This window comes from Polynucleobacter yangtzensis (assembly GCF_001595965.1).
Taxonomy (GTDB): domain Bacteria; phylum Pseudomonadota; class Gammaproteobacteria; order Burkholderiales; family Burkholderiaceae; genus Polynucleobacter; species Polynucleobacter yangtzensis.
The window spans coordinates 353,517-405,992 of the sequence record NZ_LOJI01000035.1 but is presented as its reverse complement, the minus strand read 5'-3'; the positions used below and the strand labels follow the sequence as shown (position 1 = coordinate 405,992).

General features: G+C 44.9%; 51 protein-coding genes, 1 tRNA gene and 1 pseudogene (1 of these 53 cut by a window edge). 36 read left to right on the top strand and 17 right to left on the bottom strand.

Features of this window, described 5'->3' with window-relative positions; all coding sequences use genetic code 11:
* Positions 1-1,426 (bottom strand): cyanophycin synthetase family protein (locus JaK3_RS08810; RefSeq protein WP_420865698.1); only part of this gene is annotated, 1,426 nt, incomplete at its 3' end.
* Between the two features lie 12 nt (positions 1,427-1,438).
* A pseudogene (locus JaK3_RS08805) lies at positions 1,439-3,619 on the bottom strand (cyanophycin synthetase); the annotation flags it as partial.
* 204 nt (positions 3,620-3,823) lie between these two features.
* Here JaK3_RS08805 and JaK3_RS08795 point away from each other — a divergent pair.
* The 10 genes from JaK3_RS08795 to JaK3_RS08750 all read left to right on the top strand — a co-directional run bounded on the left by JaK3_RS08795 (position 3,824) and on the right by JaK3_RS08750 (position 15,115).
* Entirely contained in the window at positions 3,824-6,169 is a 2,346-nt protein-coding gene (locus JaK3_RS08795; RefSeq protein ID WP_068323659.1) for a cyanophycin metabolism-associated ABC transporter, read from the top strand.
* Entirely contained in the window at positions 6,166-6,645 is a 480-nt protein-coding gene (locus JaK3_RS08790) for a cyanophycin metabolism-associated DUF1854 family protein (RefSeq protein ID WP_068323657.1), read from the top strand. Before JaK3_RS08795 ends, JaK3_RS08790 begins: the two co-directional genes overlap by 4 nt.
* A 299-nt stretch (positions 6,646-6,944) precedes the next feature.
* Positions 6,945-7,946, top strand: a complete 1,002-nt coding sequence (locus JaK3_RS08785) for a Bug family tripartite tricarboxylate transporter substrate binding protein (RefSeq protein WP_068323656.1) — start codon at positions 6,945-6,947, stop codon at positions 7,944-7,946.
* A gap of 84 nt (positions 7,947-8,030) precedes the next feature.
* Entirely contained in the window at positions 8,031-8,558 is a 528-nt protein-coding gene (locus JaK3_RS08780) for a tripartite tricarboxylate transporter TctB family protein (protein ID WP_068323654.1), read from the top strand.
* A 41-nt stretch (positions 8,559-8,599) separates the two neighbouring features.
* On the top strand, positions 8,600-10,099 hold the full coding sequence (locus tag JaK3_RS08775) for a tripartite tricarboxylate transporter permease (RefSeq protein ID WP_068323646.1): 1,500 nt from the start codon (positions 8,600-8,602) through the stop codon (positions 10,097-10,099).
* A gap of 103 nt (positions 10,100-10,202) precedes the next feature.
* On the top strand, positions 10,203-10,574 hold the full coding sequence (locus tag JaK3_RS08770; RefSeq protein WP_068323645.1) for a DUF2946 domain-containing protein: 372 nt from the start codon (positions 10,203-10,205) through the stop codon (positions 10,572-10,574).
* 80 nt (positions 10,575-10,654) lie between these two features.
* A complete protein-coding gene (locus tag JaK3_RS08765; protein ID WP_068323638.1) occupies positions 10,655-12,844 on the top strand; it encodes a TonB-dependent receptor in 2,190 nt (729 codons plus the stop codon).
* A gap of 2 nt (positions 12,845-12,846) precedes the next feature.
* The gene (locus JaK3_RS08760; protein WP_161484709.1) at positions 12,847-14,106 is read left to right on the top strand and encodes a sialidase family protein; all 1,260 of its coding nucleotides are present in this window, start codon (positions 12,847-12,849) and stop codon (positions 14,104-14,106) included.
* Entirely contained in the window at positions 14,103-14,579 is a 477-nt protein-coding gene (locus tag JaK3_RS08755) for a TlpA family protein disulfide reductase (RefSeq protein WP_068323634.1), read from the top strand. Before JaK3_RS08760 ends, JaK3_RS08755 begins: the two co-directional genes overlap by 4 nt.
* Before the next feature lie 47 nt (positions 14,580-14,626).
* Positions 14,627-15,115: a copper chaperone PCu(A)C gene (locus JaK3_RS08750; protein WP_068323631.1), complete on the top strand. Its 489-nt coding sequence runs from the start codon at positions 14,627-14,629 to the stop codon at positions 15,113-15,115.
* A gap of 78 nt (positions 15,116-15,193) precedes the next feature.
* On the opposite strand, the gene ilvD is transcribed toward JaK3_RS08750, so the two are convergent.
* Positions 15,194-16,885: a dihydroxy-acid dehydratase gene (ilvD, locus tag JaK3_RS08745; RefSeq protein ID WP_068323628.1), complete on the bottom strand. Its 1,692-nt coding sequence runs from the start codon at positions 16,883-16,885 to the stop codon at positions 15,194-15,196.
* A 220-nt stretch (positions 16,886-17,105) separates the two neighbouring features.
* Here ilvD and JaK3_RS08740 point away from each other — a divergent pair, with 220 nt between their 5' ends.
* Entirely contained in the window at positions 17,106-17,735 is a 630-nt protein-coding gene (locus JaK3_RS08740; protein WP_082786411.1) for a response regulator transcription factor, read from the top strand.
* 78 nt (positions 17,736-17,813) lie between these two features.
* Entirely contained in the window at positions 17,814-18,872 is a 1,059-nt protein-coding gene (locus tag JaK3_RS08735) for a helix-turn-helix domain-containing protein (protein ID WP_068323622.1), read from the top strand.
* A gap of 59 nt (positions 18,873-18,931) precedes the next feature.
* Here JaK3_RS08735 and glnK read toward each other — a convergent pair whose 3' ends face one another.
* The 3 genes from glnK to ppa all read right to left on the bottom strand — a co-directional run bounded on the left by glnK (position 18,932) and on the right by ppa (position 21,533).
* The gene (gene glnK, locus JaK3_RS08730) at positions 18,932-19,270 is read right to left on the bottom strand and encodes a P-II family nitrogen regulator (protein ID WP_068323619.1); all 339 of its coding nucleotides are present in this window, start codon (positions 19,268-19,270) and stop codon (positions 18,932-18,934) included.
* A gap of 72 nt (positions 19,271-19,342) precedes the next feature.
* On the bottom strand, positions 19,343-20,962 hold the full coding sequence (locus tag JaK3_RS08725; RefSeq protein WP_068323611.1) for an NAD+ synthase: 1,620 nt from the start codon (positions 20,960-20,962) through the stop codon (positions 19,343-19,345).
* 34 nt (positions 20,963-20,996) lie between these two features.
* Positions 20,997-21,533 (bottom strand): inorganic diphosphatase, encoded by a 537-nt coding sequence (ppa, locus tag JaK3_RS08720; protein ID WP_068323609.1) that lies wholly within the window; start codon positions 21,531-21,533, stop codon positions 20,997-20,999.
* Positions 21,534-21,717: 184 nt separating this feature from the next.
* On the opposite strand from ppa, the gene JaK3_RS08715 reads away from it, so the two are divergent.
* From JaK3_RS08715 to vapC, 4 genes are all read left to right on the top strand, one after another.
* Positions 21,718-23,778: a sodium-translocating pyrophosphatase gene (locus JaK3_RS08715; protein WP_068323605.1), complete on the top strand. Its 2,061-nt coding sequence runs from the start codon at positions 21,718-21,720 to the stop codon at positions 23,776-23,778.
* Between the two features lie 94 nt (positions 23,779-23,872).
* Positions 23,873-24,001: a hypothetical protein gene (locus JaK3_RS10920; RefSeq protein WP_276203352.1), complete on the top strand. Its 129-nt coding sequence runs from the start codon at positions 23,873-23,875 to the stop codon at positions 23,999-24,001.
* Positions 24,002-24,088: 87 nt separating this feature from the next.
* On the top strand, positions 24,089-24,364 hold the full coding sequence (vapB, locus tag JaK3_RS08710) for a type II toxin-antitoxin system VapB family antitoxin (RefSeq protein WP_276203351.1): 276 nt from the start codon (positions 24,089-24,091) through the stop codon (positions 24,362-24,364).
* Complete coding sequence (gene vapC, locus JaK3_RS08705; RefSeq protein WP_068323595.1) at positions 24,364-24,762, top strand: type II toxin-antitoxin system tRNA(fMet)-specific endonuclease VapC; 399 nt, start codon at positions 24,364-24,366, stop codon at positions 24,760-24,762. The genes vapB and vapC overlap by 1 nt, the downstream gene beginning before the upstream one ends.
* A gap of 62 nt (positions 24,763-24,824) precedes the next feature.
* On the opposite strand, the gene trxB is transcribed toward vapC, so the two are convergent.
* Positions 24,825-25,781 carry a thioredoxin-disulfide reductase gene (gene trxB, locus JaK3_RS08700; RefSeq protein ID WP_068323588.1) on the bottom strand — a complete coding sequence of 319 codons (957 nt, stop codon included), beginning with the start codon at positions 25,779-25,781 and terminating at the stop codon, positions 24,825-24,827.
* Positions 25,782-25,820: 39 nt separating this feature from the next.
* On the opposite strand from trxB, the gene JaK3_RS08695 reads away from it, so the two are divergent.
* The 4 genes from JaK3_RS08695 to JaK3_RS08680 are packed head-to-tail and all read left to right on the top strand — an operon-like array spanning position 25,821 to position 30,606.
* Complete coding sequence (locus JaK3_RS08695) at positions 25,821-28,133, top strand: DNA translocase FtsK (protein ID WP_068323576.1); 2,313 nt, start codon at positions 25,821-25,823, stop codon at positions 28,131-28,133.
* A gap of 6 nt (positions 28,134-28,139) precedes the next feature.
* Positions 28,140-28,823: an outer membrane lipoprotein periplasmic chaperone LolA gene (lolA, locus tag JaK3_RS08690; protein ID WP_068323572.1), complete on the top strand. Its 684-nt coding sequence runs from the start codon at positions 28,140-28,142 to the stop codon at positions 28,821-28,823.
* A 53-nt stretch (positions 28,824-28,876) separates the two neighbouring features.
* Positions 28,877-30,187, top strand: coding sequence for a serine--tRNA ligase (gene serS, locus JaK3_RS08685; protein ID WP_068323570.1), 1,311 nt, complete (start codon positions 28,877-28,879; stop codon positions 30,185-30,187).
* Positions 30,188-30,198: 11 nt separating this feature from the next.
* Positions 30,199-30,606: a hypothetical protein gene (locus JaK3_RS08680; RefSeq protein ID WP_068323569.1), complete on the top strand. Its 408-nt coding sequence runs from the start codon at positions 30,199-30,201 to the stop codon at positions 30,604-30,606.
* A gap of 83 nt (positions 30,607-30,689) precedes the next feature.
* On the opposite strand, the gene JaK3_RS08675 is transcribed toward JaK3_RS08680, so the two are convergent.
* On the bottom strand, positions 30,690-30,935 hold the full coding sequence (locus tag JaK3_RS08675) for an AbrB/MazE/SpoVT family DNA-binding domain-containing protein (protein WP_068323781.1): 246 nt from the start codon (positions 30,933-30,935) through the stop codon (positions 30,690-30,692).
* A 134-nt stretch (positions 30,936-31,069) separates the two neighbouring features.
* On the opposite strand from JaK3_RS08675, the gene JaK3_RS08670 reads away from it, so the two are divergent.
* A tRNA-Ser gene (locus JaK3_RS08670) sits at positions 31,070-31,159 on the top strand.
* 48 nt (positions 31,160-31,207) lie between these two features.
* Here the strand turns inward: JaK3_RS08670 and JaK3_RS08665 are convergent.
* The 4 genes from JaK3_RS08665 to JaK3_RS08650 form a co-directional block, all read right to left on the bottom strand.
* Complete coding sequence (locus tag JaK3_RS08665; RefSeq protein WP_068323568.1) at positions 31,208-32,614, bottom strand: DUF2252 domain-containing protein; 1,407 nt, start codon at positions 32,612-32,614, stop codon at positions 31,208-31,210.
* Positions 32,615-32,672: 58 nt separating this feature from the next.
* A complete protein-coding gene (locus tag JaK3_RS08660; RefSeq protein ID WP_068323565.1) occupies positions 32,673-33,653 on the bottom strand; it encodes a hypothetical protein in 981 nt (326 codons plus the stop codon).
* Positions 33,650-34,069: a hypothetical protein gene (locus JaK3_RS08655; protein ID WP_068323563.1), complete on the bottom strand. Its 420-nt coding sequence runs from the start codon at positions 34,067-34,069 to the stop codon at positions 33,650-33,652. The genes JaK3_RS08660 and JaK3_RS08655 overlap by 4 nt, the downstream gene beginning before the upstream one ends.
* A gap of 86 nt (positions 34,070-34,155) precedes the next feature.
* Entirely contained in the window at positions 34,156-34,986 is an 831-nt protein-coding gene (locus tag JaK3_RS08650; RefSeq protein ID WP_068323561.1) for a hypothetical protein, read from the bottom strand.
* Between the two features lie 92 nt (positions 34,987-35,078).
* Here JaK3_RS08650 and JaK3_RS08645 point away from each other — a divergent pair, with 92 nt between their 5' ends.
* The 8 genes from JaK3_RS08645 to phoR all read left to right on the top strand — a co-directional run bounded on the left by JaK3_RS08645 (position 35,079) and on the right by phoR (position 42,891).
* Positions 35,079-36,092: a CorA family divalent cation transporter gene (locus JaK3_RS08645; RefSeq protein WP_068323778.1), complete on the top strand. Its 1,014-nt coding sequence runs from the start codon at positions 35,079-35,081 to the stop codon at positions 36,090-36,092.
* A 184-nt stretch (positions 36,093-36,276) separates the two neighbouring features.
* Complete coding sequence (gene pstS / locus JaK3_RS08640) at positions 36,277-37,299, top strand: phosphate ABC transporter substrate-binding protein PstS (protein WP_068323559.1); 1,023 nt, start codon at positions 36,277-36,279, stop codon at positions 37,297-37,299.
* An 81-nt stretch (positions 37,300-37,380) separates the two neighbouring features.
* Positions 37,381-38,370 carry a phosphate ABC transporter permease subunit PstC gene (gene pstC / locus JaK3_RS08635; RefSeq protein ID WP_068323558.1) on the top strand — a complete coding sequence of 330 codons (990 nt, stop codon included), beginning with the start codon at positions 37,381-37,383 and terminating at the stop codon, positions 38,368-38,370.
* Positions 38,367-39,233, top strand: coding sequence for a phosphate ABC transporter permease PstA (pstA, locus tag JaK3_RS08630; protein ID WP_068323557.1), 867 nt, complete (start codon positions 38,367-38,369; stop codon positions 39,231-39,233). The genes pstC and pstA overlap by 4 nt, the downstream gene beginning before the upstream one ends.
* Complete coding sequence (gene pstB, locus JaK3_RS08625; RefSeq protein ID WP_240480924.1) at positions 39,230-40,078, top strand: phosphate ABC transporter ATP-binding protein PstB; 849 nt, start codon at positions 39,230-39,232, stop codon at positions 40,076-40,078. Before pstA ends, pstB begins: the two co-directional genes overlap by 4 nt.
* Before the next feature lie 13 nt (positions 40,079-40,091).
* Positions 40,092-40,799, top strand: a complete 708-nt coding sequence (gene phoU, locus JaK3_RS08620) for a phosphate signaling complex protein PhoU (protein ID WP_068323554.1) — start codon at positions 40,092-40,094, stop codon at positions 40,797-40,799.
* A 14-nt stretch (positions 40,800-40,813) separates the two neighbouring features.
* Positions 40,814-41,527: a phosphate regulon transcriptional regulator PhoB gene (gene phoB, locus JaK3_RS08615; protein ID WP_068323552.1), complete on the top strand. Its 714-nt coding sequence runs from the start codon at positions 40,814-40,816 to the stop codon at positions 41,525-41,527.
* Positions 41,528-41,592: 65 nt separating this feature from the next.
* Positions 41,593-42,891 carry a phosphate regulon sensor histidine kinase PhoR gene (phoR, locus tag JaK3_RS08610; protein WP_068323547.1) on the top strand — a complete coding sequence of 433 codons (1,299 nt, stop codon included), beginning with the start codon at positions 41,593-41,595 and terminating at the stop codon, positions 42,889-42,891.
* Between the two features lie 3 nt (positions 42,892-42,894).
* Here phoR and JaK3_RS08605 read toward each other — a convergent pair whose 3' ends face one another.
* Complete coding sequence (locus JaK3_RS08605; protein WP_068323546.1) at positions 42,895-43,095, bottom strand: hypothetical protein; 201 nt, start codon at positions 43,093-43,095, stop codon at positions 42,895-42,897.
* Positions 43,096-43,178: 83 nt separating this feature from the next.
* Positions 43,179-43,655 (bottom strand): MgtC/SapB family protein, encoded by a 477-nt coding sequence (locus JaK3_RS08600; protein ID WP_068323544.1) that lies wholly within the window; start codon positions 43,653-43,655, stop codon positions 43,179-43,181.
* A 451-nt stretch (positions 43,656-44,106) separates the two neighbouring features.
* On the opposite strand from JaK3_RS08600, the gene JaK3_RS10685 reads away from it, so the two are divergent.
* The 7 genes from JaK3_RS10685 to ppx all read left to right on the top strand — a co-directional run bounded on the left by JaK3_RS10685 (position 44,107) and on the right by ppx (position 50,832).
* Entirely contained in the window at positions 44,107-44,280 is a 174-nt protein-coding gene (locus tag JaK3_RS10685) for a hypothetical protein (RefSeq protein WP_161484708.1), read from the top strand.
* A 12-nt stretch (positions 44,281-44,292) separates the two neighbouring features.
* A complete protein-coding gene (locus JaK3_RS08595) occupies positions 44,293-44,796 on the top strand; it encodes an arsenate reductase ArsC (protein ID WP_068323537.1) in 504 nt (167 codons plus the stop codon).
* Positions 44,797-44,970: 174 nt separating this feature from the next.
* On the top strand, positions 44,971-46,329 hold the full coding sequence (locus tag JaK3_RS08590; RefSeq protein WP_068323536.1) for a DUF2252 domain-containing protein: 1,359 nt from the start codon (positions 44,971-44,973) through the stop codon (positions 46,327-46,329).
* A gap of 84 nt (positions 46,330-46,413) precedes the next feature.
* A complete protein-coding gene (locus JaK3_RS08585; RefSeq protein WP_068323535.1) occupies positions 46,414-48,162 on the top strand; it encodes an alkaline phosphatase in 1,749 nt (582 codons plus the stop codon).
* A gap of 8 nt (positions 48,163-48,170) precedes the next feature.
* Positions 48,171-48,887 (top strand): MgtC/SapB family protein, encoded by a 717-nt coding sequence (locus JaK3_RS08580; RefSeq protein ID WP_068323533.1) that lies wholly within the window; start codon positions 48,171-48,173, stop codon positions 48,885-48,887.
* 61 nt (positions 48,888-48,948) lie between these two features.
* Positions 48,949-49,158, top strand: coding sequence for a GDCCVxC domain-containing (seleno)protein (locus JaK3_RS10915; RefSeq protein ID WP_082786419.1), 210 nt, complete (start codon positions 48,949-48,951; stop codon positions 49,156-49,158).
* Between the two features lie 111 nt (positions 49,159-49,269).
* On the top strand, positions 49,270-50,832 hold the full coding sequence (gene ppx / locus JaK3_RS08575) for an exopolyphosphatase (protein ID WP_082786409.1): 1,563 nt from the start codon (positions 49,270-49,272) through the stop codon (positions 50,830-50,832).
* Between the two features lie 71 nt (positions 50,833-50,903).
* Here ppx and JaK3_RS08570 read toward each other — a convergent pair whose 3' ends face one another.
* The 3 genes in view from JaK3_RS08570 to JaK3_RS08560 are tightly spaced (at most 40 nt apart) and all read right to left on the bottom strand, a layout consistent with a single transcriptional unit that may run on beyond the window.
* Complete coding sequence (locus tag JaK3_RS08570) at positions 50,904-51,827, bottom strand: GNAT family N-acetyltransferase (protein ID WP_338091697.1); 924 nt, start codon at positions 51,825-51,827, stop codon at positions 50,904-50,906.
* A 40-nt stretch (positions 51,828-51,867) separates the two neighbouring features.
* Positions 51,868-52,272 carry a diacylglycerol kinase gene (locus JaK3_RS08565; RefSeq protein WP_068323531.1) on the bottom strand — a complete coding sequence of 135 codons (405 nt, stop codon included), beginning with the start codon at positions 52,270-52,272 and terminating at the stop codon, positions 51,868-51,870.
* A 12-nt stretch (positions 52,273-52,284) separates the two neighbouring features.
* A protein-coding gene (locus tag JaK3_RS08560) for a glycosyltransferase family 4 protein (protein ID WP_068323528.1) crosses the window boundary here: on the bottom strand, positions 52,285-52,476 show its 3' end. It continues 837 nt past the right edge of the window; 192 of the gene's 1,029 nt are visible here — the last part of the coding sequence; the start codon falls outside the window, past its right edge; its stop codon occupies positions 52,285-52,287.

Genomic DNA, 52,476 nt, shown 5'->3' with positions numbered 1-52,476 from the left:
TAACCGCTACGACAGGGATGCGTCCATCATCGCCTGGGGGGAACATCATATTGATAATGTCTTCGCCAACAGGACGACCCTTGCCATAGGAAGGTTTCAGATGCATGCGTAAACCAGGTGCTGCATTTACTTCAACAATGCCACCGCCTTGTTGTTCGAGCGGCTTGTAGATAGATTCACAAAGGATATCTACACCCGCAATATCAAGACCAATCATTTGAGCGGCAGCTACAGCACTTGCTGCGACATCAGGATGAACGTCATCTGTTACATCGGTGGCGGTGCCACCAGTACTTAAATTGGCGTTGTTACGCAGTAGAACGCGCTCACCAGTTTTAGGAACATGTTGTGGGGTAAGGCCAGAGCTTGCTAGATGTGCTAGAGCAATGTCATCAAAACGAATTTTAGTCAGAGCAGTTGCATGACCATCACCGCGCAATGGATTTTTATTTTCAATTTCGACTAATTCGGCAACGGTGTGAGTACCATCACCAACCACCTGAGCAGGTTCGCGGCGTGCAGCAGCTGAAAGACGATTGCCTACTACTAGTAAGCGGTAGTCTGCGCCTGGCAGATAGCGCTCAACAATGGTTTCACGACCAAAGGCTTGAGTCACAATAAACCCAGCACGAACCTCTTCCTCGGTCTGAATGTTGGCAACAACACCTTTGCCTTGATTGCCGTCCTTTGGCTTAAGCACAATAGGACCACCAATTTTTTGAGCGGCGCGCCAAGCATCATCGGCAGTTGTAACTACTTCACCAATCGGAACAGAGACACCGGCAGCAGCGAGTAAGTTCTTGGTGAGCTCTTTATCTTGTGCAATCGCTTCAGCAATAGCGCTGGTATCACTGGTTTCTGCGGCTTGAATACGTTTTTGTTTGCTACCCCAGCCAAATTGCACCATGCTGCCTTCTGTCATTCGGCGATAGGGGATATTGCGTTGAACTGCTGCATCGACGATAGATCCAGTGCTTGGCCCTAAACGGACATCTTCATACAGCGCCTCTAGTTCGGAGAGTGCTGCAGCTAGATCAAAGGGTGCATCGTTGAGCGTTGCTTGAATTAATGCAAAGCCAAAGTCAAAGGCCATTCGACCAACGACCTCTTCGGTGTATTCAACAACAACTTGGTAAACACCTGCATCTACAGTTTGAACGGTGCGACTAAAAGTAACCGGGCAACCTGCTTGCGCTTGCAGACCTAGGGCTGCATGCTCTAAAGCATGTGCAAGTGAAAGCACTTCATTGTGGCCGCCGCGACGCATGCTGCCGAGCTGCGGAAAGCGTTCACGAATCTTAATTTCAAACTGGGGAATGGAGTCGATTGAGCGTTCAGATTCATCACAAGAAACAATGGCTTCTAAAGCGGTATGACGGCTCCATAAATTTGGGCCGCGCAACATGCGAATACGGGTAATTTCCAATTAAGCCCCTGTAGCAGTAGTGGCGTCAGGTACGAAAGTTTCTGCACCTGCTTCGATAACGTTAAACGGAATGTCTAAAGCCCAGGCTGCAGCAATAGCCGCACCTAAATTCATAGTCTTCCAAGGAGTAGAACTGCTTGCCTCTGAGTGGCGTGGCACGGGAATAGATTTCTGATCCAATTTGCCAGACTTCAGAGAAATTTGTTGTTTACCAATCGTCACTGCACGTCCACCATTCAGTAGATGTGCCTTAACGATTTCAGATTCTGGATTCTCGCTAAAGAAGATCACTTCGCCATCACATAGTTCGGCCATTTGTACGCACATCGCATCATCCGCATTCAGAACGGCTACGCCTGTTGGTAGAACGACATCAACTTGTGTGCGAACAATGCTAAACACTTGATCTTCATCGTAGATCGCGTATTGGGGGAAATTGGCCTTAGGATCGACATTGAGTACAACACCCACTTGGCAACGATCGTAGGCCAAACCCTCGATTAACATTGATAGGTGATTATTCTCAATGACCACCGCCTCGACTGCACGATTGAGAAGGGTGCGACGGGCATTTTCCCAGTTCGACGAGTTGGAATTTGGAATGGCACGATTGCCAAAAAATAAGCCCTTGCTGCAAGATAGACCAACATAGACATTGGTAAGGCGCAAGAAATGCGCAATCATTTCAGCAACAGGCGTTTTGCCACGTTCACCACAAACACCAACCACTGGGATGCGGAAATCCGCGCCAGGAGGGAAGAGGTGATTGGCAATTTCTTTGCCAACAGGCTGGGGTTTGCCGCTAGCGGGCTTTAAGTGCATCAATAAGCCTGGGCCAGCATTAACTTCAACAATGGCGGCATTTTGATCTGCTAGTGGTTTGCTGATGTCTTGGGCTACTAAATCAACACCGGCGATTTCTAGGCCAACAACACGAGCAGCTAATGCTACTTGACTTGCTACATCCGGATGAACTAAATCAGTGACATCAAATGCAACGTTACCATTGCTTTGAATTAATACTTTTTGATCAGCAGCAGGAACACTATCACCAGTTAATTGTTGACGCGCTAGTTCAAGTTCTACTGCAGAGTCAATACGAACTGGATTGAGAGGGTGCTCTTCAGCAGTGCCACGACGTGGATCAGAGTTAATCTGAATTTGAATGAGTTCATAAACGGTGTGTTTGCCATCACCAGTAACCCAAACTGTTTCGCCTTTTGCAGCAGCAACAACTTTATTACCAACTACGAGCAAGCGATGTTCATCGCCAACAATGTGACGTTCAACCAATACTTCACTACCTTCATCAATCGCGACTGCATAGGCAGCTTCAATTTCTTGTTGGGTGTAGAGATTAATAAATACACCGCGACCATGATTGCCATCGATTGGTTTCACTACCACTGGCAAGCCGATGTCTTGTGCTGCTTCCCATGCATCATCAGGGCTGGTTACGGTTCTACCTTCGGGCGTAGGTACACCTGCGCTACGCAGCAAGCTCTTAGTTAAATCTTTGTCACGAGAAATCGTTTCTGCAATGGCGCTTGTTTGATCAGTCTCAGCCGTCCAGATGCGACGTTGCTTGGCGCCATAACCCAATTGCACTAAGTTGCCTTCGGATAAACGAATCGAAGGAATGCCGCGTTCTTCAGCAGCATTAACAATGCAAGCAGTACTAGGGCCTAGCAAAAGATCATCGCCAAGATCACGTAAATTTTCGATGATGGTTTTTACTAGAGCAACGCAATCGCTGTTGTCTTGTGCTAAAGCTAAGTAAAGGTCACGCGCATATTTGAGGGCAGTTAATGTGACCTCTTCATTGATGGCGCTAACCATTACTTTATAAACACCACGACGATCACCGTCACGTGCTTTGCCAAATCCACCAGGGATACCGGCTAAATTTTGCAGCTCAAGCGTAAGGTGCTCCATGATGTGAGCGGGCCAAGTGCCTTCCTCAACGCGCTTTAAGAACCCGCCAGTTTCGCCATAGCTACAACGATGTTCAACCAAGCTAGGCATTGCTTTGACAAGGCGATCGTAAAAGCCAGGGATGAGATTAGAGGGGTAGTCCTCTAAATCGCCAATATCGACCCAAACCTCAATAACAGGGTGGTAGGTCCACATATTGGGGCCACGGAGATGCTTAACGCTCAGAATCTCGATGGATTTATCTAGTAATTGGGGCATATGCAGTGTTGCGATGGCCGTCGCCAGGGTTTTGGCGTTGACGCGTCAGACAGTCTCTCTGTTTTTAGTAGTTATTGAAAAACTCACAAAAGTAGCAAAAATACATAAAAAGGCCTATACAGACAATTTAACGGCTTTTGCCCCCCTAAAGTTGACAGGAGCAATAAATCTAAATAATTCAGCTCCACTATACTTTTAAGGTCAATGAAGCCACAAATCTTACCTTTTGCCCCCGTGCTGCCAAGCTCTTGGGAGGCTGTTTTAGCGAATCAAAACACCCCATTCAAGAGTCCTGATGACCTGCTGGCTTGGGTCGAGCTCGATCTGGATGCGGATTTGCGCTTTGAAAAAAGCCTGCTTTTACTCGGTGAAGAGGGTCTATTTTGGACGGATGGCAAGGTATTTGAGTCTTGGCAATTGGGTCAAGGTGCTCATTTAGTCCATGGCGATCATGCAGGAGTAGGACATTTAAGGCTAGAAACTGCCGATAAGTTACTCAAGTCTTGGAATTTCACCTTAGCCGTTAATCCACAGGTGCTTCGATTGCAATCTAGCTTTAAGCAGCTTAATCGTGGCGAAGAGATTAGTAGTGGCGAGGTTAGTGAGTACGACAAACAGGTGTGCCCAGCTTGCTTGAGTCCTAAGCCAGCAAACTCTGAGAGCTGTCCAACTTGCGATCCCGAAGATGACGCACCGCCATCGACCTGGACATTATTCAAGCTCTGGCGTTTCGCCCGTCCTTACAAGAAGCAATTGCTGCTCGGTTTTGTATTAACTCTGTTATCCACTGGCGCAACATTAATTCCGCCATACCTCACGATGCCGTTAATGGATCACGTGTTGATTCCATATGAGAAGGGGAACCCGATCGATTTCCATTTGGCCAGCATGTATCTCTTGGCTTTATTTGGCGCTGCGATCATTGCATGGGGCTTGGGTTGGTGGAAAACGTATTTACTTGCGCTGGTGAGTGAGCGTATTGGCGCTGACTTAAGAAACACTACCTTTGAACATTTACTCAAACTCTCATTGGAATATTTTGGCGGCAAACGTACAGGTGATTTGATTGCACGTATCGGTGCGGAGACTGATCGTATCTGCGTTTTCTTGTCTTTGTACGCACTTGATTTTGCAACTGATGTGTTGATGATCACCATGACAGCAGCGATCTTAGTATCTATTGATCCTTTGCTAGCCTTAGTTACATTGGCGCCATTGCCATTTATCGTCTGGATGATTCACGTAGTGCGTGATCGCCTACGTTTTGGTTTTGAAAAGATTGATCGTATTTGGTCGGAAGTAACCAACATTCTTGCCGATACGATTCCAGGTATTCGTGTTGTTAAAGCGTTCGCACAAGAAGATCGCGAACTCAAACGCTTTGTAGATTCCAATAAACACAACCTACAAATTAATGATCGTGTGAATCGCGTCTGGGGCTTGTTCTCTCCTACAGTGACACTGCTAACGGAAACTGGTTTGTTGGTAGTATGGGGCTTTGGTATATGGCAAGTGGCGCATCAGAAAGTTACCGTTGGTGTATTGATTGCATTCTTGGCTTACATCGGACGTTTTTATATTCGCCTTGATTCGATGAGCCGCATTGTTTCGCATACACAAAAAGCAGCCGCAGGTGCTAAACGTATTTTTGACATTCTCGATCACGTCTCCAGTGTTCCGGAGCCTATCAACCCAGCGCCTTTGGGCGAGGTAAAGGGTCGCATCTCACTCCGTGGCGTAGGTTTCCGCTACGGCAATCGCGCTGTCACTAAAGGTATTGATTTAGATATTGCACCCGGTGAAATGATCGGCTTGGTAGGGCATAGCGGCTCAGGCAAAAGTACTTTAGTGAACTTGATTTGCCGCTTCTATGACGTCAGTTCCGGCTCTGTTTCATTAGACGGGCGCGATATTCGCAGCATCGCCATTTCTGACTACCGCAAACGTATTGGTTTGGTATTGCAAGAACCATTCTTATTCTTTGGCACGATTGCTGAGAATATTGCTTACGGCAAGCCTGACGCTACTCGTGAAGAAATTATTGAAGCTGCACGTGCAGCTCACGCACATGAATTTATTTTACGTTTGCCCTTGGGTTATGACTCCCTGGTTGGTGAGCGTGGTCAGTCTTTATCGGGTGGCGAACGGCAGCGTATCTCCATCGCACGTGCCCTTTTAATTAATCCAAGTATTTTGATTTTGGATGAAGCAACCTCATCTGTTGATACGACAACTGAAAAAGAAATTCAGCGCGCATTGGATAACTTAGTTAAAGGGCGCACCACGATTGCGATTGCGCACCGCCTCTCCACCTTGAGAAAAGCAGATCGCTTGGTTGTGTTGGATAAAGGTGAGATTGTTGAAATTGGTTCTCACGAGCAGCTAATGGAAGCTCAGGGCGCTTATTACACCTTGTACCAAGCTCAGCTACGTCATGCAGCAGAGTTAGTTGAGGGCGGTGCTATTGGCGAAAGCTTGGAAGAAGAACATGCTGAGCAGCAAGAAGAAAAACTAGAAGAAGTTGCCAAGAAAATTGGGGGTGGGGTATGACGCAAATCAATCAATCCACTCATCACCTCGAGCGTGATGCGCTAGGCCGCCTAGTCTTTATTGATAAGAAGGGTGAGCGACATGTGGGCGTTCATCCAGTCAGAGCATTTCCGATAACTGCGCCTGGCGCAGGCATTGGGATCATGAATCAATCCGGCAAAGAGCTTTGCTGGTTTCCAAACATGGCTGCAATTTCTGAAGCAGAGCTTGGATTAATTGAAGAAGAGCTGGCTGAACGTGAGTTCATGCCGGTCATTGAAAAAATCACCAAGGTCTCAACCTTCGCTACGCCAAGCATTTGGGAAATCGAAACCGATCGTGGCCCAACACGTATACGTCTCAAAGGCGAAGAAGATATTCGCAGGATTGCTGGCAATACCTTGCTCATTGCTGACTCGAATGGTTTGCAGTTCTTAATTAAAGACTCCACGCAGCTGGACAAAGTTAGCAAAAAACTTCTAGATCGCTTCCGTTAATCGGCACTGTTGTTCGTTCAGGTTAAGGGAAAACCCTTAACAATCATTTGCATTTAAGACCTTTTAAAAATGTGCATTATATGTGCATTAAATGCAGTTTTTTACCTCCGAAGTAAGTACACTATCTACGGTCTTTGGCTTGAGTTATGAGGGTTTCTACTAGATTTCAGAAGCCTGTGTGAATCGATTGCGAAATTATTGATGGCAGTCAAGTTTTACTGGCACATCTTGTTTAAAAATCATTCACACAACAAATAAGCCAAATTTAATTGGTTAACCATTTTTTGGAGACATATCTTATGAAGATGAAGTTAAAAGGTGCATTGCTTTCTACTGCTTTAGCTCTTGGTGTTGCAGGCGTATCTCCTGCATTCGCTGCATGGGAGCCAACTAAACCTGTTGAGTTCATTATTCCTGCTGGTCCTGGCGGTGGTGCTGACCAAATGGCTCGTATGATCCAAGGAATTATCACCAAAAACAACTTGATGAAACAGGCTGTTATTCCCGTGAACAAAGGTGCGGGTGCTGGTGCAGAAGGTTTCTTGGCAATGAAAGAAGCGAAGGGCGATCCAAACAAGATTGTGATCACACTCTCAAACCTGTTTACAACTCCATTGGCAACGGGTGTTCCATTCAACTGGCAAGACATCACTCCAGTAGCAATGTTGGCACTTGACCAATTCGTTTTGTGGGACAACGCAGACAAGCCATACAAGACTGCCAAGGAATATATTGATGCTGCTAAAGCGGCGGGTGGCAAGTTCAAAATGGGTGGTACTGGTTCCAAGTCTGAAGACCAGATCATTACTGTAGCGATTGAAAAAGCAACCGGCGCTAAGTTCACTTACATCCCATTCAAGGGAGGTGGCGACGTTGCAGTTCAATTGGTTGGTAACCACATTGATTCTTCTGTGAATAACCCAATTGAGGCAGTGGCTCAATGGCGTGCAAATAAATTACGTGCATTGTGCGTATTTGATGACACACGTATGCCATACAAAGAGAAGGTGACCGATACTCAATCATGGTATGACGTACCAACTTGTAAAGAAGCGGGTATTCCAACTGACTATGTCATGTTGCGCGGTATCTTTATGGCTCCTGGTGTAACTCAAGACCAAGTTGATTTCTACATCGACTTGTTCAAGAAGGTTCGTGCTACTCCAGAGTGGAAGAAGTTCATGGCTGATGGTGCATTCAATCAAACATTCATGACCGGTAAAGAATTCAGAAACTGGCTCACATTGAATGAAGCTTTGCATAAGCAATTGATGTCCGAAGCAGGATTCTTAGCTAAGTAATTTTGTTAGAACAAGATGGGACCTCCAGTAGGAGGTCCCATTTTTTAAGTAAGTGCGTTAATCAACTTTATTAAAAATATAAAAATGTCTGAACATACAAATAATTCAAATCAAGAATCAGCGATCAGCGTAAGAGCGATGGATATCATCACTGCGCTCTTATTCCTAGCAATTGGCGTCACCGTAATGGTAGGCAGCCTGAAATTGGGTGCTAGTTGGGGTGCTGATGGTCCTGAGGCGGGATATTTTCCGTTCTATGTCAGCTTGATTATTTTGCTTTCAAGCACAGTTACTCTTTACCAAGCTGCGATCGTTAATAAGAAAAAGAAAACAGAGTCATTTGTCGATAGCGAGCCATTAAAGCAAGTTATGGCTGTGCTTCTGCCAGCGACTGTGTTTGTATTGGGCGTGCAACTGATTGGTATTTATGTTTCTGCAGCTCTCTACATTGCGATCTTCATGGTGTGGTTAGGCAAGTATCCAATTTGGAAGGCTGTTGCTGTGTCTGTTGGCGTGAGCGCTGCCCTATACCTAATGTTTGAGTACTGGTTCCAAGTTCCATTGCCACACGGTGCATGGTTTAACCCGCTCGAATTCTTGGGTGTACGTTAAAAAATAATAACTATTAAAAAAGATTAAATAAGGAGTTCAAGTTGGAAGAAATTAGCGCTCTATTCAACGGCTTTGCCGTTGCAATGACACCCTTTAACTTGCTGTTAATGTTGGTTGGTGTAACGCTCGGTGTGATCATCGGTGTTTTGCCAGGTTTAGGTGGTGCAAACGGTATTGCGATTCTGTTGCCGTTGACATTCACAATGCCACCAACATCCGCGATCATCATGCTCTCCTGTATCTACTGGGGTGCGTTGTTCGGCGGAGCGATTACATCGGTCCTGTTTAATATTCCCGGCGAGCCGTGGTCTGTTGCGACAACCTTTGACGGTTATCCAATGGCCCGTAATGGCAAAGCTGGCGAAGCATTGACTGCAGCCTTCACATCTTCATTCGTAGGCGCTTTCTTTGCGATCGTGATGATTACCTTCTTGGCACCATTGGTTGCGAAGTTTGCACTTCAATTCGGTCCGCCCGAGTTCTTCTCGGTCTATCTGCTTACCTTCTGTAGTTTCGTAGGTATGAATAAAGGATCGCCATTTAAGACCATTTCAGCAATGATGTTGGGCTTTGCTTTGGCTACCGTTGGTATGGATACTGTTACTGGCCAATTGCGCTTGACATTCGGTAACCCAGAATTGATGCGTGGCTTTGACTTCTTGATCGCTGTGATCGGCTTGTTCGGTATCGGCGAGATTCTCCTGTCTATGGAAGAAGGCTTGGCATTCCAAGGTGCGGCAGCGAAGATTCGCGGCAAAGTGGTTTGGGAAACTTGGAAGCAATTGCCTAAGTACTGGGCTACTTCATTACGCAGCTGCTTAATTGGTTGCTGGATGGGTATTACTCCAGGCGGTGCAACTCCAGCATCTTTCATGGCTTACGGCGTTGCTAAGCGTGTATCCAAAGAAGGTGACAAGTTCGGTACCGGCAAGATGGAAGGTATTGTTGCTCCAGAAACTGCAGCTCACGCTGCTGGTACTGCAGCACTTCTACCAATGTTGTCACTCGGTATTCCAGGTTCACCAACAGCAGCGGTATTGCTCGGTGGCTTGTTGATCTGGGGTTTACAACCTGGTCCTTTGCTTTTCGTAGAGAAGCCAGACTTTGTATGGGGCTTGATTGCTAGTATGTACTTGGGTAACTTGGCTGGCTTGTTTGTTGTATTAACTTGCGTGCCACTGTTTGCCTCCATCTTGAGAATTCCATTCTCAATCATTGCGCCAGTCATTATTGTGATTTGTGCGGTTGGTGCATACACCGTTCATAACGCCATGTTTGACGTTTGGTTGATGATGGGCTTCGGTATTCTGGGTTACGTCTTTAAGAAACTCGACTACCCAATGGCACCAATGGTCTTGGCCTTGGTATTGGGTGACCGTGCAGAAGACTCCTTCCGTCAGTCCATGCTCTTCTCACAGGGTAGCTTAGATATTTTCTTCTCTAACCCATTGGTAGGCGGCATTACATCTTTGGCTTTAGTACTCCTCTTCTGGCCATTGATTGGCAAGTTTGTAGGCAAGAAAAAGTCTGCAGTAGCATAAGTAACTCGCTAGAAATAGCGATTTCAAAGGAAAAAGGGGCGTCAGCCCCTTTTTTCATGCCAAAGACAGAAGAAATACAGAATTCCGATAAAATTCTCGCATCATGAATTTCCATAAAAACCGTCTCATTCACTGGATTGCCGCTTTTGCAATCGCAATGAGTGCACTTGCGCCAGCCGTATCACAAGCAGTCTCGCTTGCGAAACATGGTCAAGGTTTCGCGATGGAGATTTGTTCGGCTGATGGCAACAAGCTTCAGATTCAAGTGCAAGGTGATGAGCAGGAAGTGGCAGAACAAGCACAGCCATGTCCATATTGCGTAGCTCAAAATAGCATCACACCAGCCTTTAATACCAATCTCACTTTTCAAGCGCCGCAAACTTTAGCTTTGCTGCCACAGCTTTTCTATCAGTCGCCTAAACCACTCGCAGTTTGGGTATCACCTCCCTCAGCAGCTCCACCAGTAAACGCCTAATTAAATTTAGGGCATAGCCTAGCTATGTGGTTGGCAACGATTCATTCAATACGTTGTCGCGTTATCAAGTGGAGCAGTAAATGTTGTTTCAGCAAAAGAAATTCAGCGCATGTGTTGGCATGCTATTTGGGTCGGTGTTCATCAATGCGCAGGCGCAAATTGCGCCACCGCCAGACTACGATCAGAAGTTAAAGAGCGTGACCGTAACAGCTACTCGATCAGGCACTCCATTAGATGAGATTCCTCTCAATACAACGGTTCTCACTAAAGAGGCGCTAGAAGTAGCGCCAGATCAAACTATTGATCAAATCTTAAAGAATGTACCTGGCGTGATCTTGAATGATCAGCCTTATTACCAAAAGGATCCAACGGGTCAAAGTATTAACGTGCGCGGTCTTGGTAATGCGCGTACTTTGGTATTGATAGATGGATTGCCAGCTAATGACGCCTTTTATGGAACGGTACAGTGGAATTTAGTACCGATGTCCTCAATCGACTCGGTTGAGTTTATTCGCGGCGGTGTTTCTAGCTTGTGGGGCAACTACGGCATGGGTGGCGTAATTAATATTAAGACCAAAACCCCCGTTAATAGCCAGCAAGAGGCATCTGCTAGCTATGGTGCGTTTGGAACTGGCAACGTAGCAGCATCCAAAGACATTATCGCTTCAGAAAATCTTCAACTACGATTCTCGGCTGATTATTTCAATACCGATGGTTATCAAAATATTGCAACAATCTCACCAGGCTCACCAGCCAACATTAAGAATGGCCAAGGTCCTGCGTCTTCTCATAACTCTAATGTGAGAATGCAAGGTTACTTCAAAGCAACCCAGGATACCAATGGCTTCTTCCGTGTGGGCTATCACACAATGTCTGATCTCTCTTCTGGTTATGCATTTGCGACCAATCTTACTCAGGAAACTGATGTTGCAGGCGGAACCACAACCCGCTTTGACGACAAATCTAAAGTGGATGTCAATTTCTTCTATGAAAATACTAATTTCAATAAGCAGAATGGCTCAACTACAATAAGCAGATCAAATAATATTCCTGCCAATACACCATATATCAATGCAACCTATAAGGACCCCTACAGCACAGTAGGTGCGTCAGCACTCTACACCCAAGAAGTTACAGGCTTAATCAATCAGTATGTAGTAGGTGTTGATGCACGCAATATTGCCGGATCAAATTTAACAAATAACTTAAATAACAACGGTACTTCAGCTGCCGTGAATTATGCGCAAGGCCAACAATCATTTTATGGTTTGATGGGGCAACTAAAGTCCAATGCTGAATCTTTTCCGCTAGAAACAACATTGGCTGCCCGTGTGGATCAATGGAATAGCCAGACTCCTACCAATTACAACGCAGGCTCTAACGGCGCAAACCCTTCATATCAGAATGTACCCAACCAAAGCAAGACGCAATTGAGTCCTACCTTGGGATTGTTGTATAAGATGAGCAAGAATTGGGATTTACGTTCTGCTGCCTATCAAGCATTTCATGCACCGGGTATGAATAACACCCTACGCTCTTATGGCTCATCAAGTGGTTATAGTTTTGCCAACCCAAATCTAACGCCTGAAACAATGACGGGTTATGAGGTCGGTACAGACTATCGATGGAAGGGCGGATTTGCGCAATTAACCGCATTTAACAACTATATTCAGAATGCTGTTGCAACTTATAGCCTGTCTAGCCAAAGCTCAAGCGACGTAGCCTTGGCTAGAAGTCTATGCGGCGCTACAGGAAATCCTTTAGCCGGAACTGGAAATGTTGGAATTTGTAACTCTAAAAATATCAGTTACTACACTAATAATCAAAACCTCTTAAGTCAGGGTATTGAGTTTCAGTTTCATCACGACATTAACTCGAAGTGGGCTACTGATGCGAACTATGCATTTACTAGCACTAAGTTAACAATGAGCGCTACTAGTGACCCAATTAATAAGCAGGTTGGCGGCGTTCCGCAGAACATTCTGGGCGGCAGCTTAACTTATTACCCAGTACCTCAAGCAAGTTTGACTGCCACAGTTCGTTATGTGGGGAGCTCTTGGTTGAACACTGCTAATACTTTGCCGGTAGCCTCTTATGCGGTGGTAGGTTTACGTGCAAACTATGAGCTCACAAAAAATGCAACGATTTACGCCTCTGCAGTGAACTTGTTTAATCGTCAATACATTACCTTTGGTACGGGAGGCAGCTCTACTTCCTATACACAAGGTATGCCACAAGCTATCTCAGTCGGTGGGCGTATCATCTTTTAATCATGATGCAAATCAATCACTTGTTCAAACCCCCCGTATTGCTTTGTGCACTTCTATTAGGTGCGTTAGGGGCTATTGGGCAAGCACAAGCACAGATGGACCATTCTTCGGGGATGGCGGGTGCTATGAAGACTAAGCCCAGTGATCTTTGTCAGGGCGATGGATTGCAGTGTGCGAACGCTGCAACACCATTTTTTGATCAGAATGGAAAACTACTATTGGCGTGGACGGCCAATGGAGTAGTTTCTGTAGCCCAATCGACAGACTTTGGGAAAACTTTTACGCCTGCAACCAAAATTGCAGAGCATGGAAAATCGCTAGATACCGGTAGTGATGCAAGACCACAAATTGTGTCTGATAAAGCAGGAAATGTCTTTTTGGCATACTCGTTTTTCAAGGATGCTAACTGGAATGCGCAAATCAACACTGCCCGATCTACGAATGGCGGCAATACATTTTCAGTGCCAACGTCCTTAGTAAAAGATAGCTCTAGTCAGCGCTTTCCATCGGCTCTGATCAATCCAGATGGCAATATTTTTATCTCGTGGATCGATAAGCGTTTAGTTGCTGCAGCAAAACAGAGTGGTGAAAAGCGTTTAGGTGGCTCCATTGCATACTCATTCTCCCAGGATGGCGGTAAATCGTTTGATGTAGAGCGTTTTGCCAATGAGAGTAGTTGTGAGTGTTGTCGTATTGGTGCAGCACTTGATCCGCAAGGTCAGCCGGTCATCGTCTATCGAGCCATCTTTGCTGGCGGTATAAGGGATCAAGCCTCCCAGGTGATTTCAGGTAAGGGGGCAGGCCCGGTTCGTAAAGTTGCTGATGATGATTGGAAAACGGATGCCTGTCCGCATCATGGGCCATCGATAGCCGTATCTAGTTCCGGAAAATTCCATGTGGCTTGGTATACACAAGGCAGTAAGCGTTCTGGTGTGTTCTATGCCAACTCTAGCAATCAGGGATTGACGTATTCAAAGTCAAGTAGGATAGGTGCAGAAGCATCTAACGTTGCGAGACCATATCTTTTTGCCTCTGGACAACAAGTATGGCTGGCATGGAAAGAGTTCGATGGCAAGAAGTCGTCTATATACATACTAGACTCAGCTGATGATGGAAACACTTGGAGTTCACCGAGGGTATTGGCAAGTACTGAAGGGTATAGCGATCACCCCTTGTTGCTATCTCATGGAGATGCGGTCTTTTTATCTTGGTTAACACGAGCTGATGGTTATCAGCTAATCAATGTTGGGCATAAAAAATGAAAAAGTATTGGATAGTCTTGTTCTTAAATTTATTTATGGTCAATATTGGGTTGGCCGATACTAATGCTCTGAAGCCATATCAAGCCGGGGATTGGAGTTCTCTAGTAAAGACTGCTAATGGCGCCCCCCTAGCGGTTCATTTTTGGGGCGTGACTTGCCCAGCCTGTGTAAAAGAGATGCCGCAATGGGGGAGCTTCGTAAAAAATAATCCTACTGCTAAGGTAATTTTCATTCAGGTGGATGATGTACCGGTTGATTCAATTAAAAAGATGTTGAGCAAAGCAGGATTGGAAAAAGCCAATAATTTTTATGTGGCCGCTCCATTTGATGAGCGCTTGCGTTATGAGATTGATCCAAAATGGCAAGGTGAGACTCCTACAACGATCATGATCGATAGGAGTGGCAAAGCAACTCGCAAAACAGGGTTGATTGATTTTCGCCAATTACAAATGACTTTGATGCCAAAATCATAGTTCATCAAAATTCAGTACCTTAATTATTAATCACTAGGAGAAAAGAAATGAAGATAAAAGGATTGTTTGGTTTGTGTGCTTTTGCTGGAATAACCTTGGGTTTAAGTTTTTCAGTGCACGCACAAAACGCTAAAGTGGGTAGCGTACAAATTGAGAATGCCTATACCCGCGCTACTGTTCCTGGACAGCAAGTTGCTGGTGGCTTTATGAAGATTGAGAACAAAGGTGCTGCTGATCAATTGGTATCAGCAAGCTCACCAGTTGCTGGTGAAGTGCAATTGCACGAAATGGCGATGGACGGCAACGTCATGAAGATGCGCCAAGTAAAAGATATCGCTGTGCCTGCTGGTGGCGCTGTGGAGTTGAAGCCAGGTGGCTTGCACCTTATGTTTATGAATATTAAGGCGCCATTGACTGCTGGTGAAACCGTTCCAGTCAAGCTCAAATTTGCCAAAGCTGGCGAAGTAGAAGTAAAGATGCCTGTGAATGCCATGGGTAACCCAGGCTCTGGTCATGGGGGAGCAATGAAGCACTAAGATTTAGATTCAGTAGTAATGCTGAGGTAATAAAAAGCCCCTAGTTTTACTTAGGGGCTTTTTATTTGGCGAAACAGTTTAGATTTCTAAATTCAAATCCGTTACCGCACCTTTGCTAGCGCTACTTGCAAGACTTGCGTATTTTGCTAACAGACCACGGGTATAACGTGGCTTAGGCTGTTTCCAGGCTGCACGACGCTTTGCAATTTCTGCTTCATCCACATTCAGTTGAATCAGTAGCTTGTGCGCATCGATTGTGACGGAGTCTCCTTCATTGATGAGGGCGATTGTGCCGCCGACATACGCTTCAGGAGCTACGTGGCCAACTACCATTCCCCAAGTGCCGCCAGAGAAGCGGCCATCGGTAATGAGGCCTACAGACTCGCCTAAACCTTGGCCAACCAGGGCAGAGGTGGGGGCAAGCATTTCACGCATACCAGGGCCGCCTTTAGGACCTTCATAGCGAATGACCACGATATCACCATCCTTAATCTTCTGCGCCATGATGGCTGCCATAGCGTCGTCTTCAGAATCAAACACACGGGCTGGGCCAGTAATGGATGGGTTCTTCAAGCCAGTAATCTTCGCAACGCAACCCTCAGGAGAGATGTTGCCTTTGAGAATAGCCAGGTGACCTTGCTTGTACAAAGGATTATCTAAAGTACGAATTACTTTCTGATCAGCGCGTGGCACTGATGGAACATCTTTCAATACTTCAGCAATTGTCTTGCCAGTGATGGTCATGCAATCGCCGTGGAGTAATCCGCCATCGAGCAAAATCTTCATTACTTGTGGAATACCGCCAGCCTGATGTAAATCAGTTGCTAGGTAAGTGCCGGATGGTTTCATATCCGCGATCACTGGAACGCGCTTACGAATACGTTCGAAGTCATCAATAGTCCAGTCGATCTCAGCTGCGCTAGTAATGGCCAAGAAATGCAATACCGCATTGGTAGAGCCACCAACAGCCATGATGACGCTCACTGCGTTCTCAATAGACTTCTTAGTGATGATGTCACGTGGACGCAGGTTGTTTTTAACCGCTTCAACCAAGACACGTGCTGACTCGGCTGCACTTGCTACCTTCTCAGCATCAACGTTAGCCATTGTGGAGGAGTAGGGAAGGCTCATACCCAAAGCTTCAAATGAGGAGCTCATGGTGTTTGCTGTATACATGCCGCCGCAGGAGCCGCTGCCTGGACAAGCGTGTTGCTCAACGCCTTTTAAATCTTCTTCGCTGAGTCGACCAGAAGTAAATTCCCCAACTGCTTCAAATGCAGAAACAATATTAAGTTCTTTACCCTTGTAATGGCCCGGCTTAATCGTGCCGCCATAAACATAAATACCAGGAACGTTCGTACGGGCTAAAGCCATCATGCCGCCTGGCATATTTTTATCGCAACCACCAATTACAACTACACCGTCTTGCCAAAGACCATTGACACACACTTCAATACTGTCAGCAATGACTTCGCGAGATACGAGTGAATACTTCATACCCTCAGTACCCATACCGATACCATCAGAAACTGTTGGCGTACCAAATACTTGTGCTTTTGCGCCGGCTGCTTCAAGAGCTTCAACCGCAGCATCAGCTAATTTTTGTAAGCCACTATTACAAGGAGTGATAGTGGAATGACCATTCGCAACACCAACCATTGGCTTTACGAAATCCTTTTCTTCGTAACCCATTGCGTAATACATCGAACGATTAGGTGCGCGAGCGACCCCTTCGGTGACCATGCGCGAGCGTTCATTTAGGCGTTTCATGCTTATTACTCCAGAAAAGGTTTGTGTCGAAAGGCTCTATTGTGCCGTGAGATGGGTTTGAGGGTCCCATGGAGGCAGTGGAGAGTCTAAATGTTGCAATGCAATACAAATATACCAATGAAATCATTGATTTAGGTCTAAATATTAGCTAGATAGCTAATAGCTTCCTGAAAAGCACTGCAGTACATTAGCTCATATATTACTTTTTCCTTTGAATTCAATGACTAAAGTCGGCCACATATACCTAATTGATGACGATGAATCGATGCGTATTTCTCTCTCAAGAATGCTGCGGGAACTGGGCTATTTGGTCGAAGACTATGCCTCTGCAACCCTGTTCTTAGAGAAGTCTGTTCCGGTCTCTCCAGCAGTCATTCTCTTAGATATGCAAATGCCAGATATGACAGGTCTAGATTTGCAGGAGAGGCTTCTCAAGTTCGGTCGCAAGACCCCCATTATCTTTGTTAGTGGACAAAGCCACCCCCATCAAATTGTTCAGGGGCTGAAGAAGGGTGCGGTAGATTTCTTATTTAAGCCATTTAACCTAGAAGAGCTCTTAAAAGCGGTTGCAGATGCAATTGACTTTGATAGTCGCCAGCTCAAGCGCGTTTCATTGGATGTTGAAGCCAAGAAGGATTACGAAAGCCTGACCCCAAGAGAGCGTGAAGTGTGTGGATGGCTTGTTAAAGGCCTTTTAAACAAGGATATTGCAGTAAAACTAGGAACAACCGATGCCACGATTAAGGTTCACAAGGCTAGGGTGATGGACAAAATGCACGCTGATTCAGTGCAGGTTTTAGTGAAGAAGTATCTTGAGTCCAATCTTGAGAACCACCCTTTAAATAATTAGCTTGGCGGCTAATTACCCTTGCGCCATTTTGGTATTACTATCAATCTTGTTACTTCCATATGAGATGGTTACTGCGTAGTGAATAAATCAGAAAAACTTCCAGAGATTCGTAAAGAAGCATTTACTAAGGCTAGAGAAAGTCTTGGTTTAAGCACGAAAGATTTATCTGGAATGGCTTGCCTATCTGTTCGCCAAATTGAACAGATTGAGAATGGTGAGAGCAGTAGTTTCTATGGCGCCCAAGTTAAATTCACAGCAGCAAAAAAAGTTGCCGGTTTACTAAAACTCACCCCAGAAGATGCATTTGATTTTTCTGGAGTAGTGCAACCCGTTAAACCAGCTGAAGTAGAAGAAAAATCGCAGGAGGAGACAAAAGCCTCTGCAGCAGATAAAAAAGCAAAGCCTGAAAAAACAAAAGAAAAAAATCAGGCAAAAGAAACAGAGCAAACAAAAGAACTTGTTTCGCAGGCGCCAGCCGCCGAACCAAAAGCTGAAAAGCCTATCGCAAGAAAAGTAACTGAGAGCGTTCTTGACTACAGCGTGAAGTCAAAAGCATCTGTTGATCCTAAAAAGAAAATCATTCTCTTATTGGCTATTACTGCAGCAGTGATTTTTTCCGTGGTGAACTTACGCCCACTATTTTTCCCTGAGCCAGTTAAAGAAGAGGTAGTCATCATTCAAGAGGTTGTGCCAGAGACGCCGCCTGCAAGTGCGCCTGCTGAGCCTGCACCAGCTGCTCAGCCAGCAACATCTGTTCCTGTTCCAGCCACTCAGGCTGTTGCTGCTGCTTCAGTAGAGTGCCCGCCTGCAGATGCTTCTGCTCTCAATTACAAACCAGACGCACCTAAAAAAGCGGGTGACATGGTGTATTTGCAATCCAAGACTGCACAAACTGTTTGTGTAGTGGATGCTACCGGTAAAACTCAAAACAAAATGCTTGAGCCTGGTGTTGGAGCTAGCGTGTATGGTAAGCCACCGTTCAAGGTTCTAACTGGTGGATTGAATCAGGTAGATTTGTATTACCAAGGCGCTAAGGTGCGCACTGGAAACACGAGTAGCAAGACCATTATTTTGGAGCCTGCTGAAATTGTTCAGACTATTGCTCCAGCCCCCTCTACAGATTCTCAATTACGTTAATCCAAATAAAAACAGCGGCTAATGAAGCCGCTGGTTTGGGTAATGCATGTAATCAATCGTTAAACTGCTGCGTTATCGGTTTCACCGGTACGAATACGAATCACTTGTTCAACTGCAGTAACGAAAATCTTTCCGTCACCAATCTTGCCAGTACGAGCAGCTTTAGTAATGGCTTCGATAGCTGCTTCCACGCGGTCATCAGCAACTACAGCTTCTACTTTTACCTTAGGTAAGAAGTCGACAACATATTCGGCGCCACGATACAGTTCAGTGTGACCTTTTTGACGGCCAAAACCTTTTACTTCAGTAACAGTAAGGCCAGTAACGCCTACTTCAGCCAAGGATTCACGGACTTCGTCGAGCTTGAACGGCTTAATGATGGATGTAATTAATTTCATTTATTCCCCCTAATGCGGTAATCATACCTAGAACTTCAATAGCTTGCCAAAAAATGGCTATTTTCTGGGAGTCTAGGCTCTAAATTGTGATGTGATTGGGTAGCGCCAATCCCGGCCAAAAGCACGGGTCGTTACACGGACCCCTGGGGGTGCCTGACGGCGCTTATATTCATTGAGCTTAATGAGGCGGGTGACCTTTTCCACGCTCTCTGCATCAAAGCCTGCGGCAATAATCTGGGCGATAGATTGGTTTTGTTCCATGTAGCGTTCAACGATGCCATCTAATACTTCGTAGGAGGGTAGGCTGTCCTGATCTTTTTGGTCAGGACGTAATTCAGCTGAAGGGGCGCGAGTCAAAATACGCTCCGGAATGATGGGCTTAATACTATTGCGATAGGCGCATAAGCGATACACCAAAGTCTTGGCAATATCTTTAATGACCGCAAAGCCGCCAGCCATATCTCCGTAGAGCGTGCAGTAGCCGACTGCCATTTCACTTTTGTTACCCGTGGTTAAAACGAGTCGACCAGTTTTATTCGATAGAGCCATGAGCAGCGTGCCGCGCACACGTGCCTGAATGTTTTCTTCAGTGGCGTCAACATTTAAACCTTTAAATTGCTCAGCTAAGGATGCTTCTAAAGCATCAACCGGTCCGCTGATCGGAATCTCGTCGTATTGCACGCCTAGGTTCTGCGCCATCTCGCGCGCATCGATCCAAGAGATGTCCGCGGTGTAGCGCGAGGCCATCATGACGGTGCGTACCTTGTCGGCACCTAAAGCGTCTACAGCAATTGCCAGAACTAATGCTGAGTCCACGCCGCCAGATAGTCCAATAATCACACCAGGGAAGCGATTCTTGGTGACATAGTCCCGTACACCCAAGACCAGTGCTTGATAGGCCTGCGCCTCAACAGACTGGGGTGGGGTAATTAAGCCTTTTTCTAATTCGCCGGATGAAGTGGTTGCAACAATGCCTAAGCCAGTTTCAAACTGGGGCATCGCCATCACAACTTCACCTTTGCTATTTAAAGCAAAGGAGCCGCCATCAAAAACTAATTCATCTTGTCCGCCAACGGCATTGACATAGACCAGTGGCATTTTGGTTTGGGCAATATGGCCACGCAATACATCAATACGTAGTGCTTCTTTTTTCAAATGATACGGAGATGCATTTGGCACGAGTAGTGCTTGTGCGCCAGCAGCATGCGCTTGCTTAGCTGGACCAGCATGCCAGGCATCTTCACACAGAATTAATCCGTAACGAATGCCTTCGCATTCAAATACACAAGCTTGATTGCCGGGAACGAAGTAACGCACTTCGTCAAAGACTTCATGGTTAGGCAATTCTTGTTTCGCATAGCCTGCAATCACTTTGCCATCTTGTAAAACGGACGCATAGTTTTGCAAACCTGCTGATGTCTTTTTGGGGTGACCCACGATAACGGTCAGACCAGAGTACTGAGCGAGCTCTTTCATCAAGAGTTCTAGCTGCTCTTGCGCTGCCTCAATAAAAGCAGGGCGGAGTAATAGGTCTTCTGGGGGATAGCCGGTGAGCGAGAGCTCGGGGGTTACTACAAGTTTGGCGCCTTGAGAATAGGCGTCTAGAGCGGCCTTGTGAATCAGCTGCGCGTTACCAGCCAAATCACCCAGTAATGGGTTGATTTGGGCTAAAGCAATTTTCTGTGCGCTCACTCCGATTCACAAAGCCTATCAATAGTTTAAAAAATTACTTGTTCTCTTTGTTGTAGCGGTCGATGCCCTCAAGAATTTCTTGATGAGCTTCTGCAACGCCACCCCAACCCTTCACTTTTACCCACTTACCTGGCTCGAGATCTTTGTAGTGCTCGAAGAAGTGTTGAATTTGGTTTAAGCGCAAAGGATTGATGTCCTCTGGTTTTTGCCAGTGAGTGTAGATAGGCAAAATTTTGTCTTCTGGAACAGCCAACAATTTCGCGTCTTGACCGCCTTCATCTTCCATTTGTAAAACACCAATTGCGCGGCAGCTAACAACCACACCTGGGATCAATGGGAAAGGGGTAATTACGAGAACGTCAACAGGGTCGCCATCACCAGCGATGGTTTTGTTGATGTAGCCATAGTTACATGGATAGTGCATTGCAGTACCCATAAAACGGTCAACGAAAATTGCGCCACTCTCTTTATCTACTTCATACTTGATTGGATCCGCGTTCATTGGGATTTCAATAATGACGTTGAAGCTTTCAGGGATCTTTTTACCTGGCTTGACTTTGTCGAGACTCATAAATACTCCGAATAATGATTAGTAAATACCCTGATCCTATAAAGGGGGGCGCAGGGGTGATTCTGTTACATACTGATACTGCTTAAAGACCATAGTTTAAAGCTTTCGGGAACCAGGTCTACCTAAGTGCAGGTTATGCAAATCAATAAAGATTAACAAACGATTAACTTTAGGGAGTTCAAGCATGAGTAATGTCACTTTAGGCTTGTATTTTGCCTTGGCGTGCGGTGTCCTAGCCGTAATTTACGGTTTTGTGATGCGCGGCTGGATCTTGAAGCAAAGTACTGGTAACGCCAAGATGCAAGAAATTGCGGAGGCGATTCAGCAGGGTGCGGCGGCCTATTTGTCGCGCCAATATAAAACGATCGCCGTAGTTGGGGTAATCCTGACCATTTTGATGGCACTCTTCCTCGATTTTGCGACTGCCATAGGTTTTGTTGTCGGTGCCGTTCTTTCTGGTGCTTGCGGCTTTATCGGCATGAACGTCTCGGTACGAGCAAACGTTCGTACTGCAGAAGCGGCTACCAAGGGAATGAACGAAGCGCTCAATGTGGCGTTTAAAGGCGGCGCTATTACTGGCATGTTGGTAGTGGGCCTTGGTCTCTTGGGTGTCGGCTTGTTCTTTATGTTTCTGGTATCGATTGGTGCAGGACAAGACCTCTCTTCTGTCTTGCATCCACTGATTGGTTTGGCATTCGGCTCTTCACTGATTTCGATCTTCGCTCGTTTGGGCGGCGGCATCTTTACTAAAGGTGCTGACGTTGGTGCTGACTTAGTAGGAAAAGTCGAAGCGGGTATTCCGGAAGATGATCCACGTAATCCCGCAGTGATTGCTGACAACGTTGGCGATAACGTTGGTGACTGCGCAGGCATGGCGGCAGATTTATTTGAAACTTATGCCGTAACTTTGATTGCAACCATGGTGTTGGGTTCGCTCATGGTTACCGGTGCACCAGTAGCGGCAATTATTTACCCATTAGTACTCGGTGGTGTTTCAATCATTGCCTCCATCATTGGCTGCTCATTTGTCAAAGCAACTCCCGGTATGAGAAACGTCATGCCTGCTTTGTATAAAGGCTTGGTCATTGCTGGCGGTTTATCGCTGATTGCTTTCTACTTCGTAACTAACTTCATCATGCCGGACGATGCCTTGGGTATCCCAGGTAGCCAATGGCGCTTATTTGGTTCAACCGTAGTAGGCTTGTTGCTAACAGCAGGTTTGGTATGGATTACTGAGTACTACACCGGTACACAGTTCAAGCCAGTACAACACATTGCTGAAGCATCTACTAAGGGCCACGGTACGAACATCATTGCTGGTTTAGGCATTTCAATGAAGTCGACTGCTTATCCGGTACTGTTTGTGTGTGCCGCAATTTTTGCAGCGTATTGGTTAGCTGGTTTGTACGGCATTGCGATTGCAGCAACAGCCATGTTGTCGATGGCAGGTATTGTGGTGGCGCTCGATGCCTATGGTCCAATCACTGATAACGCTGGTGGTATTGCAGAGATGGCAGGTTTGCCACAATCTGTACGCGACATTACCGATCCATTAGACGCGGTTGGTAATACCACTAAAGCGGTTACCAAAGGTTATGCGATTGGATCTGCTGGCTTGGCATCACTTGTTTTATTTGCTGACTATACCCATGCTCTAGAGGGTATTGGCCAACAAGTGTCATTTGATCTGTCCAACCACATGGTGATTATTGGACTCTTTATCGGCGGCATGATTCCTTACTTGTTTGGTGCGATGGCTATGGAAGCAGTGGGACGATGCGCAGGCGCAGTAGTCGAGGAAGTGCGTCGTCAGTTCCGTGACATCCCTGGAATCATGGAAGGCACCGCTAAGCCAGAGTATGGCAAAGCAGTGGATATGCTCACCTCAGCAGCGATCAAAGAGATGATCATTCCTTCACTCTTGCCAGTGGTTGCTCCAATCGTAGTTGGTCTCTTACTAGGACCTGCTGCATTGGGTGGCTTACTCATGGGTACGATCGTGACTGGCTTGTTTGTAGCAATCTCGATGTGTACCGGTGGTGGCGCTTGGGACAATGCGAAGAAATATATTGAAGAAGGTAACTTCGGTGGTAAAGGTTCTGAAGCTCATAAAGCTGCAGTAACTGGTGACACTGTAGGCGACCCTTACAAAGATACTGCAGGTCCTGCTGTTAATCCGCTGATTAAGATTATCAATATCGTGGCATTGCTCATCGTGCCACTTTTGCCAGTGATCTCAAGATAACAATCGTTGTTGCGTAAATAAAAAGCCTAGCATTGCTAGGCTTTTTATTTACGGTTCTGAGATAGGCTGTAATGAGGAGGATTATTATTTGGGCATGAGTGAAGTTGAAATCATAAAAATCCAGGTTGACCCAAGCAATCCATCAACATTTCCTAAGAGGTCTGTTGATAAATCTAAATTGGATGCAACCACCGAAGAGCAAATCATGCAGCAAGAAAAGTAAGATGATCTGGAGTGGGAGGCTTTATGAATAATTCCCTCAAACCATGCATGCTGAGAAGGGTATTTTTGGGGATTGCATAGGCATTCGATGCAATATACAATTGCTATATACACTGGGAGATTAAAAGTTATGGCTATTTCAACTGTTTTTACAAATAACCGGACTCAAGCCGTGAGATTGCCTGCTGAAATGCGGCTGCCAGAAAATGTTCGCAAGGTTAATGTTCGCGCAAAGGGTCGGGAGCGAATAATTGCCCCAATTGAAAACATGTGGGACAACTACTTTTTAGGTGATGCTCGTGTAAGTGATGATTTTATGAATGAAAGAGGCTCTCAAGAGCAAAGCGATAGAGAGCCTCTCTAATGCTGAAGTACTTGCTAGATACCAATATTGTTATTTATGTAATGAAGCGAAAGCCACTGGAAGTGCTGAAGATCTTCAATAAAAATGCAAATCGAATGGCTATATCAACAATTACGTTAGCGGAGTTGATGTATGGTGCAGAAAAGAGTCAACAGGTTGAAAGTAATCTTAATAACATTGAAGACTTTGTAAGTCATTTGGAAGTTTTACCTTATGACATAAATGCAACCCAGCATTATGGTCAAATTAAAGCATTCTTGGAGAGCAAGGGTAAGCCTATTGGAGTAAATGATATTCATATTGCAGCTCATGCTAGAAGTCATGGCTTAACCCTAGTAACAAATAATGTATCCGAATTTAAAAGAGTCCCTAACCTTGCCCTTGAAAATTGGGTTTAGAAAAAATATCTTAATAAAATGCCTAGCATTGCTAGGCATTTTATTATTAAAAGTTTAGAGACTTATTCCAATGTTTCTAAGTAACGCTGAGCATCTAATGCAGCCATACAACCTGTGCCAGCGCTAGTAATTGCTTGACGGTAGATGTGATCTTGTACGTCGCCAGCGGCAAATACGCCGGGGATGTTGGTAGCAGTAGCATTGCCTTCAAGTCCTGAGTGGGTCTTGAGGTAACCATTATTCATATCGAGCTGACCAACAAAGAGTTCGGTGTTTGGCTTGTGGCCAATCGCAATAAAGGCACCAGTTACAGCGATGTCTTCAGTGCTGCCATCTTGTTTCTTGATGCGAACACCAGTAACGCCTTTTTCATCGCCAAGCACTTCATCGAGAGTGGCGTTCAATTTCAACTCCACTTTGCCTTCAGCAACTTTCGCCATTAATCGATCGTTCAAGATTGGCTCAGCACGGAATTTGTCGCGACGATGAATGACCGTTACTTTTTTCGCAATACCTGTGAGGTAGAGCGCTTCTTCAACAGCAGTGTTACCACCGCCCACTACGCAAACATCTTGATTGCGGTAGAAGAAACCATCGCAAGTTGCGCAACCAGAAACACCGCGACCCATGAATGCTTCTTCACTTGGTAAGCCGATGTATTGAGCAGAAGCACCAGTACAAATAATTAATGCATCACAGGTGTAAGTTCCAGAATCGCCAACCAAGCGAATAGGTTTCTCTTTGAGGGCTGCTGTATGAATGTGATCAAAAATGATTTCAGTATTGAAGCGTTCGGCATGCTTTAAAAAGCGATCCATGAGCTCAGGGCCTTGAACACCATCGGCATCCGCAGGCCAGTTTTCCACGTCGGTTGTGGTCATTAATTGACCGCCTTGAGCCAGCCCAGTAATGAGGGTAGGGTTCAAATTGGCTCGAGCAGCATAGACAGCGGCTGTATAACCAGCAGGGCCTGATCCGAGGATGAGAACTTTGGAGTGTTTTGGGGTATTTGTAGTCATATTCAAATTATAGATTTGCTTGATTACAATCGGTGGAACATGGCAAGAACCACATATCCGAAGTCCAAGGCTCCATTGAGCCCCGAGCCCCCAGAGAACGGCGGGCAGGGCAGGATGCCCCGCCTCTTATTGGAGGCCCGCTGGTTCATCTCCCTGGGCCTTTGCCTGGGCTTATTTGCCATTTTGCTGACCTATTCCAAGGCTGATCCAGCCTGGTCCCACGCCAGTTTTGAGGATCCAAAGAACCTAGGCGGTCGTTTTGGGGCTTATTTGGCCGATTTAATGCTGTATGTCTTTGGTATTTCTGCCTTTTGGTGGGTAGCCCTGTTTGGGCGCCGTGTCCTCAATGGCTGGCGCGAGCTTTGGAGTATTCCCTTGCCTCCCGATCCAGAGGCTAAGCCAGACTCTTTATTAATGCGCTGGTTGGGCTTTGGTCTGACTTTAGCGTGCAGTATGGGCCTTGAGTCTATTCGGATGCATTCGCTGTCCTGGGAGCTTCCTAGACCACCTGGCGGCATTTTGGGTGAGCTGATTGGTGACCCATTGCAAATGTCTCTTGGTTTTACCGGCGCTACTCTCGTCTTGCTATTTGGCTTGTGTGCGGGCCTGTCCCTGTTTCTGCATTTTTCCTGGTTGGATGTCGCTGAAAAAGTAGGGCGTTTCTTAGAGGTGTCTTTCTACCGTATTCGCGAACGTCGCGATAGTGAAGAAGATCGCAAGCTAGGTGAAGCCGCTGCAGAAGAGCGCGAAGAGTTTGTAGAAGAATTCCGCGGCCGGGTTGAGGTTGCTGCGCCAGTGCAAATTGTTCGTGCACCTGTTGAGATTCCAAAGAGCGCTCGAGTAGAGCGTGAGAAACAGCAACCATTGTTTGTAGATATTCCAGACTCTGAGTTGCCACCACTCGCATTGCTTGATCCAGTACCTGAAGCAAAAGAAACCATCTCTGCTGAAGTATTGGAATTTACTTCCCGTTTGATCGAGCGCAAGTTAGCTGAATTTAATGTTCAGGTAACCGTCATCGCTGCTTACCCAGGTCCAGTAGTAACGCGCTACGAGATTGATCCAGCAGTAGGCGTGAAGGGTAGTCAGATTGTGAACCTCTCACGTGACTTGGCTCGCTCATTAGGCGTAGTCAGCATGCGTGTAGTAGAAACCATTCCTGGTAAGACTTGCATGGCTCTGGAGTTACCAAATCCAACTCGTCAATCTGTGTATTTGTCAGAGATTCTGACTTCACAGGTTTATAACGACAACCATTCATTGCTAACACTCGCTTTAGGTAAAGACATTTCCGGTAGCCCAATGGTGGCTGACTTAGCGAAGATGCCGCACTGCTTGGTTGCGGGTACTACTGGTGCTGGTAAGTCTGTTGGTATTAACGCCATGATCTTGTCATTGCTCTTTAAGGCTAAGCCTGATGAAGTGCGTTTGATCATGATCGATCCGAAGATGCTAGAGATGGCAATCTACGACAAGATCCCACATTTGTTGTGCCCAGTTGTAACCGATATGAAGCAGGCTTATAACGCACTCAATTGGGCGGTCAATGAGATGGAGCGTCGCTACAAACTCATGAGTAAGTTTGGCGTGCGTAACTTAGCTGGCTTTAATAAAAAGATTGCTGAAGCAGAAGAAAAAGGTGAGAAGCTCACCAATCCATTTAGCTTGACACCGGATGATCCAGAGCCAATCTATAAAGCACCAGTGATCGTCATCGTGATCGATGAGTTGGCTGACTTGATGATGGTCTCCGGCAAGAAGATTGAAGAGTTGATTGCACGTATTGCTCAAAAGGCACGTGCTGCTGGTATTCATTTAGTTCTGGCAACACAACGCCCAAGTGTCGACGTGATTACTGGTTTGATTAAAGCCAACGTACCAACCCGTATTTCATTCCAGGTCAGCTCGAAGATCGACAGCCGTACGATTCTGGATCAGCAGGGCGCGGAAGCATTGCTCGGTATGGGTGACATGCTCTACATGGCGCCGGGTACCGGCTTACCAGTTCGCGTGCATGGTGCCTTTGTATCCGATGATGAAGTGCATCGAGTAGTCGAGTGGCTCAAAGACAAGGGCGAAGCCAATTACATTGATGGTGTTCTCGAAGGCGCCGATGAATCCAACGTCGATGCATTAACTGGCGAGAGCGGTGGCGAAGCCGACCCACTCTACGATCAAGCCGTTGCTATTGTTCTCGAAAACAAACGCCCATCTATCTCATTAGTGCAGCGTCATCTGCGCATTGGTTACAACCGCGCCGCACGTCTTCTTGAGGATATGGAAAAAGCAGGTCTCGTATCCAAAATGGGTAACGGTGGCAATCGCGAGATTTTGCATCGCCCTTCAGAGTAAGAATCCATGTCAAGATTTCTAATTTCAGCAATTCTTGCGATTGCAAGCATTCTGTTTGCAGGTGCAGCGCTCTCACAATCTGAGAGTGGTGCTGAGCAATTACGTCAATTTGTGCGTAACTCCAAAACTGCCGAAGGTGATTTTGTGCAACAGCAGTTGCGTGCGCCTAAGGCGAATGAGCCGCAAGACAAAGGTTTGAAAGTTCTGCGTCAAACGCAAGGACATTTCGTATTCCAGCGTCCAGGCCGTTTTATCTGGGAAACGCAAAAACCTTACGAGCAAAAGTTGATTGCCGATGGCAAGCAATTAATCTTGTGGGATAAAGATTTAAATCAGGCAACCTTTCGTCCTGCAGGGCAAGCTTTAGCATCAACACCGGCAGCCATTCTGTTTGGTGAAACTTCACTAGACCAACACTTTGATCTAGTGGAAGGTGATGAGCGCTTGGGAATGAAATGGGTTTCTCTGACCCCCAAAAAAGATCCCAATGCGAAGAACAAAAATGATCTGCCTTACACAAAGATCTCTATTGGCATGACTAACGGCTTGCCTAAAGCCCTTGAATTAACCGATGGACTAGGAAGTGTGGTCCTGGTGACCCTGGATAAGATCCAGCTCAACGTCAATCTGCCTGCCAATCGCTTTACCTTTACTCCGCCTGCGGGGGTAGAAGTCTTGCGCTTAAACTAGAGCCACAATATTCACTAAGCACAAAAACAGAACAAACCAAACTAGAGCAACATATGATTGATCCGCAATTACTACGTAAAGATATCGCCGCAGTTGCTGCACGTTTAGCTACTCGCAAATTCCAATTGGATGTTGAGAAATTCAACGCTCTGGAATCGGAGCGCAAATCTTTGCAAACTCGTACTGAAGAATTGCAAGCTAAACGCAATCAATTGTCTAAGGCAATTGGTATGAAAAAAGGTAAGGGTGAGGATGCTTCTGCTGAAATGGCTGAAGTTGCACAAGTAAACACCGATATGGAATCTGGTTCTGCCCGCTTAGCAGTACTTCAAGCTGAAATTTCTGATTTCTTAATGGGTATCCCGAATCTGCCAGATGAGTCTGTGCCAACAGGTAAAGACGAAACAGAAAACAAAGAAGTAAAGCGTTGGGGTGAGCAGCCCATTTTTGATTTTGAAATTAAAGATCACGTGGACCTTGGCGGCCCATTAGGTCTTGACTTTGAAGTGGCAGCCAAGATCAGTGGTTCACGCTTTGTAGTACTCAAAGGACCAATCGCCAGATTGCACCGTGCTTTAGCGCAGTTCATGATCGATACCCATGCCACAAAGCATGGGTACCAGGAGGTCTATGCACCCTATATGGTGAACGCTGCATCTATGCGCGGCACAGGCCAGTTACCGAAGTTTGAAGAGGACTTATTCAAAGTCCCACGTCAAATGGGTGGCGAAGATGAGGGTGGCGAAGCAAAAACAGAAAACTTCTACTTAATACCAACAGCAGAAGTGCCGGTGACTAATTTAGTTCGCGATGAAATCGTGAATGCTGATAACTTGCCAATGAAGTTTGTCGCTCACACGCCCTGCTTCCGTTCAGAAGCAGGTAGCTATGGTCGTGATGTGCGCGGCATGATTCGTCAGCATCAGTTTGATAAAGTGGAGTTGGTGCAAATTACTAAGCCAGAGGATTCCATGCAAGCCTTGGAAGATCTCACGGGTCATGCAGAAAGAATCCTGGAGCTTCTAGAGTTGCCCTATAGAAAAGTATTGCTCTGCACGGGTGATATGGGCTTTGGTAGTACCAAGACCTATGATTTAGAGGTTTGGGTGCCTTCGCAAAATGCTTATAGAGAAATTAGCTCATGCTCTAGCATGGGTGATTTCCAAGCGAGACGCATGCAAGCTAGATTTAAAGCTGGCCAAGGCAAGCCAGAGTTGGTGCATACCTTAAATGGTTCAGGCTTAGCGGTGGGTAGAGCGTTGGTTGCTTTGCTTGAAAACAAGCAACAAGTTGATGGCAGCATTGCTATTCCTAAAGCGCTGCAACCATACTTGGGCGGCTTAGAAGTGCTCAAGCCAATTTAAAGTTTGCGCAAATGTATAAGCTCTCATTATTTCTAGCCCTCATCTGCGCAGCATTGGTTCCTCCAGCTGTTATGGCAACTGAGAAAACCTATCGGTGCGAGGTTTTGAGTGATGCCTACATCAAAAGCAATGGAGAGTTAGATATCGTTAAAGATAGCCCCAGGGTTGGCCAAGAATTTGCAGTGGTCAAGAAAACTGGAGAAGTTATCGGAGATGTCATGGATTCCTTAGGGAAGCCTAAAGTCATCGCATCGGGAAGCAAGAGCAATTCTTATAAAGTTATTTGGACGCAAAAGGCTGCAGGCAAAGATGGTGTCTTTGTGGACTATCTCAGCATCGAAGGGTTTGCAAAAGACGGTAAGAAGCCTTTTGGATTCTTTTCTGGCGCACTGCTAATGACAGGCGTTTGCGACCAATAGAGTGCTTCTAGCCTAAGTCACCACATGGCTTTATCCCAAAGGTATTTGGGTCATTTCGAAATATGCTTTTAATAAATAGATTGTTAGTAGCGAGCGCCAGAGCGAATCTGATCCATTACCGATGTGCCCATTTTCATTGAGGCACTTAACTCTCTAGCCATTTTAGATAAGGTTTTACGATCAAGTTTTTGAGCCCTGATGATTATTGCGCCGTCGCTAGATAGTGTCGCCTCAACTCTATCGCTACATTTCAACCGCATTTCCTTTATGAATGCATCGGGAATACAAAGCACTAGGTAATTACCGCACTTTAAAATTTGGATGCTCATGAACAATTCCTTATCTTGATATGCATTGATGAGCATCTACATTAATCGAGCATATCCAGCTTGCCTAGCCCAAACTTTAGTCACTATCGACTGCATGGCTTTATGTATCGCTGGCTATAATGATTTCTCGGTTCGGAGAGGTGGCAGAGTGGTCGAATGTACCTGACTCGAAATCAGGCGTAGGGTCAAACCTACCGAGGGTTCGAATCCCTCCCTCTCCGCCAGAATGCTATTAGAAAAAGCCTGACTATTAATTTAAGGTTGGACTTATATTAGAAATTGTCAGTAGCGCAGGATAACGCACCAGATTTAATGGCATTCTGAAAAGTTTTATAGTCAATCTCATTTTGCTTGCTGTAGGCAATTGAAAATTTGACGAGTGCATCGTCTAGTACTTCGCTGTTACCGCAATAACCAGCAAGAACAGCCGCATCACCAGAGCGGGCATGGGCATTAGCTAAAGCCCATCCAAATAGTTTTGCAAAATCCGGAAAGACCTTGGCATTAATGCCATCGCCACCGACTGATATTCCGCCTTTCATGTCGCGTAACTGACGGACATAAAAATCCGTCTCTTTATCTGTTCCAAACCCAAGAAAAATATCTGGTGCTCCTTGAATTAATGATTGTCCAAAGACAACTCTTTCACCTTGGGCCTTGTAATGCGAACCTGGAAAAAATGGAGATAACACAGATTCTTGAGCCGCTTTTGTTTGGAGAAAAAGGGGGTCATTTTCATCTAGACCCTCAAAATACATTACCCAGCAACCAGTACCCACGCTGCCAACACCGACTACTTTTCTGGCCCAGTCCATCCATTTATAGCGCATGAGCAATTCTCTTCGGTCTGGGGAAAGGCTCTTGAGATAGGAATTAAGACCCGCATCGTTAAGTTCGGCAATGCTTCTTCCGTGAGCCGAAAATTCAGGGTGCTCTATTAATGGGGGGTTATTAATGAGCTTAATTCCCGAAGGGGTGGATTCAGTTAGCTTTCCAACCATACCTGGCCCACTATTTTTTCGGGCCTTATCTAGTAAGCGCTGTAAGTATTTTTGACTATCGGCATTTGCATATTTTGCTGCAGCTGTCGCTAAGGCATTTTGATCAATATATGTCCGCTTTAGATTGACATAAGGCATGCGTGCATATCGTTGAAGATAGTTGCGATAAGTTTTGGAAATATTTCGTACGATCATTTCTCCATAGGCTTGATCTTTGCCTAGGAGTTGAGAGGCAATCATTGCGCTAGCAGTGAGCCGTTTTAAATCCCAGTCAAAATTCCCAGGAAGGGTTTCATCAAAATCATTAATACCGAAGACCAGTTGGTGCTCGGTTGTTGAGAAAAATCCAAAGTTACTCACGTGCATGTCACCGCAGAGTTGTACTCTAATGGGGGCGGTTGAAGTGGTTGCCAAGTCCTTGGCCATAATTGCGGCGCCACCCCTAAAGAAGGCAAATGGATTGACGGCCATGCGCGCATGACGAATAGGGATGTAGTGTTCAATTCGAGTTTTAGCTTGCTCAAGCAAAATCTCAATCGGCGAATGGCGTTTTAGCTCTACGGTATATTCACCAAGCGAACTGCGACTGACCTGTTTTCGTAACGATTTTCCAAGGCATTTTCGCTCTTCAGGGCTTGGATTTTTCGTCAGAAATGATTCGTATAGTTTGCTAGTCATAGCTTGATGATGCCATAAACTAAGCAATAGGATGCCCGTTGGATAAGCCTAGAAGGACTTATAAGCCTGGATGCAAGCTATTTTGTTTGAGCAATATGGGTGTGAAGCTAAAAGGTTGCTCGGCCTTGGGATTAATGCTAATTTCTACGGCTTGAACTTGCTCCGCACCCATGACTTGTAGACGTAGCACATTCTCTAAGACATGTTTTTGGTCGGCCGTCTTTAGTGGTTGATCAATGATGAGTCGATGGCTATCGCCATGAATTAGTAACACGGGTTTTTTGAGCGCTTGTGCTCCGTGACTAAAAGCATGCAAAGTATCTCGATAGCCGCTCTCAGCTTTTGTGGCTTGACTAGGGCTATAAAACATGTCGGCTTGATAAGCAAAGACGATTGCTGCGTACTGCTTTGAGTTTGCCAACTCAAACATTTGCTTAATCCACGCAAGGTTTGCAAGATTGCGCTCGCGGTATTCTACTTTTGAACTTTCATCGCGCTCGAAATTGTTATTGGAGCCTGTTACATGCAGATTTACAAATAAAATCTGGTTTTTAACCCAATAAGCATTCTCTACAAACTTCTTAAACGTAGGATCAACATCACCCTGGCGAGTGAGTTGTAATTGCTTTTTTCCAAAACTCTGACTGCTATTAAAGAAGCTATTCCTCAGGTTATCAAGGCGCTCTAGGGGGTCATAGGAACCTGCTAAGGGCCTGTGACAGTCCGTCCATTCGTTATCACCAATGCTATAAATTAATGGGGCAGTGTATTGGTTGAAATACTCCTTAACCTTAAAGTTGTATTCATCGCTACAGGGTGTAGAGCCTGATTTAGTATCGCCTATAAAAATACTAAAGCTTGGATTGAGCTTATTGATTTCAGTAATGAGTCTTTCATAACGAACTTCATCCTCCGGGAGTTTGTATGGCATATCACCCAAGGCGATGAACTTGAAGGGCTCAGATGATAGAGCCGAAACCGCAAAAGAGCAGACCAGGAAAATGCTGGCGATGAGTTTCTTAATAATGTGAATATTCATTTATACGAAGTTGGCGCTTCATCTAATTCCTTAATTTCGAGCTCCCCAAATATATAGGACTCGGAGCTAATTTTTCTCCATCCTAGGTCGTGGAAAACATCTTCATAGCTTTTGGAAAACTTACGGCTGCTTTGATAAAAGATGTCGGTTAATTCGTCTTGCTCATCTTCTTCGACAGTATCAGAGAAGTAAATAACTTTTTCTTCCCCATAAGTTTTTTCTAATGCTCCGCCGGGGATATCTTCTATACAAATGCCAATATTAGGGTCATAAGCCTTAATGAAGACTGGTTTGATTGTGGTGATAACTGATCCCAGTTTCCAGACTGTGCCGCATTTAATTTCTTTATTTTCTTGTTGGAAAATATTGCGCTCTACTAATGAGCCCATCTCCAGAGGAATGATTTGATAGTGCATGCTTGACTCCAATTGAACCGCATTATGAGTTAGCTTAAGTTTGCTACGAGATTGTGACAATTTGATTTTTCATGAAAATAGGACATTTAGAACCTCCAGGTAATACCTACTTCGGTTCGCGTTGCGCCAACCTCTTGAGCGCCTATGGAGGCCCCAAAGCTTTGAGCAGTCCTCATATATGAAAGCCCTAGATCAATACTTTCATTAATTGAGAAAATAGCGGCTACTAAAGAGTAGTAGCTTAGGTATTGATCATTAGCCGGTGGATTTGTTGTAGCGCCTACATCCAATGCTATGCGTATGTTTGGAGCTACCGTCCAGACTGGGGCAAGCGATAAAAGAAAGATGTCAGTTCTGCTATTGTCAGCTGCGTGCCCAATGCTGTAATTCGTGTTGTATGGTGATCGCATGTACATGGCATTTAAATGGAGTTCTATGCCATCCCAGTATTTTGAGGCAATAAAGTTTGCTCCATAATTAAATGCAGCCAAACCAAGACCCTCTACTTGCTGTTGTTTGCTCGCAGGCAAAACTACCGTAGGTTTGATAGCAAGAGCATAACCAAGCTGCTCGTCTTCAAGAAAACGCCACTTACTAGCGAATACATAATTTGAAAGCCTTGAGTAATTTCCACTAGGACTACTGTAATAGGTTGTGGATATAGATGCCTCAACTGTGTCGCTTAGACCTCTCGTATACGTAAATGGAAAGGCTTTTGCATCTGCGTTGCCCGTGTACTCTTCGCCAGGCGTAACAATATCCGACTGTTGAGACCCGCCACGCCGATTAATAGAGAAAAAATATTGCTCTATCTGATTGCTGCCCGACCTAACCGTACCTGCATCATCCGTATTTAAGGGCTCAAATGCAATGGCTAATGCTGGAATCAGCAGGAGAGCAAGGCCTAAACTTTTCATGAGAATCTTGCTGGTCTATCGACAGAAGAAACTATTTATATAGAGTAATTTCATGTCATTTTGATGTCACGTAGGTGCCTTACACTTTCGCGATGACTACAGAAGTAATTTCAAAACCTTTCCCGATTGCGGGCGTGGTATTTGCTTGGGCAATGCCTTCATCTGGCAACGGCTATGAAATTCCTTTATTTGAGATTACAGATGCGCTCGAAAATCCTGATATTTCAATTTGGCTACATCTCAATTTATCTAACTCGCAGATCCAGAGATGGCTTGAAAATACACCGCTAATTCCTGAGCGCGTAGTAGAGATGATCCAAGAGGGCGTTAACCTCAGCCGCTTAGAGCGTATTGAAAAGCTGAATGACTGTCTCTTAATGGTGATGAATGATTTTCAGCAAGAGTTTGGAGATGAAGGGCGTGACTCTAGCTTAGGAACCCTTTGGGCGATTGTTACACCAAGACTAATGATCTCTCTCCGCAATAACCCTTTAAGAACGACCGACAAATTACGATATGACCTCAGAAGCGGCCAACTAAATCCGGTCTCTGCTATTGAGTTATTCCATGAGTTGCTTGATTTGCGCGCAGAACAATTGCGTACTTTATTAACGCATCTTTCAGCCGACATGGATGAGCTTGAAGAGAATCTGCTAAAGGGTAGGGAGTTTCCTGAGCATGAAAGTTTAGGCAGAATTCGCATTCAATGTAGCCGTCTGCGCAGGCAATTTTCACCAGAATTAATCGCTTTACACCGCTTGCTAAAGCGTTTGCCGTATTGGTTTAATGAAGAGAATAGGAATGGTCTAAATGATGATTTGGATCTGCTTACTTATTTAGTGCAAGAGATTTCCAGTCTTTATGACCGGGCAAAGGTGCTCCAAGATGAGCAAGCTGCCCATGTTGCTGAATTTAACGCCAAAAATTTACAAGTCCTCTCCGTGATGACGGTCATTTTCCTGCCAATGACCTTGATCTCAGGGATCATGGGGATGAATATGGAGGATTTGCCTGGTTTAAAAGGATCCTTCTATGAGGTGATGATTGTTATGTCTATCGCTGGCGCTGCAGTCTATGCGTCTTTGAAGTTAAAAAGAATCATTTAATTCACCATATTCATCATTTCCCCAGAGGTTGAAGTGGCTTTCCCCCCAATTGATTTGGATTCCTTAAGTTATTGATTTATATGAATTATTTTCTATATTTTCACTATGTCATGAAACCGTCATAGTGAAATCGTATCTTCCTACTATCGCAATGTTGCGTTATTTCAATATTAGGAACAATCACATGAAATCTTTTTTGAAAAAAGCACTAGTTATTAGCGCTATTTCACTTGCTCCAGCAGCTTTTGCTGTGGATATGACAGGTGCAGGCGCAACATTCCCGTACCCAATTTATGCAAAGTGGGCTGAAGCCTTCAAAGCTAAGACTGGTTCTAACTTGAACTATCAGTCTATCGGTTCATCTGGTGGTATTAAGCAAATCAAAGCGAAAACTGTAGATTTCGGTGCAACAGACAATCCAGTGAAATTTGATGACTTAGAAAAAGACGGCATGGTTCAGTTCCCTGCCATCATCGGTGGTGTGGTTCCAGTGATTAACGTTGAAGGTGTAAAGCCTTATGAACTCAAGTTATCGCCTGATACTTTGTCTGATATTTTCCAGGGCGTTATTACAAATTGGAACGACAAACGTATTGTCTTGAACAACCCAGGTATGAAGATGCCTGACTTGGCAATTACTGTAGTTCATCGCGCTGATGGTTCTGGAACTACTGCAATTTTTACTAACTACTTAGCTAAAGTAAGTCAGAACTGGAAAGATGCTGTTGGTGAAGGTGCTGCAGTTAAGTGGCCTGCGGCTTCTTCTGTTGGCGGTAAAGGTAACGAAGGTGTTGCTGCAAACGTTTCACGTGTTAAAGGTGCAATTGGCTACGTTGAATATGCATATGCCAAGAAAAACAAAATGACTAGCGTATCTTTGAAGAACAAAGATGGTCAATTTGTGCAACCTGATGATGTTACTTTCGCCGCAGCTGCTGCTGGTACTGATTGGTCAAAGATTCCAGGCATGGGAACATTTATTACTAACGCCCCAGGTGCTAAATCATGGCCAATTACTGGTGCATCTTTCATCTTGCTTTACAAGAATCCTGAGAACAAAGCTAATGCAGCTGAAGTAATCAAATTCTTCGACTTCGCATTCAAAGATGGCAAGAAAATGGCTGAAGAGTTGGACTACGTACCAATGCCGGATGTTACTACTGACTTTATTCGTAAGAACGTATTTTCAAAAGTGGTCACCAAGTAATATTTGGAACTGATATTTTTGGTTTCTTACACAGCGGCTCCACCAAGTGTGGGGCTGCTTTTAATTTAAATAAGCTCAAATATGATTGAATCATCTCAGTCGCACTCAGCGCCAACGCCGCAGGCCCTTCGGATTGCTAAGTTACAACGTATTCAAGACTTTTTATTCCACGGCATTACACAATTTTTTGCGCTGTCAGTACTGATTGCTCTGGTAGGCATCATCATTTCATTGATTATTAATGCTTGGCCAGCGCTAGACAAATTTGGAATTGGATTTTTCTTTACCAAAGAGTGGGACATTGTTAATGGTGAGTTTGGCGGATTAATTGCAATTTACGGTACCATAGTTACATCCCTAATTGCGCTTCTGATCGCAGTCCCATTAAGTTTTGGTATTGCAGTTTTCTTAACGGAGTTGTGTCCAGGCCCATTACGCAGGCCACTAGGTACTGCGGTTGAGTTGCTCGCTGCTGTACCTTCGATTATTTATGGAATGTTTGGTCTTTTTATATTTGCGCCGCTTTTCGGGGAATATATTCAGCCAGCTTTAGCAGCCACCCTTGGGCAGATTCCTGGCTTAGGAATTTTGTTTTCAGGCGCATTTAATGGTATTGGCATCTTGTGTGCAGGCCTTATTTTGGCGATGATGATTCTGCCTTTCATTGCATCTGTCATGCGCGATGTATTTGAAATCGTTCCACCAGTTCTGAAGGAGTCTGCTTACGGAATTGGCTGCACTACCTGGGAAGTGGTTAAGAATGTTGTGCTTCCATACACCAAGGCTGGTGTTATTGGTGGAGTGATGCTCGGGTTGGGTAGGGCGCTTGGAGAAACAATGGCTGTAACCTTTGTAATCGGTAATGCTCATCGTCTTTCAGCGTCTTTATTTGCCCCTGGAAATTCAATTGCATCGACATTAGCAAACGAGTTTGGTGAGGCTGAGCTTGGCCCACATTACTCTTCCTTATTTGCTCTTGGCCTTGCTCTATTCATGATTACATTCGTCGTTTTAGCAATCGCTAAGTGGATGTTGATGAATATGGAGAAAAAGCAAGGACTTAAAACATGAGCGGTATTTCAAATATTAATCCCTTAATTTTTGCCAAACGTAAGCGTGCAAACAAAATTGGCTTAGTGCTCTCTACTGGGGCTATGGCTCTCGGTATGATTTTCTTGCTATGGATCTTGAGTGTTCTATTTATTAAAGGATTTTCGTCAATTAATTTAGGTGTATTTCTGAACAGTACACCTGCACCTGGATCCGAGGGTGGTGGCTTAGCTAATGCCATCGTTGGAAGTCTCATGATTGTGGCAAGTTGTACCCTTATTAGCACTCCTATTGGTGTACTGGCTGGCTTGTACCTTTCTGAGTATGGCGATAGAAGTAAAGTTGCTTCGATCACACGCTTTGTTACAGACATCATGCTTTCCGCCCCTTCCATTGTGATCGGTCTATTTGTGTATGCAATCGTGGTAGCCCAGGTTCGTCACTTCTCAGGCTGGGCAGGTACTATTGCCTTGGCTTTAATTGCAATTCCAGTGGTAGTTCGTACTACTGAAAACATGCTGCGTTTAGTTCCTGGAAGTCTTCGTGAGGCAGCTTATGCCCTTGGTACGCCTAAATGGAAAGTAGCATTCATGATCACTTTAAGAGCGGCTCAAAGTGGTGTTATCACCGGAATCTTATTAGCGCTTGCACGCGTTAGTGGTGAAACAGCGCCCTTATTATTTACAGCGTTAAACAACCAATTTTTCTCAACTAATATGAATGCACCAATGGCAAACTTGCCTGTGGTGATTTTCCAGTTTGCGATGAGTCCATATGACAATTGGGTTGATTTGGCATGGGCAGCAGCATTATTAATTACATTTGCCGTTCTTGGCTTAAATATATTAGCGCGAGTCGTATTCCGTGAGAAGGTGCAAGCATGATGAGTAATATGAACACAATGTTTGACTTAAATAAGATCGATAGTCAAGGAGGTAGGGTGGATACAACCAATCAACAACCAGTGCAGGCAGCAATTAATGCGCTCGAAGTTAGAAATCTGAATTTCTTTTATGGCGCTTTCCAGGGACTCAAAAATATTAACCTTGATATTGAGCAGGGCAAGGTCACTGCATTCATTGGCCCTTCAGGTTGCGGCAAGTCTACTTTGTTACGCACCCTGAATCGTATGTACGATCTCTACCCTGGTCAGCGTGCTGAAGGTGAAATTAATTTCTATGGCCAGAACATTCTTGAGCCAGGGCAGGATTTAAACCTACTGCGTTCACGTATTGGTATGGTTTTTCAAAAGCCAACCCCATTTCCAATGTCAATCTATGAGAATATTGCCTTTGGTGTGCGCTTATATGAAAAGCTCTCTCGCTCTGAAATGGATGAGCGTGTTGAGTGGGCATTGAACAAAGCCGCATTATGGAATGAGGCTAAGGATAAGCTCAATCAAAGCGGTCTATCTCTATCTGGCGGTCAACAGCAGCGCTTATGTATTGCGCGTGGTGTTGCAGTAAAGCCTTCTGTCATTTTGCTAGACGAACCAACCTCTGCTTTGGATCCTATTTCTACTGGAAAAATTGAAGAGTTGATTAATGAGCTTAAGCATGAGTACACGATTGCAATCGTTACGCACAACATGCAACAGGCTGCCCGTGTGTCTGACTATACCGCCTATATGTACCTTGGTAGCTTGGTCGAGTATGGTAAAACTGATGAAATATTTATTAAGCCTAAGCGCAAAGAAACAGAAGACTATATAACCGGCCGCTTCGGTTAATTGGAGACACTAAATGCCAGATAAACACTTATCATCACAATTTGATGCTGACCTCAATTCCCTTTCAAGCCGTTTGCTTGAAATGGGTGGATTGGTTGAGTCACAAATTGCTACAGCGATGCGTGCTTTTACGCAAATGGATATTGATACTTGCAACATCGTAATTGATAACGAAAAGCTAGTTAACGATCTTGAGATTCAGATTGATTTAGCCTGCACCGAAGTCATTGCACGTCGCCAACCTACGGCCCGTGATCTTCGTTTGGTGATGGCGGTGTCTAAAGCAATTACTAATTTAGAGCGTGCGGGTGATGAGGCGGAACGTGTTGCTAAGCGTACGAAGCGCTTAATTGAGTCCGGCTCCCCTCACAACATTAACGTTGCTGAAATTCGTTTATCTGGGCAAATGGCTATTAATTTATTGCGCCGTAGCTTAGATGCATTTGCCAGGCTGGATACGGTTGCAGCAGCAGAGGTTGTAGCTGAGGATCGTCAGATTGATGAAGAATTCAGAGGCTTCGTTCGTAAACTCATTACTTACATGTCTGAAGACCCACACACGATTGGTACCGGCCTAGATATGCTAACTATTGCTAAGGCAATCGAGCGTATTGGTGATCATGCTAAGAATATTGCCGAATTTGTAATTTATATTGCAAAAGGTTCTGATGTTCGTCACATTCCGCACGCAGATTTAGTGCGCGAAGCTACTAAAGAATAAATCGACCCATACAAATGACTCACCGCATACTAATAGTTGAAGATGAGCCATCGATTGCGGAGTTAATCGCAATTAATTTGACCCATGCTGGTTATGAGGTCGAACGTGCAATGCAAACTGATATTGCTCAAGGCATTCTGAAGGATCGCCTACCAAGTCTGATTATTATGGACTGGATGCTGCCTGGAAAGTCGGGTGTTCAGTTTGCTAAAGAGCTTAGGGCAAATGAGCGCACAAGAGGTTTACCTATTTTGATGCTGACGGCTAAAAGTGAAGAAGCTGATAAGGTAATGGGCCTAGATTCCGGGGCGGATGACTACGTCACCAAGCCTTTTTCGCCCAAAGAGTTAATTGCTCGCGTTAAAGCATTGTTGCGTAGACAGACTCCTACGGAAGATACTGGACCCCTTACGGTTGGTCCGTTACAGCTGGACCCAAGTTCCCACAGGGTCTTAGCAATTTGGCCTAATTCAGACCCTAAGCCAATCTCCCTAGGCCCCACTGAATATAGACTTTTGCAATATTTCATGGCCAACCCAGAGCGAGTGCATTCCCGAACAAGCCTGCTAGATAATGTTTGGGGTAACGAGGTTTATATTGAAGAGCGCACTGTGGATGTCCATATCAAGCGCTTGAGAGCCGCATTAAGTTCTGTAGATTGTGACCGCTTCATTGAGACGGTTCGGGGTAGCGGTTACCGCATCACTAAAATGCCAACCGAAGTCTAAAGCCGATTTTTCAGGCTTTTTATGGCCATTTCAAGGTCGCCCTTGAGATGGTCTAACATTGCAATATGATTTCCGCCTTAACACGCTTTTTCTTTCTTATTTGCCTCGCATTTATAGTCGCATTAATAGTCCTTTATAACTGGGGCGCACAATGGGCCATCTTCTCGGCGATTGCGCTACTTTCTATCCCTCTGGTGTACTCCTACATCAATCTAGCCCGCCTGGAAAAAAGTATTAAATCGGACTCACTGGAGAGCATGTCTTTACCTAGCGGCTTTTGGGAAGAAGTTTTATTTAGGTTGCAGCGATTAGTCAAAGCTTTGAAGCAAAAGATGCGAACTGTTGAGCAGCAGCATAATCGCTTTATTGAGGCTTTTCAGGCATCTCCTAATGGCATTTTGATGTTAGATGAAAACGATCAAATTGAATGGTGTAATGCGATTTCAGAACGTTTTTTTGGGCTGAATTTTAAGCGAGATGTAATGCAGCGAATTAACTTCCTGATTCGCCGTCCAGAGTTCATTCAATATATCAATAAGCGTAACTTTGATGAGCCTTTGCTTCTCGAAAGAATGGGGCCCAATAGCAGCCTGAGTCTCATGTTGCAATTATTTCCTTTCGGAAACCAGCGTCACTTATTACTAGTTCAAAACGTCACCGACCTACAAAAAGCAGATGCAATGCGCCGAGATTTCGTTGCTAACGTTTCGCATGAGATGAGAACGCCTATCACTGTACTCATGGGGTTTTTGGAGACAGTCCAAACCTTAGATCTTGAGAAGGGTCAACGTGATCAGTACTTTGACATGATGATGTCTCAAGCTCAGCGTATGAAAAGTTTGGTTGAAGATTTATTAACCCTTGCCAATTTAGAGGCTAATTCATTGCCTGCAGCGAGCAAAGCTATTAATCCTGAAATGTTGATGGCTTTAATTAGGAATGATGCTGAAGCGTTATCTCAAGGTAGACATAGTTTTAGTTTTGAAGTTCTCAATCAATGCTCCATATTGGGGGATGAAAGAGAAATACTCTCTGCATTTAGTAATTTAGTTTCAAATGCAATTCGTTATACCCCAGACATTGGTTCGATCAATGTGAAGTGGGATATTAATGCTGAAGGGTATGGAGAATTTTCTGTGACTGATACCGGTCCTGGTATCGCCTCTGAGCATCTCTCAAGACTCACTGAGCGTTTTTATCGTGTCGATAGAAGTCGTTCAAGGGATACAGGTGGAACAGGATTGGGTTTGGCAATCGTTAAACATATTGCCAGTCGTCATCAAGCTCAACTCATTATTGAAAGTACGCCGGGCAAGGGCAGCACTTTCATACTGCGCTTTCCAAAAGAGCGGATTGCGCCCTAAGATTTAATCTTTTTTCTTTTTCTTCTTCTTTTTAGACTCTTTAGGAAGTTTTTCAGTTTTGCCGCCGGCGTATAGGCACCAAACTTTGATTTCTTCAAAAAGCTCTACAAGATCCTCGTGAGGAAGACTTTTCAGGTCCACTAGGCCAATAGCACCACTTTCCTGTAGCTGTTTTACTGCATCTGCGTATCTATATTCACTCATGGCATTTAATTGTCATTGTTGGGATGACTAATGCTAGCAAAGTAATATGACAAAACCGCTTTTTTGACTGTTTAAGTGAGGTTTTAGTCGGGATCCCCCGAGATTTCGGAGCCTCTTTTGATGCCGCTGAGTTGAGCAACCAGCCTTTCCAGTGGTCCACCAAGGGCTAAAGTAACCAAAATAGCCCCTAAAGAGAGCCCTCCAAGGGCAAATTGCCCAGCTCCAAAGGCTGCCCCAATGAGGGCGCATGCCCAAAGGCTGGCGGCAGTAGTAAGGCCGTGGACTCTTTGAGACCGTTGCTCATAAATAATGACTCCGGCACCCAAAAATCCTAATCCAGTAATCAGACCCTGAAGGACGCGACTCACTGATTGAGCATCGTCTTGCACAAAGTCACTGATAAGCATTACGGCTGTTGCAGCACCAATGGCCACTAAAGAGTGTGTACGAATTCCAGCTGATTTATGGTGCAACCAGCGATTGAGCCCAAGAATAGCTCCGACTAATAAAGCTAAAGCCAGGCGAAGTGCAATGGTGCCGTAGAAATTCCAATCGAGCATGTCATTTCCTTATTGGATATGCATTGATGTTTCACTCAGTGTATCTCAGCCACATCATTTGGTCACAAAAGCGTCTTCACTTTGTCATTTGCCGCATGAATAATTGACTTGCAGTAGGCATCACATCTCTACAAGACAGAGTTGTGCATAAAAATCTTTCACCATAAGGATGCAACATGAAAAAATTGATATTACGTATGTGGCAAGCATGGAATGAAGCGAAAGCTGCTTATGTTAATCGTTATGCAAGACATCAACTAGGAAGTTAGTCATCACAGTGTCATGATCTGAGATTACATTGAATTGTCGGGGAGTATCCGGCCAAGATAAAGTGTATGTTTCCTTCACAACCCAGCACGTGCTGGGTTTTTTCTTGCCTAGGTGGTTAATAAAAGTGAAATATATAAAGCCTAGGATGTCGTTATTCATTATTTCTTAGAAGGAAAATATCATGAATCACCAACTCACTAAATATTTATCTGATGTATTTAGAAATGAAGTGCAAGAGAAATCCTTCACGGGGTTGAAAGAGCATGAATCTAAGGACGATTCCTTAAGAGATCCAAAAATAAATCATTTTCTACTGGATAGAAAATATACATTACGTCTTGACGAAATCATTTGAAATCTCTCGCTGATGACTCGACCCTATAACATTCTCTTTCTCTGCACGGGTAATTCAGCTCGTTCAATTTTAGGGGAGGCACTTGCCACCACCCTCAGTCATGGGCGCTTTATTGGATATTCTGCAGGCTCGCAGCCAAAATTATTTGTACATCCAATCGCATTAAAACTTGCAAGGGAGATGGGTTATCCGCTTGAATTGCTAAGAAGCAAAACATGGGATGAGTTTGGTCGACAAGATGCCCCTCACATGGATTTTATTATCACCGTTTGCGATTCTGCTGCTGGCGAAGAGTGCCCATATTGGCCTGGCCATCCTGCAACTGCTCATTGGGGGTTTATGGACCCAGCCGCGGTCGATGGCAGCGAGCATGATATGTGGGATGCTTTTAGAAAAGTTGAAATGGGTTTACGTAATCGCATTGAACTACTGATTGATCTCCCAGTAGAAAAGTTAGATCATTTGCAGATTAAAGATGAATTGCATGCTATTCATCATCGATTTAACTCGGAATAGCCCGTCCCAGCCTATAGCATTTCCCTAATTTGAGCCCATTATTTATATAGGCGTTAATATCGTTGGGTATACCCATTTGCTAGGTAACCCATGCCCTCCCAGAAGAAACCACAATATGCTGTTTTGAGATCGGTAGAGTCCTTTAGGGACCCGCGTCCAAGTATCAAGAGGCGTATGGCAGATGGCAAGGCATTACGCAAGGTGGTGAGTATTGCAGACCAAGGGATATATACACCCCCTAAAAATCGCATTGATCCTATACAAATATTAGAGGCGCAAGCCAAACAACGTATCGAATCTTTGATTCCGATTCGTTATGAACGCATGTTGCAATCTCCTTTTGCTTTTTATCGTGGCGGTGCCGCCATCATGGCGCAAGACCTCGCTAATCAGCCGACCACCAATATTACTGTCCAGCTTTGTGGTGATATGCACGTATCCAATTTTGGATTATTTGGTACCGCTGAGCACCGCTTAGTATTTGGTATTAATGATTTTGATGAGACTTTGCCAGGAAGCTGGGAGTGGGATATCAAACGTTTGGTTGCCAGTGCGTTAATTGCCTCAGATAGCATGGGTGGCGATAAAGCATTGGGTAAAAAATTGGTTTATCAGATTACATCTGAATATCAAAAGCGTATTGAGCAATACGCAAAAATGCCTTATTTAGATTTGGCGCAGGAGTTTATCGGCGAAAAAGATATTCGCAAGCACTTTAGTAAAGAGCATCAGAGGAAATTAGATGTTTATTTAAAGGAAACTAAAGGGCAAGGCAATATTCAAGTACTGGAGAGCTTGACGACCTTGGTGGGTAAGAATCGAAAAATCATTAACAGACCTCCTTTGATTGAGCATTTTAAAAAGGATGCCTACGGCACTCCCTTATTGCCATTGATTGATAAAGCATTATTGAATTACGCCAGCACTTTGCTGGCTGATAGGCAAATACTATTTCAGCGCTATTCCTTAAAAGATTTTGCCCGAAAGGTTGTGGGGGTTGGTAGCGTCGGAACCAATTGCATGGTTTTATATTTCGAGGGTGATAGTGGGCAGGATCCTTTATTTCTTCAATATAAGGAAGCCCAGCGATCTGTCTTAAGTCCATACCTTGGTGAATCTATCTATCGTGACATGGGGCAGAGAGTGGTAGCGGGTCAACGTTTATTGCAGGGTGCGCCCGATATCTTTTTAAACTACGGGGCAGTTCAATACGATATTAATAAAAGCCAGGGCTTCTACCTGCGCCAATTACGAGACATGAAGGGTGGCATCGGAGTTGGCAGCGGTGGAGTGACTTTAAAAACATTTCCGGACTATGCAAAGTTATTTGGCTGGGCCCTGGCATTAGGTCATGCTCGTTCCGGTGATGCTGCCATGATTGCAGGATATTGCGGCCAATCTGATGGGTTAAATGAGGCTTTATATGCATTTGCAAAGTCTTATGCAAAGCAGAATATGAAAGATTATGAGCAGTTTTGTAAAGCCGTCAAATCTGGAAAATTGAAAGCAGCAAAGAAAAAAACAGCTTTGTAAGACATGTAATATCAAGGGTCATCAGAATGTCATGATTTTGGAAGATATTGTAATCTGCCTAAACCTTTTGATTATTTTTACTTCATGACAAGCCTCCATTCTTTTAAATCGTTAGCTCTGATTCTGCTGGTATCAATTACTGGCTTTGCGCATGCTGCAGCTATCTATCCAATCGATCAAGCGAGTATTTTGGCGGGTTCAAAATTCGATATCAAGATTGAGTTCAATCAGGTTGCTAGCCCTAGCGATGTCATCATTGAATTAAATGGATTCCCAATTAATAAATTAGTCTCCAGTAAATCTGAATTTATCTCAGATGAAAATGGCAAAGGTAGTGCGGTAATTTATCGGGATGTGCAGTTGGCAAAGGCAGGCAAGTACGAGCTGGTGGCGCGTACTGCGCAAGAAAAGTTAAAAGTGACTTGGGATGTTTACTTTAGCGGTCCGCGAAAAGTAAAGAACGTGATCTTATTTATTGGTGATGGGATGACGATTGCCAATCGAACCGCTGCCCGCGTTTTATCAAAAGGTATCAACGAAGGAAAATACCAGGGTAGATTGGCTTTTGATAATATGCCTAATACTGCAATGATTGGAACCTCTGGCTCAGATTCTTTAATCACTGATTCTGCTAACTCCATGAGCGCATACACCACTGGGCATAAGACTGCTGTTAATGCAATGGGTGTCTATGTATCTCGTGCTAGTGATAACTTATCGCATCCTAAAGTAGAAACTATTTCTGAACTTATAAAGCGCAATACCAAAATGTCAGTTGGTATCGTTTCAGACGCAGAATTGCAGGATGCTACTCCTGGAGCAATGGTTGCGCATACACGCCGTCGAGCTGACAAGCAGTACATTGCCGATCAACTCCTGAAAAGTGGCGCAGAAGTCATTCTTGGTGGTGGGTCGGCTTATTTTTATCCGCAATCGATTAAGGGTTCAAAACGTAAAGACGATATGAATTTAGTGGATACATTTAAAGCTGATGGATATCAGCTCGCTTTTACAAAGCAAGAGTTGGTAGCTGCCGCTGAAAATAAGAGCACTAAAAAGTTGTTTGGTGTTTTTCATCCAGACAATATGGATGGGTCCTTGGATCGTCTCTTTCTCAAAAAGAATACTGTTGCTCTATACCCAAATCAGCCTGATCTCACTGAGATGACTCAGTCTGCAATTGAAGTGTTATCTCGAAACCCTAATGGATTTTTCTTGATGGTTGAGGCTGCTTTAATTGACAAGTTCAACCATCCACTTGATTGGGAGAGAGCGGCATTTGACACCATCATGCTAAGTAATGCAGTGCAAATAGCCAAAGACTTTGCGAAAAAGAATCCAGATACATTAATAATTGTGACGCCTGATCACACTCATAGCGGCTCTATCAGCGGGGTAGTGCATGATGATAAGCCTGGGCCACTACGTGAAAAAGTGGGCGTCTATGCAGCTGCCGGATACCCTAATTATCCTAAGGCTGATGTGCAAGGGTACCCAAGTAAAATTGATGTTTCTAAGCGCCTCGCATTCTTTTATGGCAACTATCCGGATCACTACGAGACTTTGCACCCAAAGCTGGATGGTACGTTTGTGCCTGCAGTAAAAGATGATTCTGGAAAATTTGTGGCGAATCCTAAATATATTCAATTGCAGGAAGATGCAATTCATGTGGGTGGAAACTTGCCATCACATCAGGAGGTAGGAGTGCATACTGCCGATGATGCCGTGTTAAATGCAATCGGCCCTGGATCAGAGAAGTTTAAAGGTTTCATGGATAACACTGAGGTATTTAAGGTGATGGTAGAGTCATTGGGTCTTAGCTCAAAACAATAAATCGCTCTATGGAATTTACGAACAACATTAACTATGTATCGTTAGCCGATACTGCAATCAGCCTAACGGCTGCATTTTTCTTTGGTGGATTAATTGGGCTAGAGCGTCAATATCGCCAACGAACTGCAGGTTTAAGAACGAATATTTTGGTGGCTATCGGGGCGGCGATCTTTGTGGATGCGGCCAATAGACTTACCGGTCATGAAGGTGCCGTCCATGTCATGGCCTATGTGGTTTCGGGTATCGGCTTTCTGGGGGCGGGCGTTATCATGCGCGAAGAGGGGAATGTCCGAGGGATAAATACGGCAGCTACTTTATGGGCCTCCGGTGCGGTAGGCGCTTGTGCTGGCGCCGACTTGATTTTGGAAGCTGGGTTGGCAACCATATTCGTATTAGCGGCCAATACTCTTTTGCGACCTGTGGTGACCTTTATTAACCGCCAACCTCTAGACACCATCTCCGTTGAAGTGACAAACTCGGTTTACATCATTACCCCAAAGCATGCGCAAAAACAGGCGCTAAAGCAATTCATAAAGACTTTAGAGGGGGCAGGTTATCAAACGCAAGATGTTGAAGTGCATCAATTTGGCAGCGATGACGTCGAAATTCAGGCGGTATTAACTGCCTCAGCCGTAGATGGGGATGAAATGGATCGACTAATTGCAAAAATTGCTGATCAAGAGTTTGTATCCCAGGCCTTCTGGAGCCCAAGCACAACAGATTAATGGTCTTTGGTTCAATTGAATTTGACACACTATTGACACAATCTTGCTTCAATATTTGATTGTGAATAAGACTATCCAATATCCGCAAGCTACTGTGACTTGCCCTCATTGCCAGACCTCAGAGATCATTACTTCCGAAGAGGGTGCCCAGCATTTTTATCGTTGCAGATCATGCAGTGCAATTTTGAAGCCTAAATCAGGGGATTGCTGTATTTTATGCAGCTTTGGTAACCGCGATTGTTCTAGTTCAGAGCAAAATTTAGCAGCTTAGACCAAGGTTCCGCGCCCTATATACAGGGCATTGCTGTGCATTTCATGAATATGTCATTGTTTTTACATAAAATAGACATAATTAGCGCAGCAATCAATATTGAGGAACATTTTGGCAATTAATCCCGTAGATCCTTTAATAAACTCCGCAGAGCTTGTTGCTGCTGTCGATTTAGGATCCAATAGCTTTCGTATGTTAGTCGCTCAGGCGGTAAATACCACCTCGGGTACCCAATTGCGCCCCATAGATACTCTCCGCGAAACAGTTCGTTTGGCAGCCGGCCTGACGGAAAATAAGTTACTTGGCAACGATGCCTACCAGCGCGGCTTAGTTGCTATTAGGCGATTTGGAGAGCGAATTAGGGGGTTTGATCCTTCTAATGTTCGAGCAGTTGCTACCAATACTTTGCGGGTTGCAAAAAATGCCCCGCAATTTGTGGAGGATGCACAGGCGGCATTGGGATTTCCGATTGAAGTGATTGCGGGTGTCGAAGAGGCGCGCCTGATTTATATCGGAGCTGCGCATGAGGTTCAGGCTGTTCAGGGCAATAGATTGGTCATCGATATTGGTGGAGGTTCAACCGAATTTATTATTGGCAAGGGCTATGAGCCAAAGTTAATGGAGAGTCTTTATATTGGCTGTGTATCACATAGTCTGCGTTTTTTCCCTAAAGGGAATATCGATGCGCATGCCTTTAAAGAGGCTGAGTTGGCAGCTCGTCGTGAAATACAAGTCATTTCAGGCGCTTATTTAAAAAGCGGCTGGAAGCAAGTCATTGGATCCTCTGGAACTGCCAGGGCTTTAGCAGATCTAATTGCGACTAATAATTTCAATAGACATGATGATGGTTTAACCATGGGTCGCGTCAATGGCACAAGCGGACTTATCACTCGCGAAGGCTTGAAGAATCTTAAAAAGCATCTCCTGAAGTATGAACATGTAAATCAAGTTGAGCTTGAGGGATTGAAGGATGATAGAAGAGCCGTATGGCCCGGAGGTTTAGCGATTATGCTGGCCGCCTTCGATGAATTAGGTATTGAAGAAATGGAAGTGACAGATGCCGCTTTACGAAGTGGTGTTTTATATGACTTACTTGGCCGTTCTCAACATCATGACATGCGCTATGTCACTGTAGAGCAATTTATGCAACGATATGCAGTTGATCGTGAGCAAGCAGACAGAGTAGGTAAGTTAGCAGCAGATTTTCTCCAGCAATTACCTAAACCTCAATCTGAAAGTAGGGCTGATAATGTTGCACTATTACAGTGGGCCGCTAATCTCCATGAGATTGGATTGTCAATCTCCCATAACGGGTATCACAAGCACTCTGCCTATATAGCGGGTAATGCAGATATGCCTGGATTCTCTAAGAACGACCAGGCAAGGCTTGCTGCGCTATTGATCGGTCATACCGGTAAGCTTGGCAAGTTAGCCAATAATCACGGCTTTGAAGACTGGCGCATGCTTTTTTGTTTACGCTTGGCTCAAGTACTCTGCCGTGGACGTAGTGATATCAGCCTCCCTAAAGTAAAAGTTTCTGAGCATGATGGCTCGTATTTGGTAAGTCTGTCAAAAGAGTGGGCTGATGAACACCCTTTGACAGAATTTAGTCTTTTAAAAGAGGCTGCAGAGTGGGAGAGAGTTGGTCGTTCTTATCAAGTGAGCTTTAAGTAAGCTTTTCATTAGGCAGTAAAAAGCCACTTCGATTTGAAGTGGCTTTTTGTTTAACTCATGCTACGCTGAATTTATAAGCCTAAGAAGTGCTTCGCATATCGTGGGTTGATTTCAGAAAGTCGCAGCATTGTTAATAGATCAGCGGTATTAAAGTCTGGATCCCAAGCAGGGGCACTGCAAATTTTAGCGCCAAGCTTGAGGTAACCCTTAATCAAAGGAGGAGGCTGTACATCCAAGCCACCATTAAGCTTATCTAAAGGCAAAGGCAAGCGTGGAAAGGCGTGGAACTCTGTAGGCGCCATTTGATCATTGCCGAGTGAGTTATAAAGGCTCGCTGCAAAGTGTCCGCCATCAGCCATGGGGATGCTGGCGCATCCCAACATAATTTCGTAGCCATTCTTTTGCATGTACTGAGCCAAGCCACTCCATAGGGCCATAATCACGGCGCCGGAGCGGTAGTCTTGATGAACACAGGATCTTCCTAGCTCAACTAATTTAGGGCGTAGGTGATTGATGCGAGATAAGTCAAACTCAGAATCAGAATAGAGACGTCCTATTTCTTGGGCCTTATGTGGTGGCAGGACGCGGTAGGTGCCTACGACCTTTAGAGTATCTTGATCACGAATTAATAGATGGTCGCAATAAGTATCAAATTCATCAACATCGAGACCTTCTGCATTCATCGCCAGGTTCGCTCCCATCTCTTCGGCAAATACTTTGTAGCGTAATCTTTGCGCCTCTTTAATTTCACCTAGAGTACTTGCCCAAACAATCTGAAATGCAGGTTTTTTAGGCTTATCAAGCTGTACCGGAGGGGTTATTATCGGCTCTCTGAGTTCAGCCCTTGTCTTGGTAACAAACTTCTTTCCAAATAGTTTCTTAGCAATTTTTTTAGAAAGTTTTGTGAATGCATTGGGCTTTTTTCTTTTGAGCGCTTTAATTTTCTTAGGGGCGAAAATCTCAAATGAGCCGATTGGGTTGGGAATATCAGACATGGCTGGCCTTATTAATTAAATAGTTGGGTAGATAGCTCATTTAGAGACTAAGAATCAAAGGACTGCAGACCGCAATCCAGAGTAGCGCTGCCACAACGAGGGCAAGCATGACGGCGGCGCTACCAAAATCTTTTGCGCGCTTGGAAAGATCGTGGTGCTCAAAAGAAATTCGATCTATCGCCGCCTCTACACTGGAATTCAGTAGTTCAATGACGAGCACCATTACCAGAGAAGAGACTAGAAGCGACTTTTCTAAAAGCGATATTGGTAATGCAAATGCAATGGGCGTTAGTAATACAAGCAGGGTAAGCTCTTGTCGAAAAGCGCTTTCTTCTCGGAAGGCGTATACCAATCCGCACCATGAGTTCTTAGCAGCATGCCATGCTCTAGTGAGACCTCGGTTGCCCTTGTGTGGGTTTTGGTCAACGTGGTAAGGGAAGTTCACAAATAACTTTCTTTAAGCTAATGCAGTGACGTGAACTTCTGGCGTTGGTACAGGCTTCAGATGCTGTGCAAATTGTTCGGAAGCCGCACGCCATGAAAATTTCTCAGCATGGGCACGTGCTACCTCACGTGGAATCTTGAGTGCCTGCATGCAAGCCTCTCGTAGATCTTCATTCATTGCACCTGAATTTGAATTTCCTAGTAC

Coding starts and splice junctions, on each gene's coding strand:
- JaK3_RS08650 (WP_068323561.1), bottom strand. CDS start 34,986: ATGAAAAGTTTAGGCCTTGCTCTCCTGCTGATTCCAGCATTAGCCATT.
- JaK3_RS08760 (WP_161484709.1), top strand. CDS start 12,847: ATGATGCAAATCAATCACTTGTTCAAACCCCCCGTATTGCTTTGTGCA.
- ilvD (WP_068323628.1), bottom strand. CDS start 16,885: ATGAAACGCCTAAATGAACGCTCGCGCATGGTCACCGAAGGGGTCGCT.
- vapC (WP_068323595.1), top strand. CDS start 24,364: ATGCTGAAGTACTTGCTAGATACCAATATTGTTATTTATGTAATGAAG.
- JaK3_RS08785 (WP_068323656.1), top strand. CDS start 6,945: ATGAAGATGAAGTTAAAAGGTGCATTGCTTTCTACTGCTTTAGCTCTT.
- JaK3_RS10920 (WP_276203352.1), top strand. CDS start 23,873: ATGAGTGAAGTTGAAATCATAAAAATCCAGGTTGACCCAAGCAATCCA.
- JaK3_RS08595 (WP_068323537.1), top strand. CDS start 44,293: ATGACTCGACCCTATAACATTCTCTTTCTCTGCACGGGTAATTCAGCT.
- JaK3_RS08585 (WP_068323535.1), top strand. CDS start 46,414: ATGACAAGCCTCCATTCTTTTAAATCGTTAGCTCTGATTCTGCTGGTA.
- pstA (WP_068323557.1), top strand. CDS start 38,367: ATGAGCGGTATTTCAAATATTAATCCCTTAATTTTTGCCAAACGTAAG.
- JaK3_RS08655 (WP_068323563.1), bottom strand. CDS start 34,069: ATGCACTATCAAATCATTCCTCTGGAGATGGGCTCATTAGTAGAGCGC.
- lolA (WP_068323572.1), top strand. CDS start 28,140: ATGTCAAGATTTCTAATTTCAGCAATTCTTGCGATTGCAAGCATTCTG.
- pstS (WP_068323559.1), top strand. CDS start 36,277: ATGAAATCTTTTTTGAAAAAAGCACTAGTTATTAGCGCTATTTCACTT.
- phoB (WP_068323552.1), top strand. CDS start 40,814: ATGACTCACCGCATACTAATAGTTGAAGATGAGCCATCGATTGCGGAG.
- pstC (WP_068323558.1), top strand. CDS start 37,381: ATGATTGAATCATCTCAGTCGCACTCAGCGCCAACGCCGCAGGCCCTT.
- JaK3_RS08675 (WP_068323781.1), bottom strand. CDS start 30,935: ATGAGCATCCAAATTTTAAAGTGCGGTAATTACCTAGTGCTTTGTATT.
- JaK3_RS08765 (WP_068323638.1), top strand. CDS start 10,655: ATGTTGTTTCAGCAAAAGAAATTCAGCGCATGTGTTGGCATGCTATTT.
- JaK3_RS08660 (WP_068323565.1), bottom strand. CDS start 33,653: ATGAATATTCACATTATTAAGAAACTCATCGCCAGCATTTTCCTGGTC.
- JaK3_RS08605 (WP_068323546.1), bottom strand. CDS start 43,095: ATGAGTGAATATAGATACGCAGATGCAGTAAAACAGCTACAGGAAAGT.
- JaK3_RS08790 (WP_068323657.1), top strand. CDS start 6,166: ATGACGCAAATCAATCAATCCACTCATCACCTCGAGCGTGATGCGCTA.
- JaK3_RS08590 (WP_068323536.1), top strand. CDS start 44,971: ATGGCAGATGGCAAGGCATTACGCAAGGTGGTGAGTATTGCAGACCAA.
- JaK3_RS08695 (WP_068323576.1), top strand. CDS start 25,821: ATGGCAAGAACCACATATCCGAAGTCCAAGGCTCCATTGAGCCCCGAG.
- JaK3_RS08755 (WP_068323634.1), top strand. CDS start 14,103: ATGAAAAAGTATTGGATAGTCTTGTTCTTAAATTTATTTATGGTCAAT.
- phoU (WP_068323554.1), top strand. CDS start 40,092: ATGCCAGATAAACACTTATCATCACAATTTGATGCTGACCTCAATTCC.
- pstB (WP_240480924.1), top strand. CDS start 39,230: ATGATGAGTAATATGAACACAATGTTTGACTTAAATAAGATCGATAGT.
- JaK3_RS08740 (WP_082786411.1), top strand. CDS start 17,106: ATGACTAAAGTCGGCCACATATACCTAATTGATGACGATGAATCGATG.
- JaK3_RS08645 (WP_068323778.1), top strand. CDS start 35,079: ATGACTACAGAAGTAATTTCAAAACCTTTCCCGATTGCGGGCGTGGTA.
- serS (WP_068323570.1), top strand. CDS start 28,877: ATGATTGATCCGCAATTACTACGTAAAGATATCGCCGCAGTTGCTGCA.
- JaK3_RS08770 (WP_068323645.1), top strand. CDS start 10,203: ATGAATTTCCATAAAAACCGTCTCATTCACTGGATTGCCGCTTTTGCA.
- trxB (WP_068323588.1), bottom strand. CDS start 25,781: ATGACTACAAATACCCCAAAACACTCCAAAGTTCTCATCCTCGGATCA.
- JaK3_RS08570 (WP_338091697.1), bottom strand. CDS start 51,827: ATGTCTGATATTCCCAACCCAATCGGCTCATTTGAGATTTTCGCCCCT.
- JaK3_RS08795 (WP_068323659.1), top strand. CDS start 3,824: ATGAAGCCACAAATCTTACCTTTTGCCCCCGTGCTGCCAAGCTCTTGG.
- ppa (WP_068323609.1), bottom strand. CDS start 21,533: ATGAGTCTCGACAAAGTCAAGCCAGGTAAAAAGATCCCTGAAAGCTTC.
- JaK3_RS08750 (WP_068323631.1), top strand. CDS start 14,627: ATGAAGATAAAAGGATTGTTTGGTTTGTGTGCTTTTGCTGGAATAACC.
- JaK3_RS08600 (WP_068323544.1), bottom strand. CDS start 43,655: ATGCTCGATTGGAATTTCTACGGCACCATTGCACTTCGCCTGGCTTTA.
- phoR (WP_068323547.1), top strand. CDS start 41,593: ATGATTTCCGCCTTAACACGCTTTTTCTTTCTTATTTGCCTCGCATTT.
- JaK3_RS08580 (WP_068323533.1), top strand. CDS start 48,171: ATGGAATTTACGAACAACATTAACTATGTATCGTTAGCCGATACTGCA.
- vapB (WP_276203351.1), top strand. CDS start 24,089: ATGCAATATACAATTGCTATATACACTGGGAGATTAAAAGTTATGGCT.
- glnK (WP_068323619.1), bottom strand. CDS start 19,270: ATGAAATTAATTACATCCATCATTAAGCCGTTCAAGCTCGACGAAGTC.
- JaK3_RS08715 (WP_068323605.1), top strand. CDS start 21,718: ATGAGTAATGTCACTTTAGGCTTGTATTTTGCCTTGGCGTGCGGTGTC.
- JaK3_RS08780 (WP_068323654.1), top strand. CDS start 8,031: ATGTCTGAACATACAAATAATTCAAATCAAGAATCAGCGATCAGCGTA.
- JaK3_RS08665 (WP_068323568.1), bottom strand. CDS start 32,614: ATGACTAGCAAACTATACGAATCATTTCTGACGAAAAATCCAAGCCCT.
- JaK3_RS08680 (WP_068323569.1), top strand. CDS start 30,199: ATGTATAAGCTCTCATTATTTCTAGCCCTCATCTGCGCAGCATTGGTT.
- JaK3_RS10685 (WP_161484708.1), top strand. CDS start 44,107: ATGAATCACCAACTCACTAAATATTTATCTGATGTATTTAGAAATGAA.